This window comes from Streptococcus sp. 2018037, from assembly GCF_019754195.1.
GTDB classification, from domain to species: Bacteria; Bacillota; Bacilli; order Lactobacillales; family Streptococcaceae; genus Streptococcus; species Streptococcus hashimotonensis.
Window position 1 is genome coordinate 1 of sequence record NZ_JAIJZQ010000014.1, and the last position, 53,727, is coordinate 53,727.

At 41.4% G+C, this 53,727-nt stretch carries 47 protein-coding genes, 2 pseudogenes and 1 riboswitch; of the genes and pseudogenes, 45 read left to right on the forward strand and 4 right to left on the reverse strand.

Annotated elements, in window-relative coordinates; genetic code table 11:
• Positions 1-490 precede the first annotated feature (490 nt).
• From metK to K5Q29_RS06400, 6 genes and pseudogenes are all read left to right on the forward strand, one after another.
• Positions 491-1,681 carry a methionine adenosyltransferase gene (gene metK, locus K5Q29_RS06380; protein WP_105249560.1) on the forward strand — a complete coding sequence of 397 codons (1,191 nt, stop codon included), beginning with the start codon at positions 491-493 and terminating at the stop codon, positions 1,679-1,681.
• Positions 1,682-1,760: 79 nt separating this feature from the next.
• Positions 1,761-1,928 (forward strand): annotated as a pseudogene (locus K5Q29_RS10870) (flavodoxin family protein); the annotation flags it as partial.
• A gap of 150 nt (positions 1,929-2,078) precedes the next feature.
• A complete protein-coding gene (locus K5Q29_RS06385) occupies positions 2,079-3,338 on the forward strand; it encodes a UDP-N-acetylglucosamine 1-carboxyvinyltransferase (RefSeq protein WP_172030194.1) in 1,260 nt (419 codons plus the stop codon).
• Between the two features lie 95 nt (positions 3,339-3,433).
• Positions 3,434-4,006: a GNAT family N-acetyltransferase gene (locus K5Q29_RS06390; protein WP_044753953.1), complete on the forward strand. Its 573-nt coding sequence runs from the start codon at positions 3,434-3,436 to the stop codon at positions 4,004-4,006.
• Entirely contained in the window at positions 4,003-4,863 is an 861-nt protein-coding gene (locus K5Q29_RS06395; RefSeq protein ID WP_002936813.1) for a methionyl aminopeptidase, read from the forward strand. The genes K5Q29_RS06390 and K5Q29_RS06395 overlap by 4 nt, the downstream gene beginning before the upstream one ends.
• 47 nt (positions 4,864-4,910) lie before the next feature.
• Positions 4,911-5,840 carry a YihY/virulence factor BrkB family protein gene (locus K5Q29_RS06400; RefSeq protein ID WP_024384997.1) on the forward strand — a complete coding sequence of 310 codons (930 nt, stop codon included), beginning with the start codon at positions 4,911-4,913 and terminating at the stop codon, positions 5,838-5,840.
• A gap of 275 nt (positions 5,841-6,115) precedes the next feature.
• Here the strand turns inward: K5Q29_RS06400 and K5Q29_RS06405 are convergent, their stop codons facing one another.
• Complete coding sequence (locus K5Q29_RS06405; protein ID WP_205032624.1) at positions 6,116-6,553, reverse strand: GtrA family protein; 438 nt, start codon at positions 6,551-6,553, stop codon at positions 6,116-6,118.
• Positions 6,554-6,581: 28 nt separating this feature from the next.
• Positions 6,582-6,684, forward strand: a riboswitch (PreQ1 riboswitch).
• On the opposite strand from K5Q29_RS06405, the gene K5Q29_RS06410 reads away from it, so the two are divergent.
• The 6 genes from K5Q29_RS06410 (at position 6,682) to K5Q29_RS06435 (ending at position 11,907) form a co-directional block, all read left to right on the forward strand.
• Positions 6,682-7,197, forward strand: a complete 516-nt coding sequence (locus tag K5Q29_RS06410) for a QueT transporter family protein (protein WP_012027540.1) — start codon at positions 6,682-6,684, stop codon at positions 7,195-7,197. Its footprint overlaps the riboswitch before it by 3 nt.
• Before the next feature lie 115 nt (positions 7,198-7,312).
• Positions 7,313-8,155, forward strand: a complete 843-nt coding sequence (locus tag K5Q29_RS06415; RefSeq protein ID WP_205032625.1) for an aldo/keto reductase — start codon at positions 7,313-7,315, stop codon at positions 8,153-8,155.
• Positions 8,156-8,236: 81 nt separating this feature from the next.
• On the forward strand, positions 8,237-10,393 hold the full coding sequence (locus K5Q29_RS06420; RefSeq protein WP_105139808.1) for a Tex family protein: 2,157 nt from the start codon (positions 8,237-8,239) through the stop codon (positions 10,391-10,393).
• Entirely contained in the window at positions 10,380-10,814 is a 435-nt protein-coding gene (locus K5Q29_RS06425) for a SprT family protein (protein WP_105139809.1), read from the forward strand. The genes K5Q29_RS06420 and K5Q29_RS06425 overlap by 14 nt, the downstream gene beginning before the upstream one ends.
• 69 nt (positions 10,815-10,883) lie before the next feature.
• Positions 10,884-11,645, forward strand: a complete 762-nt coding sequence (locus tag K5Q29_RS06430; RefSeq protein WP_012027536.1) for a hypothetical protein — start codon at positions 10,884-10,886, stop codon at positions 11,643-11,645.
• Positions 11,635-11,907 (forward strand): PspC domain-containing protein, encoded by a 273-nt coding sequence (locus tag K5Q29_RS06435; RefSeq protein ID WP_002936774.1) that lies wholly within the window; start codon positions 11,635-11,637, stop codon positions 11,905-11,907. Before K5Q29_RS06430 ends, K5Q29_RS06435 begins: the two co-directional genes overlap by 11 nt.
• Before the next feature lie 42 nt (positions 11,908-11,949).
• On the opposite strand, the gene manA is transcribed toward K5Q29_RS06435, so the two are convergent.
• Positions 11,950-12,891: a mannose-6-phosphate isomerase, class I gene (gene manA / locus K5Q29_RS06440; RefSeq protein ID WP_061746089.1), complete on the reverse strand. Its 942-nt coding sequence runs from the start codon at positions 12,889-12,891 to the stop codon at positions 11,950-11,952.
• Positions 12,892-13,108: 217 nt separating this feature from the next.
• Between manA and hprK the strand changes: the two genes are divergently transcribed.
• From hprK to K5Q29_RS06495, 11 genes and pseudogenes are all read left to right on the forward strand, one after another.
• Positions 13,109-14,041: an HPr(Ser) kinase/phosphatase gene (gene hprK, locus K5Q29_RS06445; protein ID WP_002936769.1), complete on the forward strand. Its 933-nt coding sequence runs from the start codon at positions 13,109-13,111 to the stop codon at positions 14,039-14,041.
• Position 14,042: 1 nt separating this feature from the next.
• Positions 14,043-14,819 carry a prolipoprotein diacylglyceryl transferase gene (gene lgt, locus K5Q29_RS06450; RefSeq protein WP_023371045.1) on the forward strand — a complete coding sequence of 259 codons (777 nt, stop codon included), beginning with the start codon at positions 14,043-14,045 and terminating at the stop codon, positions 14,817-14,819.
• 13 nt (positions 14,820-14,832) lie between these two features.
• Positions 14,833-15,243, forward strand: a complete 411-nt coding sequence (locus K5Q29_RS06455; RefSeq protein WP_024376744.1) for a DUF948 domain-containing protein — start codon at positions 14,833-14,835, stop codon at positions 15,241-15,243.
• Positions 15,227-15,763: a YtxH domain-containing protein gene (locus tag K5Q29_RS06460; RefSeq protein WP_221877065.1), complete on the forward strand. Its 537-nt coding sequence runs from the start codon at positions 15,227-15,229 to the stop codon at positions 15,761-15,763. The genes K5Q29_RS06455 and K5Q29_RS06460 overlap by 17 nt, the downstream gene beginning before the upstream one ends.
• Positions 15,764-16,178: 415 nt before the next feature.
• Positions 16,179-16,628 (forward strand): MarR family winged helix-turn-helix transcriptional regulator, encoded by a 450-nt coding sequence (locus K5Q29_RS06465; RefSeq protein ID WP_105159239.1) that lies wholly within the window; start codon positions 16,179-16,181, stop codon positions 16,626-16,628.
• Positions 16,621-17,352, forward strand: coding sequence for an ABC transporter ATP-binding protein (locus K5Q29_RS06470; protein WP_009910543.1), 732 nt, complete (start codon positions 16,621-16,623; stop codon positions 17,350-17,352). Before K5Q29_RS06465 ends, K5Q29_RS06470 begins: the two co-directional genes overlap by 8 nt.
• Complete coding sequence (locus K5Q29_RS06475) at positions 17,352-18,863, forward strand: ABC transporter permease/substrate-binding protein (RefSeq protein WP_221877066.1); 1,512 nt, start codon at positions 17,352-17,354, stop codon at positions 18,861-18,863. The genes K5Q29_RS06470 and K5Q29_RS06475 overlap by 1 nt, the downstream gene beginning before the upstream one ends.
• A 9-nt stretch (positions 18,864-18,872) precedes the next feature.
• Positions 18,873-19,199: pseudogene (locus K5Q29_RS06480) on the forward strand (nuclear transport factor 2 family protein); the annotation flags it as partial.
• An 846-nt stretch (positions 19,200-20,045) separates the two neighbouring features.
• Complete coding sequence (locus tag K5Q29_RS06485; RefSeq protein ID WP_221877067.1) at positions 20,046-26,144, forward strand: YPDG domain-containing protein; 6,099 nt, start codon at positions 20,046-20,048, stop codon at positions 26,142-26,144.
• 572 nt (positions 26,145-26,716) lie between these two features.
• Entirely contained in the window at positions 26,717-29,479 is a 2,763-nt protein-coding gene (locus tag K5Q29_RS10875) for a G5 domain-containing protein (RefSeq protein ID WP_105139383.1), read from the forward strand.
• A 634-nt stretch (positions 29,480-30,113) separates the two neighbouring features.
• On the forward strand, positions 30,114-31,238 hold the full coding sequence (locus K5Q29_RS06495) for an aminotransferase (protein ID WP_105148148.1): 1,125 nt from the start codon (positions 30,114-30,116) through the stop codon (positions 31,236-31,238).
• A 14-nt stretch (positions 31,239-31,252) separates the two neighbouring features.
• Here the strand turns inward: K5Q29_RS06495 and K5Q29_RS06500 are convergent, their stop codons facing one another.
• Positions 31,253-32,434: a DUF2974 domain-containing protein gene (locus K5Q29_RS06500; protein ID WP_221877068.1), complete on the reverse strand. Its 1,182-nt coding sequence runs from the start codon at positions 32,432-32,434 to the stop codon at positions 31,253-31,255.
• Between the two features lie 169 nt (positions 32,435-32,603).
• On the opposite strand from K5Q29_RS06500, the gene K5Q29_RS06505 reads away from it, so the two are divergent.
• The 19 genes from K5Q29_RS06505 (at position 32,604) to K5Q29_RS06595 (ending at position 47,790) form a co-directional block, all read left to right on the forward strand.
• A complete protein-coding gene (locus K5Q29_RS06505; protein WP_002936735.1) occupies positions 32,604-33,287 on the forward strand; it encodes a response regulator transcription factor in 684 nt (227 codons plus the stop codon).
• A complete protein-coding gene (locus tag K5Q29_RS06510; RefSeq protein ID WP_053867381.1) occupies positions 33,280-34,272 on the forward strand; it encodes a HAMP domain-containing sensor histidine kinase in 993 nt (330 codons plus the stop codon). The genes K5Q29_RS06505 and K5Q29_RS06510 overlap by 8 nt, the downstream gene beginning before the upstream one ends.
• Before the next feature lie 95 nt (positions 34,273-34,367).
• Positions 34,368-35,126, forward strand: a complete 759-nt coding sequence (locus K5Q29_RS06515; RefSeq protein WP_105105153.1) for an ABC transporter ATP-binding protein — start codon at positions 34,368-34,370, stop codon at positions 35,124-35,126.
• A 1-nt stretch (position 35,127) separates the two neighbouring features.
• Positions 35,128-37,128, forward strand: coding sequence for an ABC transporter permease (locus tag K5Q29_RS06520; RefSeq protein WP_221877069.1), 2,001 nt, complete (start codon positions 35,128-35,130; stop codon positions 37,126-37,128).
• Between the two features lie 177 nt (positions 37,129-37,305).
• Entirely contained in the window at positions 37,306-37,623 is a 318-nt protein-coding gene (locus K5Q29_RS06525; protein WP_024418782.1) for a PadR family transcriptional regulator, read from the forward strand.
• A 1-nt stretch (position 37,624) separates the two neighbouring features.
• Positions 37,625-38,419, forward strand: coding sequence for a hypothetical protein (locus K5Q29_RS06530; protein WP_221877070.1), 795 nt, complete (start codon positions 37,625-37,627; stop codon positions 38,417-38,419).
• Between the two features lies 1 nt (position 38,420).
• Entirely contained in the window at positions 38,421-39,245 is an 825-nt protein-coding gene (locus K5Q29_RS06535; RefSeq protein ID WP_238145637.1) for a hypothetical protein, read from the forward strand.
• Positions 39,246-39,329: 84 nt separating this feature from the next.
• A complete protein-coding gene (locus K5Q29_RS06540) occupies positions 39,330-39,566 on the forward strand; it encodes a DUF2829 domain-containing protein (RefSeq protein WP_004194840.1) in 237 nt (78 codons plus the stop codon).
• On the forward strand, positions 39,559-40,257 hold the full coding sequence (locus K5Q29_RS06545) for a 3-oxoacyl-ACP reductase (RefSeq protein WP_105152892.1): 699 nt from the start codon (positions 39,559-39,561) through the stop codon (positions 40,255-40,257). Before K5Q29_RS06540 ends, K5Q29_RS06545 begins: the two co-directional genes overlap by 8 nt.
• 11 nt (positions 40,258-40,268) lie before the next feature.
• The gene (locus K5Q29_RS06550; RefSeq protein WP_105152891.1) at positions 40,269-40,826 is read left to right on the forward strand and encodes a GNAT family N-acetyltransferase; all 558 of its coding nucleotides are present in this window, start codon (positions 40,269-40,271) and stop codon (positions 40,824-40,826) included.
• The gene (locus tag K5Q29_RS06555) at positions 40,816-42,084 is read left to right on the forward strand and encodes an RtcB family protein (protein WP_105152890.1); all 1,269 of its coding nucleotides are present in this window, start codon (positions 40,816-40,818) and stop codon (positions 42,082-42,084) included. Before K5Q29_RS06550 ends, K5Q29_RS06555 begins: the two co-directional genes overlap by 11 nt.
• A gap of 10 nt (positions 42,085-42,094) precedes the next feature.
• Positions 42,095-42,568: an ASCH domain-containing protein gene (locus K5Q29_RS06560; protein WP_105152889.1), complete on the forward strand. Its 474-nt coding sequence runs from the start codon at positions 42,095-42,097 to the stop codon at positions 42,566-42,568.
• Positions 42,569-42,633: 65 nt separating this feature from the next.
• Complete coding sequence (locus tag K5Q29_RS06565) at positions 42,634-42,948, forward strand: hypothetical protein (RefSeq protein ID WP_105152888.1); 315 nt, start codon at positions 42,634-42,636, stop codon at positions 42,946-42,948.
• 305 nt (positions 42,949-43,253) lie between these two features.
• On the forward strand, positions 43,254-44,636 hold the full coding sequence (glmU, locus tag K5Q29_RS06570) for a bifunctional UDP-N-acetylglucosamine diphosphorylase/glucosamine-1-phosphate N-acetyltransferase GlmU (protein WP_105121633.1): 1,383 nt from the start codon (positions 43,254-43,256) through the stop codon (positions 44,634-44,636).
• An 8-nt stretch (positions 44,637-44,644) separates the two neighbouring features.
• Positions 44,645-45,190, forward strand: a complete 546-nt coding sequence (locus K5Q29_RS06575; protein WP_105121634.1) for an NUDIX hydrolase — start codon at positions 44,645-44,647, stop codon at positions 45,188-45,190.
• 10 nt (positions 45,191-45,200) lie between these two features.
• On the forward strand, positions 45,201-45,521 hold the full coding sequence (macP, locus tag K5Q29_RS06580; RefSeq protein WP_002936700.1) for a cell wall synthase accessory phosphoprotein MacP: 321 nt from the start codon (positions 45,201-45,203) through the stop codon (positions 45,519-45,521).
• 8 nt (positions 45,522-45,529) lie between these two features.
• Positions 45,530-46,219 (forward strand): 5'-methylthioadenosine/adenosylhomocysteine nucleosidase, encoded by a 690-nt coding sequence (locus K5Q29_RS06585; RefSeq protein WP_015647163.1) that lies wholly within the window; start codon positions 45,530-45,532, stop codon positions 46,217-46,219.
• A gap of 198 nt (positions 46,220-46,417) precedes the next feature.
• Complete coding sequence (locus tag K5Q29_RS06590; protein ID WP_105153638.1) at positions 46,418-47,263, forward strand: pyridoxamine kinase; 846 nt, start codon at positions 46,418-46,420, stop codon at positions 47,261-47,263.
• Positions 47,260-47,790, forward strand: coding sequence for an ECF transporter S component (locus K5Q29_RS06595; protein WP_105153639.1), 531 nt, complete (start codon positions 47,260-47,262; stop codon positions 47,788-47,790). Before K5Q29_RS06590 ends, K5Q29_RS06595 begins: the two co-directional genes overlap by 4 nt.
• Before the next feature lie 518 nt (positions 47,791-48,308).
• Here K5Q29_RS06595 and K5Q29_RS06600 read toward each other — a convergent pair.
• Complete coding sequence (locus K5Q29_RS06600) at positions 48,309-49,061, reverse strand: hypothetical protein (RefSeq protein ID WP_105153640.1); 753 nt, start codon at positions 49,059-49,061, stop codon at positions 48,309-48,311.
• Positions 49,062-49,448: 387 nt separating this feature from the next.
• On the opposite strand from K5Q29_RS06600, the gene K5Q29_RS06605 reads away from it, so the two are divergent.
• The 3 genes from K5Q29_RS06605 (at position 49,449) to K5Q29_RS06615 (ending at position 53,170) form a co-directional block, all read left to right on the forward strand.
• On the forward strand, positions 49,449-52,025 hold the full coding sequence (locus K5Q29_RS06605; protein WP_221877071.1) for a pneumococcal-type histidine triad protein: 2,577 nt from the start codon (positions 49,449-49,451) through the stop codon (positions 52,023-52,025).
• 90 nt (positions 52,026-52,115) lie between these two features.
• On the forward strand, positions 52,116-52,499 hold the full coding sequence (locus K5Q29_RS06610) for a PH domain-containing protein (protein ID WP_002936200.1): 384 nt from the start codon (positions 52,116-52,118) through the stop codon (positions 52,497-52,499).
• A gap of 77 nt (positions 52,500-52,576) precedes the next feature.
• Entirely contained in the window at positions 52,577-53,170 is a 594-nt protein-coding gene (locus K5Q29_RS06615) for a YitT family protein (RefSeq protein WP_105096024.1), read from the forward strand.
• Positions 53,171-53,727: the final 557 nt, after the last annotated feature.

Here is a 53,727-nt window from a genome sequence, read left to right on the forward strand (position 1 = left end):
TTGGCTAAGAAATTAGCCCAAAAGAGTAGAAACAGAAAGAAAAACACAGGCAGTTCAGCTGGATTTCATCAGAAGCAGCTCAATCTGTCTGTGTTTTTTATTTACTGGCTAGTTTTTGCCCAGCCTCCTCTTTATTTTTAAGAAAATGCTAGGATAGTCGGTCAATCTATGCTATACTAGAAACGTTATTAAGTCCCGAAAAGGTAGTTTATAGACTAGTTAATATTTGCAGAAACACTTGAAACACAATTAAAGAAGCTGGTAACATTGAATAGTAAGCGTAAAAACTTTACTACACTTCAGTTACCATTTTCTTCAAATAAGGCTAATTTCATACAGTCTGGTATTGTCTTTCTCGTTGAGTATCTGGAAATTTTCCTTTGTTCAAGACAGGTGTCTTTCGCAAAGAACTAGTCGGAGACTAGTTCTTTGTAACCTTAGTAACCCGCTAGGTTTCTAGCATATATTCTATTTTAAGGGGGACATTTTTATGTCAGAACGTAAGTTGTTTACGTCTGAATCTGTTTCGGAGGGTCATCCGGATAAGATTGCAGACCAGATTTCAGATGCCATTTTGGATGCTATTTTAGCAGAGGATCCAGATGCGCACGTAGCGGCAGAGACGGCTGTTTATACAGGTAGTGTTCATGTGTTTGGAGAGATTTCAACCACTGCCTATGTAGATATTAACCGTGTGGTACGTGATACGATTGCGGAGATTGGCTATACAAAAGGTGAGTATGGTTTTTCAGCTGAGTCGGTTGGGGTTCATCCGTCACTTGTAGAGCAATCGCCAGATATTGCCCAAGGCGTCAATGAAGCTTTGGAAACTCGTCAAGATGCTAGTCAAGATCCATTGGATTTGATTGGTGCAGGTGACCAGGGGCTCATGTTTGGTTTTGCAGTAGATGAAACGCCTGAACTTATGCCGTTGCCAATTTCACTTAGTCACAAATTGGTGCGTCGTTTGGCCGAGTTGAGAAAATCTGGTGAAATTGCTTATCTCCGTCCAGATGCTAAGTCACAGGTAACGGTTGAATACGATGAAGACAATCAACCTGTTCGTGTGGATACAGTCGTTATTTCGACACAGCATGATCCAGAAGTTAGTCAGGAGCAAATTCGTCAGGATGTCATTGAACGTGTAATCAAGGAAATCATTCCAGCTCAATATTTGGATGATCAAACCAACTACTTTATCAACCCAACTGGTCGCTTTGTTATTGGTGGACCTCAAGGGGACTCTGGTTTGACAGGTCGTAAGATTATCGTTGATACTTATGGTGGTTATTCTCGTCATGGTGGCGGTGCCTTCTCTGGTAAGGATGCGACCAAAGTGGACCGTTCTGCCTCTTATGCGGCGCGTTATATCGCAAAAAATATCGTAGCAGCTGGTTTGGCTAAAAAGGCTGAAGTTCAATTGGCTTACGCTATCGGTGTTGCTCAACCAGTTTCAGTTCGCATCGATACATTTGGTACAAGTACAGTGGCTGAGAGTAAATTAGAAGCAGCTGTTCGTCAGATTTTCGATTTGCGCCCAGCGGGAATTATTCAAATGTTAGATCTCAAACGTCCGATTTACAAGCAAACTGCAGCCTATGGACACATGGGACGTACCGATATTGATCTCCCATGGGAGAAATTGGACAAGGTGGAAGCCTTGAAAACTGCGGTTTTGTAATGAAATAGTTGTCCATTTAGTGAGAAGTTTATGAAAGCGTTAATTGTCTTTGCACATCCTAGAAAAGAAAGCTTTACACATTGATCAAGCGATGAAAAGCTTGACTTCAGAATGGCTTTTCAACAGCAACGGTGCTCAAGTCATTGACCCTATCTTCTATGGGAGAGTACCTTATTTAACGAGAGAAGAGCTGGAGCTGTATCTCGTGGATGCAAGGGATCAAATTCAGAGAATTTTTCATAAATGATGAAAAGAGATTCACTAATAGTATATAAATATGAAGGACTGAGCTCATTGGCTCGGTCCTTTTGCATGCTATATAACTAGCTTTTTCCAAGACTTTATGATAGAATGAAACGTATGCCTTTTTAGGCAAATTAAGAAAGTGAATGTTAGTATGAGAAAAATTGTAATTAATGGTGGAAAAACACTGAAAGGGTCGGTTACCGTTAGTGGTGCAAAAAACTCAGTTGTTGCTCTTATTCCGGCCATTATTCTTGCAGACGGGATTGTTACTCTGGACGGAGTACCTGCAATCTCGGATGTAGATAGCTTAGTTGATATTATGAAAACAATGGGCGCGACGGTCAAGCGTGATGGTGAGACGCTTGAGATTGACCCTCGTGGTGTAAAAGACATGCCTATGCCGTTTGGCAAAATTAATAGCTTGCGTGCATCCTACTATTTTTACGGATCCCTCCTTGGTCGCTTTGGTCAAGCTGTCGTTGGTTTGCCAGGTGGTTGTGATTTGGGACCGCGTCCGATTGATTTGCACTTGAAAGCATTCGCGGCAATGGGAGCTGAGACAACCTATGAAGGTGACTATATGCGCTTGGCAACTAATGGTCAGCGTATTCAAGGGGCACATATCTTCATGGATGTTGTCAGCGTTGGTGCGACGGTTAATACTATTTTAGCAGCCGTCAAAGCAGAAGGCCGTACAGTAATTGAAAATGCGGCGCGTGAACCTGAAATTATTGATGTAGCAACGTTGCTTAACAATATGGGGGCACGTATCCGTGGTGCGGGTACAGATATTATCACCGTTGATGGTGTGGACAGTCTAAAAGGAACACGTCATCAAGTGATTCCAGACCGTATTGAAGCAGGGACTTATATTGCCCTTGCTGCTGCTGTTGGTGAAGGTATTCGCATTGATAATGTCCTTTATGAACACTTAGAGAGTTATATCGCTAAGTTGGAAGAAATGGGTGTTCGCATGACCATTTCTGAAGATAGTATTTTTGTTGAAAAGCAAGAGAAATTGAAGGCGGTAAGTGTGAAAACTTCACCTTATCCAGGTTTTGCGACAGACTTGCAGCAACCCATTACACCTTTACTGCTTAAGGCAGAAGGTACTGGTACGATTGTTGATACGATTTATGAAAAACGTGTTGGTCATGTGCAGGAGCTTGCAAATCTTGGAGCAAAAATCTCTACTCGTAACAACCATATTGCCTTTGAAGGTCCAAATCAACTGACTGGTACATCTGTTAAAGCTACTGATTTGCGTGCGGGAGCCGCAATGGTTATCGCTGGTTTAATGGCTCAAGGGCGTACAGAAATTACAAACATTGAGTTTATTCTACGTGGTTACTCAAATATTATTGATAAGCTGACAGAATTAGGTGCAGATATTCAATTGATTGAGGATTAGAGAGTCTAATTGAGAACTAGTTTCTCAAAACGTAATCGATTTAAAAAACGAAACAATCTGGGGCTGGGAGTAATTCTCAGCCCCTTGGGTACACTATGACACTTTGGACAAGACTAGCGAAGTTTGCTTGCTTTGAAACGGACCGTTTGTATTTACGACCATTTTCTTTTGAAGATGGAGAAAGTTTCTATGAAATTGTATCAAATCCCGAAAATCTTCCTTTTATCTTTCCAGCTTTGGAGGACAGAAATATTGCTTTTTCGACAATGGTTGAAAAATTTATGCGTTCACCATTGGGAAACTGGGCCTTAGTTGATAAGCATTCGGAGAGGATGATTGGTGCGCTTTGCTTTGAAAAGATAGATGAACGTCAACTTTCTGCGGAGCTCAGCTATTTCCTAAAAAAAGACTACTGGAGAAGAGGTTTGATGACGGAAGCAGTGCGGACTTTAGTCTATCTAGCTTTTTATGAGTTTGGTCTGAGGGAGCTGATTATTGTCACACATGAGGAAAATGTGGCCAGTCAGATGGTGGCGAAAAAAGCTGGTTTGGTACAGGTTGCGCAGTATCGTGGAAGTGACCGCTATAGCCATAAAACAAGAAATTATCTAAAATTTAGCTTGAAGAAGACAGATTTTAAATTAGAAATGTATGAGGAGAATGAATGATTACCATTAAATCACAACGAGAAATTGATGCAATGAACCGTGCTGGAGATGTTCTGGCTGGTATTCATATTGGTTTGCGAGAGATTATCAAGCCAGGCGTGGACATGTGGGAAGTAGAGGAATATGTCCGTAAAACGTGTAAGGAAAAGAATGTTTTGCCACTCCAAATTGGTGTTGATGGAGAATTGATGGATTATCCTTATGCAACTTGTTGTGGATTAAATGACGAGGTCGCTCATGCCTTTCCGCGTCATTACAAACTTAAAGAAGGTGATTTGCTGAAGGTCGATATGGTTTTGAGTGAGCCCTTAGACAAAGCGGTAGTTGATGTTTCTAAGCTCAATTTTAATGATGTCAAGGCTATGAAGAAAATCACCCAGACCTATCGTGGTGGTTGTGCGGATTCCTGCTGGGCTTATGCGGTTGGTCAGGTCTCTGAGGAAGTTCAAAACTTGATGGACGTGACCAAGGAATGTTTGTATCGTGGTATCGAGCAAGCCGTTGTTGGTAATCGTATCGGTGATATTGGTGCAGCCATTCAAGAATATGCAGAAGGTTTGGGCTACGGTGTTGTTCGTGACTTGGTGGGTCACGGCGTTGGACCAACCTTCCATGAAGAGCCGATGGTTCCTCACTATGGAACTAAAGGGCGTGGACTCCGTTTGCGTGAGGGCATGGTTTTGACTATCGAGCCTATGATTAATACAGGGACTTGGGAAATCGATACGGATATGAAGACTGGTTGGGCTCACAAAACACTTGATGGTGGCTTATCTTGCCAATATGAGCATCAGTTTGTCATTACTAAGGATGGTCCAGTTATTTTGACGAGTCAAGGTGAAGAAGGGACCTATTAATTCTCGGAGAGGTCGTGAATAATAGGTGAATGAGGAAGGAGGAGAGAATGAAGAAAACCAAAATAGTTGAAGGTTTGAAAACATTCTGCTCAACCTTCTTTTCTTTTTATCGTTCTGCTGATAGCGATGTAACAAGTGTTGCAGTAGCTTACTATTTGTTAATTTCTATTTTCCCTATTCTTCTAACTCTTGCGAATTTACTGCCCTATTATCCATTTGATGTGGATATGATTCTATCGGTTGTAGCTGAATTTGTGCCAGACAAGCTCTATCCTTCGGTTTCATCTTTTATCACTTCTGTATTAACAAAGCCGTCGTCATCATGGTTAGGGATTTCAATTCTGACCACTCTTTGGACCCTGTCACGTAGTATGACTATTTTGCAGAAGGCCTTTAATAAGGCTTATGGCATCAATGAACACCGTGATTTTATTATTGGGCACTTGATTGGCATATTTTTAGGAATTGGTCTGCAGGTAATTATCCTCTTAAGTATTACGCTTTTGACTTTCGGGCAGGCAGTTTTTTCTTATATTAATAAGCTGGTTCCTATTGAAGACGCCTGGCTGAAGGGACTTCTTAGTCAAACACAGTTAGTAGGTTTAATGGCTCTGTTTGCCGCCTTGGTTATGCTTTATTTCTTTTTGCCAAATGTTCGGATAAAAAAAGTTCGATATGTTTTTCCAGGAACCTTGTTTGTTCTGTTGACGATGACTTCTATTGGAAAGTTATTTTCGATTTATGTTGATAATTATGCCAATAAGTTGCTGGATTTTAGAATAGTAACAGCTGTCGTCTTTCTTGTTTTTATGCTTTGGTTTATTTTTATGGCTCAGGTACTCATCGTTGGTGCAATGATTAATGCTACGGTTCAAAGTATGCAGGTAGAAGAGTTTCATGCCAGAGATGGGGATATTGTTTCTATCTTGAATAGGCTCAAGGCAAGATTTACAGCGATAGATAAAGAATGGGAGTGAGAAAGAACTCTATTTTTCAAAAATGAGTTCGTCAACAAGTCTTTATTTCTAGTTGTTGAGCTGAAACAGTCTATTCCCAGACTGTTTCACTCCCACCCCCGCATAGCTCCAAAGGTTCGGGGAACCTTTGGAGGTTGGAGATGAAGCGAACTTTGTTCGCAACAGTCGTAATGGTCAGATTTGGAGTGTGAAACGCGAACAAATCTGCCAATCAACCACTGCGCTGAGATGTTGACACGAACTCTGAGAAATGAGGTTGGTCTTTTTGCCCAACCTCATTTCTTATCTTTAAATACAAATAATTTACTTAAAACGTAGTTTAGGACAATAACTAAGACTTGTGAGAAAAGTGTCGCAATGGCATTGACCAGGTTGATGTTGTTATGTACAAATTGTCCAATCAATTGTGGATAGGCAGCTACGAGTATATAGGCTAAAGCCATATCCAAAACAAGAGTGACAATTCGAGCGGTAGTGAATTTGATGAGGCGATGGACCCAGCCTTGCCTTACTTGCTTAAATACAAAGCGATCATTTGTCCAAAAGGCAAAGAGGATAGCTACTGCATTGGCTAAAAGAGTTACTAGCAGAATGGATGGGATGAACAGAAAGAGTCCCATACGGGTAATCATATAAACAAGGGTTGCTGCCACACCTGCAATCAAATAGAGAATAACTTCGTTATTGATGAGTTGATAAAATAGTTTTTTCATAGGACTAGTCTATCATTTTTAGGAAAAATATGCTATACTAATCAACGTTGTTGACAAATTCAATGACCCTTGGGGCTTGCTCACTTTACCCAAGCATATTTTAAGCTTTTTCGCTAAAGGAGAATTTTATGAATACATCTAAATGGACTGCCAGAGATATGGCAGAAATTGCTCTTGTTGCGGCGATTTATGTCGCTCTTACCTTAACACCGCCATTGAATGCTATTTCCTTCGGGGCTGTTCAGTTTCGTTTGTCTGAAATGCTCAATTTCTTGGCTTTTTATAATCGTAAGTATATTATCGCTGTGACCATTGGCTGCATGATTTCCAACTTGATTGGTTTTGGCGTGATTGACCTCTTTGTGGGTGGGTTCTCGACATTAATCTTCGTTACCTTGGGAGTTATTCTGTTTGAAAAATACAAGAAGGACTATCTATTCGGTGGATTATTTAACAAGGCTTTCTTTTATTTCTCATTCTTTTTTGCGGCAACTATGTTTACCATTGCTTTAGAATTAAAAGTCTTATATGATTTACCATTCTTTCTAACTTGGTTGACAACAGCAGCAGGAGAATTGCTTTCTCTATTAGTTGGAGCTGTTGTTATCGATAAACTATCCAAGAAAATAAATTTTGAAAAGTAAGTATACAATAAATGTGAGCAGACACTTTCGGGTGTCTTTTATTTTTAGGTCGCATTATTTTGTATTGATTGACAATTTAGTTTATACTGGGGATAGAAGAAATAGGAGGTCTTTTATGACAAGATATACGTTTTCAAATGGTGTAACTGTTCCTAAAATTGGTTTTGGAACTTGGCAGATACCCGATGGTGAAGTGGCGTACGGTGCGGTTTCTTATGCATTGGAAGCTGGTTATCGCCATATTGATACTGCTCAAATCTATGGCAATGAAGCTAGTGTTGGTCGAGCTATAGCTGATAGTGGCCTAGCTCGTGAGGACATTTTTTTAACAACTAAGGTTTGGAATGATAAGATTGGCTATGAAGATACCCTTGCTTCAGTAGAAGAATCCATGCAAAAACTTCAGGTGGATTATCTGGATTTGTTACTGATCCATTGGCCAAATCCAAAGGCTAGTCGCGACAGCATTGGCTGGAAGGAACGCAATGCCCAGGTTTGGAAGGCATTAGAAGAGCTCTATCGTGCTGGAAAAGTGAAAGTAATTGGAGTTTCTAACTTTATGGAACATCATCTAGAAGCTTTGCTGGAAACGGCTGAGATTATCCCGATGGCTAATCAGATTATGTTAGCACCAGGAACTCCTCAGTCAGAATTAGTTGCTTACTGCAAAGCCAAAGGGATTCTCTTGGAGGCCTATAGCCCATTTGGTACAGGAAGCCTTTTCCAAAGCCAAGAAGCAGCCGATTTGGCTAAAGAAGCTGGTTGTAGTGTTGCCCAGTTAGCATTGGCTTGGTCTTTAGATAAAGGCTTTCTCCCTCTCCCGAAATCAACTAGTCCAGGAAATATTAAGGCGAATTTGGAAATTGATGGCTTGGCTATTAGTCCGACAGCAGTTGCAAAGTTGGATAAACTAGAAGGAGTGAAAGGTCGCCTTGACCCGGATCAGGCTGAATTTTAATTAGCTATTGAGAGCATGTAGTTTATCTACGTGCTTTTTCTATTGAGTCACTTGTACCGCTTTCATGCTATAATAGTAGCTATGGAAGAAAAATATTTGAAAATTGCTCAGGAATTGGGCGTTAGTTTAAAACAGATTGATACTGTCCTGTCTTTGACAGCTGAAGGCAATACCATTCCCTTTATCGCTCGTTATCGGAAGGATGTGACGGGGAACTTGGACGAGGTGGTCATCAAGTCCATCATCGATCGGGATAAGGCCTTGACTGCTCTTGCTGACCGTAAGACTACCGTCCTTGCCAAGATTGAAGAACAAGGTAAATTGACAGACCAGCTCCGTCAGGCTATCGAGGAAGCGGAAAAGTTGGCAGATGTGGAAGAACTCTACCTACCATATAAGGAAAAACGTCGGACCAAGGCAATGGTGGCGCGTGAGGCGGGGCTGTTCCCGCTGGCTCGTCTAATTTTGCAGAATGTGGCTGATTTGGAAGAACAGGCTGCTGGTTTTATCTGCGAGGGTTTTGACACTGCCCAGGCTTGTTTGGCTGGGGCTGTGGATATTTTGGTCGAAGCTATCTCAGAAGACAATAAACTGCGGGCCTGGGTCTACCATGAAGTACAGACCAATTCAAGCCTTACTTCAGAGCTAAAAGATCAAGAAGCAGATGAAAAAGAAGTCTTTCAGATTTACTATGATTTCTCTGAGAAAGTGGCAAAAATGCAGGGTTATAAGACCCTGGCCATCAATCGTGGAGAGAAATTAGGCGTTCTCAAAGTTTCTTTTGAACACAATGTGGATAAAATGATCCGTTTCTTCGAACTGCGTTTTCCACAGTCTAATAGCTATATTAAGGATGTCATTCAGCAGGCGATCAAGAAGAAAATTTTGCCTGCTATGGAGCGTCGTATTCGAACAGAATTGACGGAAGAAGCAGAAGAAGGAGCAATCCAGCTCTTCTCTAAAAACCTACGAAATCTACTTCTTGTATCTCCCCTCAAAGGCAAGGTTGTCCTTGGTTTTGACCCTGCCTTTCGGACAGGTGCTAAGCTGGCAGTTGTAGACCAGACGGGAAAACTCTTGACAACCCAGGTCATCTATCCTGTGGAGCCGGCTGGTCAGCGACAAATTGCTCAGGCCAAGAAAGACTTGGCAGACTTGATTGGGCAATACCAAGTGGAAATTATTGCTATCGGAAATGGAACGGCCAGCCGTGAATCTGAAGCATTCGTCGCTGATTTGCTCAAGGATTTCCCAGAAGTTTCTTACGTCATCGTCAATGAAAGCGGAGCCTCTGTCTACTCAGCTTCTGAACTGGCTCGATATGAGTTCCCAGACCTCCCTGTGGAAAAACGCTCTGCCATTTCCATTGCTCGCCGTCTGCAAGACCCTCTGGCAGAGCTGGTCAAAATCGATCCCAAGTCTATCGGTGTCGGCCAGTACCAGCACGATGTCAACCAGAAATCTCTGTCTGAAAGTCTGGATTTTGTGGTCGATACAGTGGTCAACCAGGTCGGGGTCAATGTCAATACGGCCAGTCCTGCCCTTTTGGCTCACGTGGCTGGTCTCAACAAGACCATTTCGGAGAATATCGTCAAGTACCGCGAGGAAAATGGAGCCTTGACCTCTCGCCAGCAGCTTAAAAAGGTGCCTCGTCTAGGTGACAAGGCCTTTGAGCAGGCAGCTGGTTTCTTGCGCATCCCAGATGCGACTAACTTTTTGGACAATACTGGCGTGCACCCCGAGTCTTACAAGGCTGTGGAAAACCTGTTAGAACTTCTAGCTATTGACCACTTAGATGAGGCTGCGCAGGAAAAATTGAAGCAGGTGGCTATCGCAGATACGGCTGAAAAAATCGGTGTTGGTCAGGAAACCTTGAAGGACATCATTGCAGACTTGCTCAAGCCAGGTCGTGATTTACGGGATGACTTTGAGGCACCAGTCCTCCGTCAAGATGTCTTGGATGTCAAGGACTTGGTGGTAGGACAGGAATTGCAAGGTACGGTCCGCAATATTGTGGACTTTGGGGCCTTTGTGGACATCGGTGTCCATGAAGATGGCTTGGTCCACATTTCACGTATGGTTAAACGCAAACGGGATAAGAATGGACGCCAACAAGCCTTGCCTCATCCTAGCGAAGTCCTCGCCGTTGGGGAAATCGTTACTGTCTGGGTGGTTGAAGTGGACATCAAACGCAACCGAATCGGTCTTAGCCTTTTGAAACCAAATGGATCTGAATAGGTATGTGCAAGAAGTTTCCTTGCAAGACTTCGGTAAGGAATTTCGGCATCAGGCTGTCTGGAACAGGCGACTGCGGTCAACAGGTGGTCGCTTTTTTCCAAGAGATGGGCATTTGGATTTTAACCCCAAGCATTTGGAGGAGCAAGGCTTAGAAATCTTTCGGAAGATTGTCCGCCACGAGCTCTGCCATTACCATCTTTACTTTGAGAAAAAAGGCTATCGGCATGGAGATAGGGACTTCAAGGAACTGCTGGCTGCCGTGGACGGCCTGCGCTATGCTCCCAAACTGGAACAAACTGCCAAGCCAAGCCTGCTGTATACCTGTCAGTCCTGTGGACAAGTCTACCAGCGCAAGCGCCGCATTGACCTAAAAAAATACCGATGTGGGAAGTGTAGGGGAAAACTTACTTTGAAAGAATAGAGAATCAGTCTTCGGGCTGATTTTTTTGTGGAGAAATGTGATATACTAGAGTAGAATTGAGGTGAGTCTATGACGCAAAAGAGAGAAGAACGCTTAATTGAGTTATATGAAAAAGGTGTCTTGACCAAGGAAGAGGCGCGTGCCTGTTTTAAGGAAATGAATCAAGAACCAGACTTTCTTTTTGTGGAAGAAAAAGTAAAATTGAATTTTACCTTGCCAAGTTTTAAGGTCTTTGCTTCCTCCAAATTGAAACAATCCTATAGTTTTGAAGGGATTGAATCACTCTTTTTAAAATTATCTGAGGGACGTCTAACTTTGGCTAAGTCTAAAAATAATCAGATTAGTGTGGAGATTTGCTACAATCAAGATGCACCAGAAGATAAGCTTCCTCGTCTTTATGTTGAAAAAAAGGGGCTTTATTTTCACAGTAGTTTGGCCTGTCGTTTGACAATCAACTTGCCTCAGGAATGGATGTCAGTGCTGGACTTGGAACTTGGTCAGGCAGATGCTCGCTTGGATTACTTACCATTTGAAGATATTTCTATCCGCAGTTCAAGGGATAAAAAACAACAGGATATTCGCTTGACGACTTGCGGTGGTTATCCCCAACACTTGTATGTGCAACTAGCTCAGGCTCCCTTGACTTTACAAACTGGCAAAGGTCAGGGAATTCGGGGGCAGATTGAGTCGCAATCAGGTCATGTCTTGGTTAACCGGAAAAAGAAAAATAGTCCCTATCAGTTTGAAAAATCTGGCAATGATTTACTTTTCTTGAAGGTACAAACAGGTCAAGGGGGCTTTTACGTGAAAGGAATAAAAGATGTCAATTGAATTATATAAAGTGAGGCAGGGGAAGATAGTATCTGGGGTTCTTGCCGGCATAGCGCATAAATTGGGCTGGGAATCCTGGGTAACACGCGCGATATTTATTGCAGGCCTCCTCTTAGGCAAATCCTTCCTCCTTCTGATTGCTCTCTATATTGCAGCAGCTTATTTTTTACCTTATAAGGAAGATAGGGATGCGGAACGCTATGGAACAGGTCCACGTAAGATAAAAGAAGCGGAAAAGATAAATAAGTCTTGGTTTGAATAATGCAAAAAAACTTGAGTTTAAAGGCTCAAGTTTTTTGTATGTTTAGTTTGTGTGGCTTGCGATGATGTCCATTTGTCCTGTAAAAGTCCAGTCTGTCACATCGGCTGGTAAGATAAAGTGGCTTCCTTTTTGAAGTGGGTAGCTGGTTTCACCGACTTGGATGGCACCTTCCCCTTCGATGACACTGACAAGCAGGTAGGGAACTGTCTGTTCCATTTTGATTTCTTGTTGGATATTCCATTTATATACGGTAAAGAAGGGATTGGCAACCAGAAGTGTTGAGTCAAGATTGCCCGCTTTGAGGTGGGCAGGTGTTGAGTTAGCAACAGGTCCGATGGTCAGTACATCAATCGATTTCTCAATGTGTAGTTCACGGAGGTTGCCTGCATCGTCACGGCGGTCAAAGTCATAGACACGGTAGGTTGTATCGCTAGATTGTTGGGTTTCTAAAATAAGGATTCCCTTACCGATGGCGTGCATGGTGCCGCTTGGTACAAAGAAGAAATCACCTTTTTTGACGGGTACATGGGTCAACAGCTTGTCCCAATCTCCAGCTTCGATTTGCTGACGGAGTTCTTCTTTGGATTGGGCATTGTGACCATAAATGATTTCAGCTCCGTCTTCGGCTTCCAAAATATACCAACATTCTGTTTTGCCCAGTTCCCCTTCGTGAGCCAAACCATAGCTATCATCGGGATGGACTTGGACGCTGAGCCAATCGTCTGCATCAAGGATTTTTGTTAATAATGGAAAGACATCATCTGTTGGATTGCCAAATAAATGTTTTTCATTCTTATAGAGGTCATCCAGTCCTCTTCCTTTATATTGACCGTTTGAGACTGTTGTTACGCCATTTGGATGGGCAGAAATAGCCCAGCATTCACCAGTCTTTTCACTAGGAATGTCGTAGTGGTAGTTGGTTCTTAGGCGATTGCCCCCCCAAATTTTTTCGTGCATAACAGGTGTGAGAAACAATGGTTCCATGATTTTCTCCTTAATAGTAAGTATTAATCTATATAAAGTATAACAGATTTGTTAGAAATATGTAGCACTGGGAGGGAAGTGCATTTAATCTGTGGAAGTTTTGCTAATTTTGTGAGAAAAAGAAAGAAACTCATTCTTTTTACCAAATCAGCCACTTGTTTTTCCCCCAACCCCTAGCTTATGGTATAATATAATAAAACTGAAAGTGAGGGAAGAAATGACCGTTTATGTGAAAGATTTGGTCGATAATCTGCGGATTGAATGTGCTTACAGTACGGAAGAGCTCCTGCAAAAGCAAATTACGACGGCAGATATTACCCGACCAGGATTGGAAATGACTGGCTATTTTGATTACTATGCTCCAGAGCGCATCCAGTTGATAGGGATGAAGGAGTGGTCTTATTTGATGGCCATGACTGCCCATAACCGCTATCAGGTTCTTTCTCAGATGTTCCAGCCAGAAACCCCTGTTGTCATAGTGGCACGTGGTTTGGAAATCCCTGAGGAGATGTACAAGGCTGCAAAAGAAAAACAAATTGCTATCTGTCGAAGCAAGACAGCAACCAGTCGTCTATCGGGAGAATTGTCTTCTTACTTGGATAGTCGTCTGGCTCAGCGGACGAGTGTACACGGTGTCTTGATGGACATTTACGGTATGGGTGTGCTTATCCAGGGCGATTCTGGTATCGGTAAGAGTGAGACTGGTCTTGAGTTGGTTAAACGAGGACACCGATTGGTGGCTGATGACCGTGTTGATGTCTATGCAAAAGACGATGTCACTCTCTGGGGTGAACCTGCGGAAATTCTGCGCCACTTATTAGAGATTCGAGGAGTCGGCATTATCGACATCATGAGCCTATACGGTGCTAGTGCCGTGAAAGATTCATCAGAAGTGCAATTAGCTGTCTATCTTGAAAATTTTGAAACAGGTAAGGTATTTGACCGTTTGGGAAATTCTGGCGATAGTATCGAAATAGCAGGAATTGCTATTCCACAAATACGTATTCCTGTAAAAACCGGTCGAAATATTTCTGTCGTAATTGAAGCAGCAGCCATGAACTACCGTGCCAAACAGATGGGGTTTGATGCCACGAAGATCTTCGAAGAACGCTTGTCTAATCTAATTGAACATAATAGAGAAGAGGTTTAATATGGATCCTATTGCGATAAAATTAGGCCCCTTAGAAATTCGTTGGTATGCAATCTGCATTTTGCTTGGTCTGATTCTAGGTGTTTATCTGGCGACAAAAGAGGGACCACGAAAGAAAATCCGTCAGGACGATATTTTAGATTTTATTCTAATCGCATTTCCGCTTTCTATCCTGGGGGCACGGATTTACTATGTAGCCTTTTCATGGAGCGAATACAAGGATAACATTTTATCTATCTTCGCTATCTGGAACGGTGGTATTGCCATCTATGGTGGTTTGATTACAGGTGCGATTGTCCTTTATTTCTTTACCCAGTATCGCTTTATTAATACCCTGGATTTTTTGGATATTGTAGCGCCATCGGTCATGATTGCTCAGGCAATCGGTCGTTGGGGAAATTTCTTTAACCAAGAGGCCTATGGTAAGGCAGTAGAAAGTTTGAACTACCTGCCAGCCTTTATCCGAGACCAGATGTATATTGATGGTGCCTACCGTCAACCAACCTTCTTGTTTGAGTCTCTCTGGAATTTGCTAGGCTTTGGCTTGGTTTGTGTGTTACGTAGACGGCCAAAATTCCTTAAACAGGGAGAAATAACAGCTTTCTACCTAGTCTGGTATGGTTGTGGTCGCCTTTTGATAGAAGGCTTGCGGACGGACAGCCTCATGTTCTTGGGAATACGTGTTTCACAATGGCTATCTGGGGTGTTAATCCTCGTTGGTATTATCATGGTTGTGTTGCGGAGAAGAAAGTCTTCTATTTCATTCTATCAACCCTAAAGGAGAAGATATGATTATTGAAATTTCTGTCTTGATTATTGCCTTGTCCATCGCGGCGGTGGCAGTATATATTGTTTTGTTGTTGAAAAAATTGGGTACGGTAACGGATGAAGCCCAGCAAACGCTTAAGGTCTTGACCAGTGATGTCAATGTGACTCTCTATCAGACCAACGAGCTTTTGGCTAAAACCAATGTCTTAGTCGAAGATGTAAATGGTAAGGTTTCGACCCTTGATCCTCTTTTTGTAGCGGTAGCTGACTTGTCAACTTCTGTATCTGATTTGAATGCTTCAGCGCGTGATTTGACAGTCAAAGCTAAGTCTGCTGGAGCAAGTACTGTAAAAGCTGGCGGAGCTCTTTCAGCTCTGTCAACTCTCTCATCTCTCTTAGGTAAGAAAGGAGAAAAAAATGGTAAAAAAATCTAGTAGCGTGTGGACTAGCCTTTTGTTAGGGGCAGCAGGCGGAGCTGCTGCAGCTGCTTTTCTAGCAAGTAAAACTGGTAAAACAGTCAAAGAAAAAGTCGTAAACTTTGCTAATGACTATAAAGAAAACCATGAAGAAATCAATGCTGATTTTGTCGCTAAGGCACAAGATTTAGGCAAACAAGCGACTGAACGATTTACTGAAGTAAAAACTCAACTTGAAACTGGTGAATTGACAGTAGAAGATTTGGTCAAGTCTGGTAAGGAAAAATCCTTGGAAACCTTTGAGCAAATCAAGGAAAAAATTGCGGAACAAAACTTGTCAACGGCTGACATTTTGGAAGCTATCAAGGCAAAAACTGCTAAAGCTCCGACAGTGGATTTGACAGAAGAAGATATTGAGGATGCTGTAGTTGTGTCTGAAGATATTGAGCTTACAATTGATGATGTCATCATCGAACCTGTATCAGAAACAGTTTCAGAAGTAGCAAGCGAAACTGCCTCAGAAACAGTTGAAGGATAAAAAGAAACTAGCTTAGAATGTTCTAGGCTAGTTTTGTTATCTGATTATCATTTGTTTTGTGTAAATTAATACTCAATGAAAATCAAAAGTAGCCTAGGAAACGAAGCCGAAGATAGAACTGGAGTTCATCAAGGCAAGTTGACAACGGATAATTTTGATTTTCGAAGAGTATAAAAGCAGATAATTTCAGGGGTTTAATATGTTTGAGTGGATGAAGACGGGAATCTATAATAAGGTAGTTGATGTCTCAAAATAGTCAAAATGATTGACTATTTTTCTTTTTTTGGTAAAATAGTAAAAAATATTGACTAACATGATTACAGGAGGAAGTCGTTGTGAAAATTGTTGTTGTTTTGAACACTAGTAGACCAGAGGCTTTTAGTAAGGTAGTTGTGCTCACTGAGGAGGGGGAAGGATGATGGAAGTTGAGAAAAGGAGTAAGGATTATGCTCGTATGTTTGACCAGCAAGTCGGTCTTTATGAAGACTATGCTCGTGGACATGGACTCAATGCAAAATGCTTATCCATTCTCATGTGGATTTATTATAATCCCGGAGGTGTGACGCAAAACTGGGTCAGTAAGAAGACCTATTCAAGCAAACAAGTTGTCAATGCTACTGTAAAGAAATTTTTGGATGGAGGCCTGGTAGTTTTAGAGGAGAATCTAGCAGATAAGCGACATAAGAAAATTAAATTGACAGAGGAGGGGCAACAATTTGCTAGTCGCATTTTGGATCCCTTAGAGGAGGCGGAAAATAAGGCGCTGTCTCAACTCAGTCAGGAGGAACAGGAGATTATGCTAGGATTAATTCAGCGCTACAGTCAGAGTCTCATGGCTATTTTAAAAGGAGAAGATGATGATTGATTATCAAAATGTATCTCTGACCTGTAAGGTTAGTGGACCAATCTTGAAAAATTTGACCTTTGATATTCAAGAAGGGGAGTTCTTTGTCTTGATTGGACCAAGCGGTAGTGGAAAGACAACCACGCTGAAATTGATTAACCGTCTAATTGAGCAGACCGAGGGAGAGGTTTTTTTTCAAGGTAAGCGACTTAAGGATTTCGACCTGCGTGAATTACGTTTGGAGACAGGTTATGTTCTTCAGCAGATAGCCCTTTTTCCAAATATGACGGTAGCTGAAAATATCGCTCTTATTCCTGAAATGAAAGGTCTGGGTAAGGAAGAAACCTTGACGAGGACGAGAGAGCTCTTGACCAAGGTTGGCTTGGAACCAGACAGCTATCTGGATCGTTTGCCCAAGGACTTATCTGGGGGAGAAAAACAGCGGGTTAGCATTCTGCGGGCCATCATTGCAAATCCGAAAGTGTTACTCATGGACGAACCTTTCTCAGCTCTGGATCCAATCAGTAAGGCTCAGTTGCAGGACTTGATTAAGGAATTACATGAGGAATTCAAGATGACAACGGTTTTCGTTACCCATGATATGGATGAGGCGGTTAAATTGGCGGATCGCATCTGTCTCATGCAAGATGGACAAGTTGTGCAATTAGGAAGTCCTGATGAATTGAGGAATCATCCTGCCAATGATTTTGTCAAGGAATTTATCAGAGCTCGAGGAGGTATGTAATGAACCTATTTGAAACCTTTATAGAACGCAAGGATGAGTGGGGAATCGCTCTTTTTGAACACCTTCGCATCTCCCTTCTAGCTTTGATTATTGCGATTGCAATTGCAGTACCTTTGGGACTGATTCTATCTAGTAAAAAACGCTTGACTGAGTGGAGCCTGCAAATAACAGGTATCTTCCAAACTATTCCATCCCTTGCTTTGCTTGGTCTTTTCATTCCTTTTATGGGAATCGGGGCCTTGCCAGCAGTAGTAGCACTCGTTATTTATGCTATCTTTCCTATCTTGCAGGGGACATTGACAGGACTTGGAGAAATCGACCCTTCCCTGGAAGAAGCAGCAACCGCTTTTGGTATGAATAAATGGGAGAAGTTGAAAAAATTTAAGTTAGCTCTTGCCATGCCTATTTTGATGTCAGGGATTCGGACAGCTTCCATTATGATTATCGGAACGGCGACTCTGGCGGCCTTGGTGGGGGCTGGGGGCCTTGGCTCCTTTATTCTACTTGGAATTGACCGCAATGATTCAGCCTTGATTTTGATTGGTGCGGTATCGTCGGCTGTCCTTGCAGTACTTTTCGGTTACGGCATTCGTCTGTTGCAGGATAAGAAACCCAAGACAATTTTGTTGGCTCTATTGGTGACTTTATTTACTGTTGGAGCTAGTTATGTTCCCATGCTTAACTTTTCCACAAAGCAGTTGGTCATTGCAGGGAAGCTCGGTGCAGAACCTGAAATTCTCATCAATATGTATAAGTTGTTGATTGAAGACCAGACAGACATCAAGGTGGAGATAAAACCTAATTTCGGAAAGACTAGCTTCCTTTATGAGGCACTCAAATCAGGTTCTATTGATATTTATCCTGAGTACACAGGGACCATTACAAGTACTCTTTTGAAAAATTCATCAATGGATTTATCTACTAATTCTGATGAGGTTTACACTTATGCCAAAGAGGCGATTTTGGAGCAGGATGGCTTGGTTTACCTGGCACCAATGGCTTTCCAGAATACCTATGCTTTGGCTGTAACGGAAGATTATGCTCGGAAAAATAGGATTGAAAAGATTTCGGATTTGGCAAAAGTGCAACAGACAGCTGTCGCAGGCTTCTCTTTAGAGTTTAATGACCGCGAAGATGGTAATATCGGTCTAAAAAATCTATACAATCTCCAACTTAATGTCAAGACCATGGAGCCAGCCCTTCGTTATGAAGCTATTAAGAGTGGTAATGTGCAGATTATCGAAGCATATTCTACTGATAGCAAGGTAGTCACTTACAAATTGAAAATCCTAGAAGATGACAAACAGCTCTTCCCACCCTATCAGGCTGCTCCGCTATTGTCCAAAGAAACCTTAGAAAAATATCCTGAGTTGGAGCAAGTCCTAGGAGTCTTGGCAGGCAAAATCTCGACCGAGGAAATGACCCAGATGAACTATGCGGTCGATGTGGAAGGCAAGTCGGCAGAGCAAGTGGCGAGGGAATATTTGGAACGAGAAGGATTGTTAAAATAGGAGAACATCATGTCACATCAACTAGATAACGCAAAAAATCTTTACCTTCGTGGCATTCGGGACGGGGAAATCAAGGAAGTTCATGAAAACTATATGGGAGCTACTTACACCCAGCACAGTCCGGGTGTGCCTGATGAGAAAGAGGGATTTGCGGCTTTCTTTGAGGACTTTTTCAAACGCAATCCCAAGCGGGAAATCACCATTGTGCGTGCCATTGAGGACGGGAATTTTGTCTTTGTCCATGTTCACCAGAAACTCAATGACGGTGAAGCTGAGTGGGTGACGGCGGACATCTTCCGTTCGGATGAAAATGGTCGTATCGTCGAGCATTGGGACAACAAGGAAGTCATGCTAGACAAAAAAGACTTGACGAATTTAGGGAAATTTTAATCCATTAAATGATGAAAGTAGGCATATGCTTTTGTTAATGCTATTAAGTTAACTGGTAGTTGGAAATACTTTGTTTGTAACAGTCATAGAGGTCAGATTTGGAGTGTAAAACACAAACCGTGGAAATGTGCTCAACAAATCCTATTTAATCTTTGAGGCTGCGCGAAAAGACTTAAAATATAGAAAATAGCTTAGAATTACGTCGTCAAAAACGTTGATTTTAAGCTATTTTTGTTTGTTCAAATTTTAATTGAAGCGGGAAACGAGTGTAGCTTCCGTCAAACAGTCTGTGGGGGAGCGTTGAAAGTTTGAAATAAAGCAAACATAGTGTATCTATAAAATGAATCCCTTTTTACACGTAATGCTATGTGCAAATCAAAGGGGAATTTGAAAAATTCTAGAAAAAATTTAAAAATATACATTTAGAAATATATTAAATTTTATATTTGTTAAGTTCAGAATGCTTATTCTATAAGGCTTCTAAAGAATGGCTTTTGGGTGAAATAATAGTATTAGTCTTCAAATAAATAAAAATACAGATAAAACAGGAAAAATATTCACTTTAAAAGCAAGTTTATTTCTTTAAAAAACGCATAAAACCTTGACAAATTTGAAGATAGGGTGATAAAATAAACAAGCTAGTAGTGAATGGCATTTAATAATTATAGTTTTAAGTTATCTTTTTATAAATTTATAAAGCTGTCCTAAAGTGAGGCAAACTGTAGAAATAGTTTGAAGTATCAATGTCAGTTGCTCTGGTTATGTTTTTTAATAAAGAAGGAGATCGTTAACATGGAACGAAAACGACCGAAAAAATTTGATTGGTACAATGCCAAGCAACGTTTTTCAATTCGTAAGTATCATTGTGGAGCCGCAAGTGTATTACTTGGGGTATCACTTGCTTTGTCAGGAGGTATGGAAGTTTCAGCATTGACGATGGACACAGCGCCATCAAATTCTGTTGCTGAGACAATAAGTTTATCTACTGATAAAACGGAGGCATCCACTGATGCAATAACATCAACAGATACGACTGCAACAGATGCTGTGTCCTCTAAGGATGTGGTAGAGCGTGCAACAAAAATTGACTATACAGTTGAATATCAAGATGAAACTGGTACTGCTGTAGCTACAGTAGCCAAATCAATTGATTTGACTACAAAAGACCCTATTGCGATTGCAGTTGTGACTGAGACAGCCGAGCTACCGAAAGGGTATCAACTAGCAGCCAATGAAGTGGCAACGATTAATTCTGGAGTAGTAGAAAGAGGAAGTACAAAAATTGTTTTCAAAGTTGTGAAGCAAGCAGCGGAGACAGCAAGCGTAACAACCTCAACTTTACCAATTGATACTGCAATCTCAACGTCATCGGCTGTACCAGCTGAATTTAAAGCAAGGGCAGCTACAGAGCCAGCAACTATTGAAGACGTAAAACATCTTTTAGCCCAAGTGTCATCTGAAGCGGCAGTTCTTGCCTCACAGGGTGAGAGATTGGTTGCAACAACTGAATCTAATAATTCATTGCTACAAACTGCAGTAAAAAATGCTCGTTTGGTAGCTAAAGACTCTGACCTATTACTGGCAAATTCAGCCGCAACGGTTGAACAGTTGTATAAACAGATTGATTCGGTTCGTACAAACGTAGAAGCACTAGCTGTGGAATTGCGCAAATTTAGTCCAGATGGTGTCATCACGGCTCAATTAGGTGCAACAGCCCTTGCGGACCCTGTGGAAGTTTTAAATCGTCCATCCGATTGGAAATATGGTATCAAGTCAGTTACATCTCAATATATTGGTAAAGACTCAGAAGGCTTAGATATGGTCAAATGGGTGATTACCCATGATTCGAAATCTAAGTGGCATTGGCAGTATATGGTAATTGCTACTAGTGATAAGTTTAATAATACTGCTGGTGGGGGTGATATTAAAATCACTTCTGGTTCACCAGACTTGACGGTATATAACTATCAAGACAAACTCGGTTATATCAACTTTGAGGGGGAATTGAGTAACTATTTTGGGTCCAGAGGCAATGATGCTTTTGCACCGAATGAAAAACCCTCCAAGGGATCGGGTGCTAACCGCGTAATTCTCTATGATGAATCATGGAGAGATGTAGGGGCGGCTGATTATGTTATTGAAGTTATTACCCACGGACCAAATCACACCCTATATGTACGCTCTGCCGCTTCTCGTACCTACCTAGATACGGAGAATGATTTACGTTCTTCAGCCTCACCCACTAACCCTGACTGGGATGATACTCTAACCCGTTTAACTCAAGAGCAACGTTATGGAGATAGAAAAATCATCACTGATGACGGTTTCTTGAAGGGTGCTGGTCCAGTAGAAGAAAATACACCATCAACAGCTACCAATAAGCACGACATCTTTATCTTCAATAAGACACCAATTAAGACAGTTGATAGCTCTAATAAGCCAGATGGTTTGGATAAGGTAAAAATCGCTGACTTAGTAGATCCAGAAGGTATTAAGTCTGTCGAAGTTAACCAACCAAGTTCATTAGGTTATTCAGTAGACAAAGACGGAAACGCATACGGTACTGCTTCTGTAGACAAACTTGGTTATTATTCTCGCGGACTGAAAGTGACAGATAATAAGGACAATGTAACCGATGTCCTTTCCAACAATAAATACATGACCTATGTTTTGGATACTGCCGTTAAAGGTACTGTAATCAAAGAAGACTGGGAAGGTGTCACTGAAAGCGATATTCTAAGCCAAGTAGAAGTCAATACAGGTGGTGTAACTAATGTAGCAGAAGGCAAGGGTTACCGTAAAGTTCTCTTGAAGAATGAGAATGAAGATTTGTCTAAACTTAAAGCCGGTACTTATGTATTTACAGTCAGGGTTGTTACAGATTCTAACGTCTACAAAGAGGAAGAAGTCACTGTCATTGTGAAAGCCACTGTAAGTACAGTTGAAATTACTGACTTTAAAGAAGGTGACAGAAGTGTTGAGCTTGTTCCAAAATCTGACGTTGACCAAATCTTTGTCGGAGTTCAAGGGAAATCTGTTAAATTAGTGAAAAAGCCAGATGGAACTTATGTGGCGGAGGAAAATGAGGCGAATGTCACTGTATCAACTGAGCCAAAAACAGGAAATATCACTCTAACCTTACCAGATGGAAAAACTTTTGCGGCAAGAGATCGTGTTGTTACTCGTGCTGAAAAGCAAGATCCTACCGAGCTAGATGGCTATGTTAGATCTCCAGAAGTAGAGAAATTTGCGACTGCCTTGAGCAATGTTGTAAAAGCAAAGCCAAACTATCCAGTCACAAATGTCGTTCCAGGTACTCCAGCTATCTCAACACCTACATTTACAGATGCAAGCGGTCGACCAGTAGCAGCTCCAAAGAATGCAACTTATGAAATTCCATCAGATTTCAAAGTTCCAGAAGGATATACTGCAAAGATCAACCCAACGACAGGCGTTGTAACAGTTACAGTTGCTAATGGCACGACAGTTGAAAGCATTGAAGTACCAGTTAAGGTGACTTATGAAGATAAGACTGTGGAGAATGCGAAAGCTAAGTTCCAATTAGACACAGATGGTGACGGTATGCCAGATGTGACCGATAAGGATGATGATAATGATGGTATTCCGGATACAGAGGATAAAAATCCTAAGAAAGCAACGAATACAGTTATTACAGCAGATGATGCTACAGTAACCGAAGGTCAACCAGTTAAACCAATCCCAGTGACTGTAACATCTGATAATCCAAAGGCAACAGTTAAAGTAACAGGCTTGCCAGATGGTCTCACATTTGATCCAAATAAAGGAGAAGTCACAGGAACTCCTAAGAAGATTACAAATTGGGGCAAAGATGAAGAGAAACGTGATTTCACTGTAACAGTTGAAGCTAAGGATGATAAAGGTAATCCGATTGTCGACAAAGACAATAAACCAGTAATCAAAACCATTACAATTACTGTTCAACGCGATACAGATGGCGATGGTATGCCAGATGTGACCGATAAGGATGATGATAACGACGGTATTTCAGATGAAGTCGAAAAAGAAAAAGGTACTGATCCAAAAGTACCGAACGCTGGTGTGACTGTAACGCCTAAAGATGTTCTTGAAGGTCAACCAGTTCCAGATGGCACTCAAGTTGTCAAACCAGAATCACCTAAGACAGTAATCACACCATCTGAGCCAGTCAACGGTGTATCAGTAGATGGCAATGGTAATCTTGTAGGTACACCAAAAGTAGACGATTGGGGCAAAGACGAAGAAGAACGTGAAATCACTATCCCAGTCACTGTTACCACAGATGGCGAATCTAAAGTAGTTAATGTACCAGTCACCATCCAACGCGATACAGATGGCGACGGTATGCCAGATGTGACTGATACTGATGATGACAACGATGGCATCTCAGATGAAGTCGAAAAAGAAAAAGGTACCGATCCAAAAGTACCGAATGTGGGCATAGCAGTAACGCCTAAAGATGTTCTTGAAGGCAAACCAGTTCCGGATGGCACTCAAGTTGTCAAACCAGAATCACCTAAGACAGTAATCACCCCATCTGCTCCAGTCAACGGCGTATCAGTAGATGGCAATGGTAACCTTGTAGGCACACCAAAAGTAGACGATTGGGGTAAAGATGAAGAAGAACGTAAAATCACTATCCCAGTTACTGTTACCACAGATGGCGAGTCTAAAGTAATTGACGTTCCAGTTACAATCCAACGTGATACAGATGGCGATGGTATGCCAGACGTAATCGATAAAGATGATGATAATGATGGTATTCTAGATACAGAAGATCCAGCTCCAAAAGATCCAACAAAACCTAATACAGGTGTAACCGTAACGCCTAAAGATGTTCTTGAAGGTCAACCAGTTCCGGATGGCACTCAAGTTGTTAAACCAGAATCACCTAAGACAGTAATCACCCCATCTGCTCCAGTCAATGGTGTATCAGTAGATGGCAATGGTAACCTTGTAGGTACACCAAAAGTAGACGATTGGGGCAAAGACGAAGAAGAACGTGAAATCATTATCCCAGTCACTGTTACAACAGATGGCGAGTCTAAAGTAATCGACGTACCAGTTACGATCCAACGCGACACAGATGGCGACGGTATGCCAGATGTGACTGATACTGACGATGACAACGATGGCATCTCAGATGAAGTCGAAAAAGAAAAAGGTACCGATCCAAAAGTACCGAACGTTGGTGTGACAGTAACGCCTAAAGATGTTCTTGAAGGTCAACCAGTTCCAGATGGTACCCAAGTTGTCAAACCAGAATCACCTAAGACAGTAATCACCCCATCTGCTCCAGTCAACGGTGTATCAGTAGATGGCAATGGTAATCTTGTAGGTACACCAAAAGTAGACGATTGGGGCAAAGACGAAGAAGAACGTGAAATCATTATCCCAGTCACTGTTACAACAGATGGCGAATCTAAAGTAGTTAATGTACCAGTCACCATTCAACGCGATACAGATGGTGATGGTATGCCAGATGTGACTGATACTGACGATGACAACGATGGTATCTCAGATGAAGTCGAAAAAGAAAAAGGTACGGATCCAAAAGTTCCGAATGTGGGCATATCAGTAACGCCTAAAGATGTTCTTGAAGGTCAACCAGTTCCGGATGGCACTCAAGTTGTTAAACCAGAATCACCTAAGACAGTAATCACTCCATCTACTCCAGTCAATGGTGTATCAGTAGATGGCAATGGTAACCTTGTAGGTACACCAAAAGTAGACGATTGGGGCAAAGATGAAGAAGAACGTAAGATTACTATCCCAGTCACTGTTACAACAGATGGCGAATCTAAAGTAGTTAATGTACCAGTCACCATTCAACGCGATACAGATGGTGATGGTATGCCAGATGTGACTGATACTGACGATGACAACGATGGCATCTCAGATGAAGTCGAAAAAGAAAAAGGTACTGATCCAAAAGTTCCGAACGCTGGTGTAACCGTAACGCCTAAAGATGTTCTTGAAGGCCAACCGGTTCCAGATGGTACCCAAGTTGTCAAACCAGAATCACCTAAGACAGTAATCACCCCATCTGCTCCAGTCAACGGCGTATCAGTAGATGGCAATGGTAACCTTGTAGGTACACCAAAAGTGGACGATTGGGGCAAAGACGAAGAAGAACGTAAGATCACTATCCCAGTTACTGTTACAACAGATGGCGAATCTAAAGTAGTTAATGTACCAGTCACCATTCAACGCGATACAGATGGTGATGGTATGCCAGATGTGACTGATACTGACGATGACAACGATGGCATCTCAGATGAAGTCGAAAAAGAAAAAGGTACTGATCCAAAAGTTCCGAACGCTGGTGTAACCGTAACGCCTAAAGATGTTCTTGAAGGCCAACCGGTTCCAGATGGTACCCAAGTTGTCAAACCAGAATCACCTAAGACAGTAATCACCCCATCTGCTCCAGTCAACGGCGTATCAGTAGATGGCAATGGTAACCTTGTAGGTACACCAAAAGTGGACGATTGGGGCAAAGACGAAGAAGAACGTAAGATCACTATCCCAGTTACTGTTACAACAGATGGCGAATCTAAAGTAATTGACGTTCCAGTTACAATCCAACGCGATACAGATGGCGATGGTATGCCAGATGTGACCGATAAGGATGATGATAACGACGGTATTTCAGATGAAGTCGAAAAAGAAAAAGGTACCGATCCAAAAGTACCAAATGCTGGTGTGATAGTAACACCTAAATCAACCGAAACTAAGTCAACGAAATCTACGACAGCTCAACTACCAAATACAGGTGAAACAAGCACTGTTGCAGTTTCAGCTCTTGGTGTAGGCATGTTGATTGCAACACTTGCCCTTGCAGGTAAGCGTCGTAAAAAAGGTGAAGAATAATTAGGTTTAAGAACCCATAATCTCCACTTTTAAATATATAAAACAACCTCCGAGATTTATTCTTGGAGGTGGTTTGTTGTACGAATAATCACCCAAATAACGAGGTATCTATCCAATCACTCCCTTCTCCAGTATACTGTTAGAAAAAACAAACTTGGAGGGTATTTTGATGTCACACCCTCTTCTGCGGAGATTGAAAGAGTTGGCTTGAATGAACAAGAATTTTTGCTTTTATATAAAGGTTTTTGGTAATAAAAAATAACTTAGTTAAATGGTGAAAAAGATGTTGGATAGGTAGCTTGTTGAGGAGAAATAACCTCATTTTTACTGTAAAATAAGACTCAATTCCTTGGGGGTGAGATGCTATTCTTAGAAAATTGTAAATATCATAAAAACACTCTGAAGAAATTATAGACCTATATAATAAATACATGTATTTTTTGTTGGAATGGCACGCTTGATTTGTGATAATGTTAGCTTTTCATAAAGTGCTGTGATATAATCAGTTGTGTATTGATAACTTATCTTGTGCAGTTGCGACTTAGCATAAGAGGAATTAATGAGGAAAAAAAGTGAAAAAAAATAAAATTAAATTATATTCAGCGCTCATATTAACAAGTCTTGTGACAGTAGACATTAGTAGTGGTTGGAACATTAGTGCTGAAATTATAAAACAAGTACTTACCTTGGAAAATGCAATAAAGATTTCAGAAGGGAAAATCACATTAGAAAATCGTCAAGTAGACTCTCTTTTACTTGGTAGTGATATTCTGCCAGATAATGATAATGATGGTGATGGTTTAGCAAATAAAGAAGAAATCTATACCTATGAGAAAGACAAAACTACTTATTTCGGTTATTATAGTCATCCATTTCTTAAAGACAGTGATGGTGATGGTTTTTCAGATGGCACGGAGCGGACGGTTACTGATTCCCATCCTCAATTGACAGATCCCTTGAAATGGGATGTTACGTCTAGAGAGATGGCCATGTTTATGGAATTGGCTTATAGAGACGATGATTATATAAGAAAGGTACTAGATCCACTACAGCCACTTGATACTCTTTATGATGGTAGACAAGAGTATGCTATGATGCATAAGGAACTCTCTCCATACTGGCGAATGGTAAGAACTTTCCATGAAAATAATGGATTTGATGCAGTTTTGTTCGAGACGACTTCTAATTATCCATTTATTAATGCTGGTGAAGTGCAAGTCCTTGCAATTAGGGGGACAAAAGGAACTTCCGATGTGGATGATGATCTTAGTATTTTCTTTGCAACAAATCCCAAACAGGCAAATAGTATTGAAAGATTGATGGATCAGCTTCAGCAGTCCACACAAATCAATAATTTGTATTTGACAGGACATTCTTTAGGTGGTTATCTTGCGCAACGTGGCTTTATTTATGCTAATCAAAAGAACTATGATTGGGCAAAAAAATCCTACACATTTAATGCCCCAAAAATAAAAGGTCTTGTTAGCAATCTCAATGTTATTGCTGCAATAGGAGACCAGCTGACAAATGAAGGAAAATCGATTCATTATGCAACAGATAATGATACTTTAATTACTAATGGTGTTGGGCATTTTTCTGGCACAAAATTTGTTGGTAAATCCGTGGCGGGGCACGGTTCCAGATCTTTCTTAGAACCGTTAATGAATGGGCAATATGACTTTACAACGGGGGACAAGAAAAGCATTAATGAGACAGGTTACATTGATCCCAAATTAGCTAATTTATATTATTTTACATTGCCAGAAGCAAATGTCTATGAACCAATTTTTTCTAATGAAGAAATTTTTGAGGGAGAAGAAGTAGATTTTAATGATAATCTTACCAATTCTAAGGACCTCCCTAATACTATAACTATACAAGATATTACTCCAAAAGGCACTGTTAATACGAATAAAGAGGGAGATTATCTTGCAACTGTACAAGTTTTGTATTCTGACAATAGCTATGATGTACTGCAAATTCCTGTAAAAGTGCATAAGAAAGACTATCCTACCTCTCTAAGTGTAGCCCTTCCTGAAGCTGTCATTACGGAGAAAGAAATCCCTTTTGATACCCTTTATCAAGACGATCCCACACTTCCAGTTGGTCAAGAGTTTGAGCAAGTTGCCAGTGTAACAGGAAAAACCAATGTGATTAGTATTGGAGACCAGACGACAGAGGTCGTTACCACTGCCAAAGTAGATCGCATTGTTAGAGTTGGTACGAAGTTGGCAGCTGCTCAGAGTGCAGACCTTGCCGAAGCTGTTATCACGGAGAAAGAAATCCCTTTTGATACCCTTTATCAAGACGATCCCACACTTCCAGTTGGTCAAGAGTTTGAGCAAGTTGCCGGTGTAACAGGAAAAATCAATGTGATTAGTATTGGAGACCAGACGACAGAGGTCGTTACCACTGCCAAAGTAGATCGCATTGTTAGAGTTGGTACGAAGTTGGCAGCTGCTCAGAGTGCAGACCTTGCTGAAGCTGTCATTACGGAGAAAGAAATCCCTTTTGATACCCTTTATCAAGACGATCCCACACTTCCAGTTGGTCAAGAGTTTGAGCAAGTTGCCGGTGTAACAGGAAAAACTAATGTGATTAGTATTGGAGACCAGACGACAGAGGTCGTTGCCACTGCCAAAGTAGATCGCATTGTTAGAGTTGGTACGAAGTTGGTAGCTGCTCAGAGTGCAGCCCTTGCTGAAGCTGTTATCACGGAGAAAGAAATCCCTTTTGATACTCTTTATCAAGACGACCCTACTCTTCCAGTTGGTCAAGAGTTTGAGCAAGTTGCCGGTGTAACAGGAAAAACCAATGTGATTAGTATTGGAGACCAGACGACAGAGGTCGTTACCACTGCCAAAGTAGATCGCATTGTTAGAGTTGGTACGAAGTTAGCAGCTGCTCAGAGTGCAGACCTTGCCGAAGCTGTTATCACGGAGAAAGAAATCCCTTTTGATACCCTTTATCAAGACGACCCTACTCTTCCAGTTGGTCAAGAGTCTGAGCAAGTTGCCGGTGTAACAGGAAAAACTAATGTGATTAGTATTGGAGCCCAGACGATAGATGATGTTCGAGAGGTTGCTGCTGGTTCATTAGACTTGGTTTCTACATCTGACTTAGGGGAATCTCGGGAGTACACTGCTAAAAATAAGGTAATTAATGGTACAAATACAGATGATGTTCCAAAACCTAAGAGACTTCCTCAAACCGGAGAAAATAAAGGGAGCTTACAGACTTTTTTCGCAGTAGTTGGTATCGCAATGATTAGTGTTTTGGTTTATGTTAAGAATCAAAAAAATCTGATTTTCTCGAAATTAAAACAAAAGATGTAGAACACTGTAAATCCTTTTTGTATCAGCAAGTCGTGCTAATACTAAAGATCTAATGATTCAGTCAACTGAAATGGATTAAAGATTATTTGTTAGGTAGGAAAAGTTCCAGAATTAAATCGTAATTTTGGGACTTTTTTTCAATATACTCCATTATTGGGCGGTACAGATTATCCGTTGTCAACTTGCATTGATGAACCCTGGTTCTATCTTTAATTTTGTTTTTAAGGCTACTTTTGATGTTTATTGAGTAGAATATGAGAGTGTGGCAATCATATATTCCTTTTTGGTACGTCGGGGATGAAGTGAAAGTTCTTTGTGGCATCTGCTATTGGTATTGGTGAACCCAAAATAGACTTCTAAGCCTGACTATTGTGAGGCGGCGGATTAAAACGACTCCCTAACTGTTTCAATCAGTCAAGGCGTGTTCAAACAATCCACTGGAGTTTTTCACTCGTCGAAGTACTAAAATAGAAACTAAATGATGATACAATCAGTATTCTCTCAAAAAATTAACTTGATTAGCGACAAACTATTTCTTACAGAAAAGTACTTTACTTGGGAATGCTTGTGTATTTATACGATTTTGTGAGAATATGGTACAATAGAAACAGTAAAAAATGAAGTTGGAATAAAAATGAAATTACCACGTTTTGGCGTTGAGGAATGGCTGAATGTCCATGAAAATAGCGCGATTTATGATATAGCTGGGGTGTCCATTTCTTCATTGACTTTGGAGGAATTGTTTGCCTTGTCGGGCACCAATTCTGAGGATTTTTATGAGAAATTGCAGGGCACCAAGCTCAACTATGGCTGGATAGAAGGTTCGCCAGCATTTAAAAAATCAGTTAGTCAACTCTATACAGGCGTCAAGCCAGAACAAATTCTCCAGACCAACGGGGCAACAGGGGCCAACTTGTTAGTTCTTTATAGTTTGATTGAACCAGGAGACCATGTCATTTCCCTTTATCCGACCTACCAACAACTCTACGATATTCCAAAGTCCTTGGGAGCAGAAGTGGATTTGTGGCAGATTGAGGAGGAAAATGGCTGGTTGCCAGACTTGGAAAAACTACGTCAGCTCATTCGTCCTAACACTAAGATGATTTGCATCAACAATGCCAATAATCCAACTGGTGCTGTCATGGATAGGGCCTATTTGGAAGAATTGGCGGAAATTGCTGGTGAAGTTGGAGCTTATATTCTATCGGATGAAGTCTATCGTTCCTTTTCTGAGCTGGATGTGCCATCTATTATAGAGGTCTATGATAAAGGAATTGCTGTAAATAGCTTATCCAAGACCTATTCCCTGCCAGGTATTCGTATTGGTTGGGTGGCTGCCAATCTTGAAGTGACAGATATGTTGAGAGATTATCGGGATTACACTATGATTTGTGCAGGTGTCTTTGACGATCTGGTGGCTCAATTAGCTTTGGCCCATTATCAAGAAATTCTAGAACGAAATCAGCGTATTTTAGAAGGAAATCTAGCAATTTTGGACCAATGGATTGAAAATGAACCCCTCGTTTCCTATATCCGTCCAGCAGTTGTTTCGACCAGCTTTGTCAAGATTGCAGTGGATATGCCTATGGAAGATTTTTGCTTGCAGCTTCTGCAGGAATACGGTGTTCTCCTAGTTCCTGGTAATCGATTTGAACGTGACGGCTATGTCCGTCTAGGTTTTGCCTGTGAACAAGAAACTCTAATCAAAGGATTAGAAAAACTATCCCAATTTTTAAGAAGATTTGATAAAGAAAACTAGCTCAGGTGGTTGAGCTAGTTTTCTTTATTTTCAGGTGTAGTTCTTTGGAACAATTTCCGCCAATCTGGTAGAGAGATTTCAGTGCTTGGAATGGAGGTGCTAATATTGTCCCTCCAGATTTGATAACGGGTATCAAAGAGGAGACGAATGAGTTTGTCCACCATTTCGGCTTCTTCTGGAGCTACTTCTTTTCTCAGTCGATCAATTTCTTGTAATTTCTGTAGGGGATTTACCGTGATGTCGCTAAAACGTTCAATTCCTGCTTTGATGAAGATGCCGAAAAACAAATCGAAGAAGTCTCGTAATTCATCGTCTGTTAAACTAGCCGTCCAAGTTTTTAAGGCTTGGTCGGTTTGTAGGCTATCGCTGGTCAGGGCAGGGGCTAGTTTGAAGTCGCTTCCGTCAACCTCCCAAGAAAAACTGATATGTTGTAGAATGCCGAGGGTATTACTCTGAACGATTTGAGCATTTTCTGGTGTTTCTAACATCATACCGACAATTGAATTCTGGGGAATGACAGGGAAAATCCGTTGGTGAATAGCTTGGTAACTAGGTGCTTCCAAGTGTTTTTTGTGTAATCCAGGTGAATCAAAGGGATAGATAGCTAGGATTCTATCCTGTTGGTCTGTAGCTTGCTGGCATGCTGCATAGAGGGCTAAATTTCCGCCTTTCGAATGACCTGCCAGATAAAAATGGCCCATCTGCTGCATCATAAGTTTTTCTAAGTAGCCACTCGCTGCACGTTGGGCAGGAATTTCATCCATATAGGTCATGTGGAAATCTTCCTTCCAACCGATAATGGTGTCGTCTGTTCCTCTGAAGCAAGTCACAATTGTTTTTCGGTCAATGCGATAGCTGATTGCTGAAAACTGCTTTTCCTGTTCCAACTGATAATCGTCAACGAAGCCAAATGCCTTGATAGATTTGAAGCGTTTGGATTTGGCTAGAAGTCCAAGTAAGGCTAGGCGGTTTTTGGTCACCATAGAAAAGGGAGGGAAATTATTTTTGTAGGTCTCTTCAAAGGCCGCTGCCAACCGATCAAGTCGTACACCATTTTCTGTAAAAGAGTAGGGGACCAGATTATCAAAAGGGAGGTAGGAAAGTTCGGTCAGAGCCAGAATATCTAGCTTATTGATAGGTTTATCATAAAAATTATCGTATTGAGTTTCTTCAATATAGGTTAATAAATTCGGCATAGCAGTCCTTTCCTTTTTTATCTAGTATAACGAAATATGTGGGGAATGACAAATCTGCACCACTGATGACCTGGTTTTTTAGTCAACTTCTTGTGTAAATGTATAAAAATACTCAAATTTGTTCCAATGTAAGCTATAATAAATGGTAGGGATATGAAAGGAGATAGTTATGCAGAAAATTCTTCTTATCGAGGACGATAAAACGATTAGCCAACTAGTTGCTAAAAATTTGATAAACTGGGGTTACCAGGTGCAAGAGGTCAAGGATTTTCAGATGGTTTTGGAACAGATGGAAGAGTTTCAGCCCCATTTGATTTTACTGGATATTGGCCTGCCTTTTTTCAATGGCTATTACTGGTGTCAGGAAATTCGCAAGACATCCCGTGTGCCCATTATGTTTCTGTCTTCCCATGATCAGCCCATGGATATTGTCATGGCGATCAATATGGGGGCGGATGACTATGTGACCAAGCCCTTTGAAATGACAGTTCTCCTGGCCAAAATACAGGGGCTTCTCAGAAGAACCTATGACTTTGTTGGTGAACAAAGTTTACTCTGGTTTGAGGAGATTTCTCTAGACCTAAAGACCATGCAGGTGTCCTATGGACAGGTTGTGGAAGAGCTGACGCGAAATGAATTTCAGATTTTACGGGTGCTTTTTGAACATGGCAAGGAAGTGGTCAGCCGTGAGGAGCTGATGAGAGAACTCTGGAACAGTGATATTTTTGTGGATGACAATACTTTGTCGGTTAACATTGCTCGCCTGCGTAAGAAATTGGCAGAACTGGGTCTGCCAGATGTGATTGCGACCAAGAAAGGAGTAGGCTACGGCCTGGTGTGGACACATGAATAAGGATGATTTTGGCTCATTAGTACCAGGATTTTTGACATCATGGCTTGGTCATCGCTTGATTTTTCTGATAGCCTACGCCATTTTTGCTGTGGCTATTCTGGCTTATAGTAGCCTCTTTGACATCAAAAGAAACTTGGTTTTCTACGCCCTCACCCTGCTCACTATCTGCTGGATTCTCGCCCTCCTCTGGGATTTTGTCAGGGAATTTTCCCGCTTTGGAAAAATCTGGCGTGGTCAGAAAGTGGCTACTGGGACAGCCAGTGAGCGTTTGTTGCAGGAAAAAGTGGAATGGCTAGAAGTTCAGAACAAGAAAATCCTAGAAAAACAGAGACAGGAACAGACAGAATTAGACGACTACTACACCCTCTGGGCCCACCAGATGAAAACGCCTATTGCAGCCAGTCAGCTCTTGGTCAAGGAAGTAGATAGTAGTCCAGTCCGTCACCAACTGGAATCAGAACTCTTCAAGATTGAGCAATACACAGGTCTGGTCTTGAACTATCTCCGTCTACAATCCTTCCATGATGATTTGGTTATCGAATCAGTCAATTTGGATGAACTGGTCAGAAATCTAGTAAGAAAGTATTCCCTCTTTTTCATTCAGGTCAATACCAGCCTGGATCTGGGTCAGCTGGATAGGAGCGTAAAGACAGACAAACGCTGGCTGGGCCTCTTAATAGAGCAAATTTTATCTAATGCCCTCAAGTATTGTCAGGAGGGGACCATTTCGATTGTTTTGGATGGGGATGATTTGGTCATTCGCGATACGGGAATTGGGATTGCAGAGAGTGACTTGGAACGGGTCTTTGAGCGTGGTTTCTCAGGTTTCAATGGCCGCAGAACCCAGCAATCTTCGGGTCTGGGGCTCTATCTCTCACGGAAAATTGCTGCGGAGCTGGGCTATTCCCTAAAGCTAAAATCAAAAGTGGGGCGGGGAACAGAGGTGCGAATCGGTATCAAAGAAGTGGAGTTGATTTTTGATTAATCTTACAAAACTGTCACGTAAATGAAAGTTAAGGCTATGGTAGTTTATCTTGGGACCGTGTAGAATGAAGGTAGAAAAAGAAAAGGAGTCAAGTTATGTCAGTTTTAGATGTTCAACACGTTCAAAAGATATACAGTTCTCTCTTTAAGGCGGGACAGGTTGAGGCTTTGAAGGATATTCATTTTACAGTGGAAAAGGGTGAATATGTCGCTATTATGGGTGAGTCTGGTTCTGGAAAATCCACCTTGCTCAATATTTTGGCAACCCTTGATAAGCCAACGCAGGGCAAGGTCTTGCTTAACGGATTGGATACCCAGTCTATCAAGAGCAAGGAAGCGGCAGCCTTTCGTCGGGAAAAATTGGGCTTTGTCTTCCAAGATTTCAATCTCTTGGATACCCTCTCTGTCAAGGACAATGTGCTCTTGCCTCTGGTTTTGTCTCGCTATCCGATTGATGAGATGAACAAGCGACTCATTCATACGCTCAATAGCCTGGGAATTGCGACCTTGCAAGACAAGATGCCCTACGAGATTTCGGGTGGTCAGCAGCAGCGGGTTGCGGTGGCGCGTGCGATTATCACACGACCTGAAATTCTTTTGGCAGATGAGCCGACTGGAGCCCTCGACTCCAAATCAACGGCAACTCTTCTCGATATTTTTGAAAAAATCAACCAAGAAGGGCAAACCATTTTGATGGTAACCCACTCGACAGTAGCAGCTAGTCGTGCCAAACGGGTTCTCTTCATCAAGGATGGCATCCTCTACAATCAAATCTACCGAGGTGAGAGAACCAGTCAGGAAATGTATCAGTTGATTTCAGATACCTTGACACTTATGGCGAATCGAGGTGAGTAGTATGTTTGGACTAACCGTTCGATTGGCTCTGACCAATCTCAAAAAGAACCGTAGGCTCTATTTTCCCTATGCCCTGATGACCATTTTGTCCACAGCCATTGCCTATATTTTTGCCTCGCTTGCCTTTCATCCTGATTTAGGTCAGGTCAAGGGGGCCAATGGAGTGATTCAAGTGCTGGGCTTCGGTATGATTGTGGTCATGCTGGCCGTTGCCATCATGGTCTTCTATGCCAATAGTTTTGTTATGAAGCAGCGGTCAAAAGAGTTCGGTGTCTATAGCATTCTTGGTCTGGAGAAAAAACATCTCTTCTTGATGACTTTTCTAGAAAATCTGGTCTTTTCAGTCGGTACCATTCTAGCTGGCTTGCTCTTGGGACTGGCTCTAGATAAACTCTTCTATGCGCTCTTGCTGAAAGCCATGCAGATGCCTGTGGTCCTGGCTTCAACCTTCCAGTTGAAAAGTCTAGTCACTGTACTTATCTATCTCTTTGGGATTTTTGCCTTGGTCAGCCTTTTTAATATCGGAAAGCTGGGCTTGACTGACTCTCTCAAACTGGTTCAGGGCAAGAAGCGTGGGGATAAGAAAACTGGCTTCCTATGGCTGCAGACCTTCTTAGCCCTTATCTTATTGGTGGCAGGCTATGCCATTGCCCAACTAGTGACCAGTCCTATGCAGGCTATTCCAAGTTTCTTTGGAGCAACTCTTCTGGTTATCTTTGGGACTTACCTGCTCTTCCACGCAGGTGTTATCAGTCTATTAAACTGGCTAAAGAACCGTCAGACTTATTATTATAAGCCAGATAATTTCATTTCTGTATCCAACTTGATTTTCCGTATGCGGAAAAATGCTCTGGGCCTTGCGACCATTACCATCCTCTCCAGTATGTTCTTGGTGACCATGGTTGGAGGACTCAATATTTACATCGGTGGCAAAGATTATATCGCCAATCAAAATCCAAATGATTATTCGATTGATGTTGCCTTGAAATCGACTATTTCAAAAACACAGGTAGAGGAATGGGCTGGTGCTATTGCAGAAAAGGCGGGGATTCCTGTGGAAAGTAAGGTAGTCTATCCCTATCAGCAAGCCTATTTTTCTGAGGTGACAAATCAGCAAGTAAGATTTTTGACGGAAAAAGAGTCATGGATGGATTTTTCTAATCAAGTAGGTGTAGGCTATATTTTGGATAGAGCTACATATGAGAAAATGACTAGTCAAAAACTGGAGTTGGCAGCTGACCAGGTGGCCATTTATAGTAAGGGAGTCCAGTATCAAGCTGGTCAAACCCTCACCTTTGATGAAAAGGAGATGGAAGTTGCTCAAGTCTTACCCCAAAATGTGACCCTGGGGCATCTGCCAGACCATGTGACTTTTTATTTTAGTAAGTATTTAGTTATTGTTGTTCAAGACTTGACCGCTTTTGAAAATCAAGCTGAAAATCGCTATTATATGGGTTTTGAAAGCAGTTTGTCAGAAGAAGAGCAGGTAGATAGCCAGGAAGCCTTCTTATTTGGTAGTTTTGAAAGTGAGCTTTGGGAGTCCAATATATTACCGAATGGAACGAACGCCATCAGTCTCGCCTATCGTGCTTATGCGATGCGTGGTTTCTTCAGTTTTGCAGGTTCACTTTTCTTCATCGGCCTCTTGCTATCGCTCATCTTTTTGATGGCGGTGGTGCTGGTGATTTACTTCAAACAGATTTCAGAAGGCTATGAAGATAGAGATCGCTTCGTCATTATGACTAAGGTTGGTCTGGATGAGGATCAGACGAGACAGTCCATTCGCAAGCAATTACTGACCGTCTTTTTCCTACCTATCCTACTTGCCTTTGTCCATCTTGCCTTTGCCTACAAGATGCTATCGTCCATCCTTTTGTCTATCGGCGTGGTTAATGCAGAGCTTATGTTGCAGGTAACAGCAGGTATCTGTGGTGGTTATCTCTTACTTTACCTAGTGGTCTATGCCATCACAACACGATCTTACAAACAGATTATTTCCTAAACTTGGGGTGACCCAAGTTTTTAATTTTTCCACTATTTTGTTTTACATACTAGTTACCTTGTGTTATACTATAGGTACAAATCTAATAGGTAAAACAAACTAGTGATAGAAGACAAAGAAAATCACTTTTATTGTTATCAGACTAGTCGGTATTACAAACTAAGGAGAGGAGAGCTTATGAAAGAAACACAGATGCTGAAAGGTGTCCTAGATGGCTGTGTTTTGCAGATAATTAGCCAAAAGGAAATCTATGGCTATGAGTTGGTTCAGGAATTGAGGAAGCAGGGTTTTGAAAATATGGTCGGAGGGACGGTCTATCCTCTCCTTCAGAAGTTAGAAAAAAATGACTTGATTTTTAGTCAGAATAAGCCCTCGCCAGATGGACCCGATAGGAAGTATTTTTATCTGACAGACCAAGGAAAGGCTTATCTAGAAGATTTTTGGAGCCAGTGGACGGAATTGGTTCAAAAAGTTCAGCGATTGAAAGGAGAATAAGATGAGCAAACAAATGGAATACCGCAAGCAGATTGAAGTGATTGAAAGCCAACTGACCAAGGAAAATAAGGAATACATGGGCCGTATCAATGGCTATATGATGATTGCCTCTGTCTTTCACAGGCAGGAAGAAGCAGTGACTGCCCAGCTCTTGTCCATTTACCAAGATGTTCTTGAAGCCCAAAAAGACGGGCTTTCGGCGGAGGATTTTCTAGGTAAAGACAGCAAGCAGATGGCGGATGACCTACTCAGCTATCTCCCTCCAATTGGTTTTTCTGAAGTCGTCAATCTGAGCGGCCTCATGCTGGTCATCTATCTAGGTAGCCAATGGCTAATGGACTTTGCAGGGACAGGAACAATCTCCCTCAACTGGCTGGACTTGATCTGCGACGCGGTACTTAGCCTCCTCCTCCCAGCAGGGATTTTCCTTATCATTCGCAGTCTGATTTACCAGACCAGCAAAATCAAGGTTTGGGCAAGTTTTCTCTGCATCCCCCTTCTTTTTCTTGTGATTTGCGGACTTCGTCTCTGGGCAATGCCCAAGGAACCTGACCTAGTCTTGACTGGCTGGGGGCTACTAGTACCACTCACCTTGCTCGGTCTCGCTCTGCTATTTTTCCAAAAGGAAAAATTAGTCCGCTATGTCTTTTTACCGACCTATCTCTTCATAATTGTTGGCGGTGTGGTAAATATGGTCATGACCGTTCCAGTTTGGCTCAATCTGATGTTGGTCATTCTTCCAGCTATGGCCTTTTGGATTGGAACTGCGGTTTTGTTGGTGAGAAAGGAGAAGTAAGATGAACAAGCAACAAGAATATTTGAATGCTATTAGTAGCTTACGGGGGAAGTTGACCAAGGAAAACAAGGCCTATATGCGTAAACTTCATGGATATATGATATTGGCTTCGGCCTTTCATGAGCAGGAGGAAAGGGCGACAGAACTATTGCTTTCTATTCACCAAGATGTCTTGGATGCCCAAACAGACGGTCAATCCGCTGAGGAATTTTTAGGAAAAGATAGCAAGCACATGGCGGATGAACTCTTGTCAGACTTGCCGCCTATTCGCTGGTACTATGGTCTGCGGTTAACAGGATTGATTTCCTTGGTCTATATTAGCTGGTTTTTCTTAGGTTTGTTTGGAGTGACTGGTGAAATGGTCCTAGAATGGCGGGGCTTGCTGTGCGATTTGTTTCTGGCACTCATTCTACCCAGCTCTGCTTTTTTCATCCTAAAGAACCTAGTCTATGAACGGTCAAAAATCAAGTCCTATCTGCTGATGGGGACCTGGGGGCTTAGCTTTGTGGGGTTAATTGTCTTGCGTTTTTGGATTAGTCGGCAGTTTTATGAGGGGATTCCCCTGCCCTTGTGGGGCAGTCTTTTGGTGATTCTAGGAATCGTAGCTGGTCTCTTCTACTATCGCAGCAAGTCAGCAATTTTAGATACCTTGATTCCAGCCTCTGTCCTAACGGTTCTCAGCGGCTTTAGTCAGTTGCTGGTCAGCCAGTTTGGCTATGGATCGCAGGACTGGACAGGATGGTTGCCTCTGCTCTTTATGGTTTTTGCCTTTTTCTCAACGCTTGCAGGCACATTTTTCCTATTGAAAAAGGAGAATGTGGGTTAGAAACACGATCAGGCAACTCTTTAGAGTGGTCTGATTTTTTGGTATAATGGTTGAAAGAGAGAAAAGCAACAAAGGAGTAAAACCATGACATTTGAAGAGATTTTACCAGGCTTGAAGGCCAAGAAAAAGTACGTTCGCACAGGCTGGGGCGGAGCGGAGAACTACGTCCAGCTCTTTGACACCATTGAGGTTCACGGGCAAAAGCTGGAGGCGACGCCCTATTTCCTCATCAACGTGACAGGCGAGGGCGAAGGCTTCTCCATGTGGAGCCCGACCCCCTGCGATGTCCTTGCGACCGACTGGGTAGAAGTCCATGACTAAGACAGCCCTCATCACCGGCGTTTCCAGCGGCATTGGACTAGCGCAGGCGGAGATTTTTTTGGAAAATGGCTGGCGTGTCTACGGGATTGATCAGGCCAGCAAGCCTGATTTGGCAGGGGATTTCTACTTTCTACAGCTGGACCTGGCTGGCGATTTAAGCCCAGTCTTTTCCTGGTGCCAGACAGTTGATGTCCTCTGTAACACCGCAGGCATTCTAGACGATTACCGACCCCACCTCGATATTGCGGAGGATGAATTAGCTCATATCTTCGCAGTTAATTTTTTTGCGGTGACCAGACTAACCCGCCCCTATCTGCAACAAATGGTGGACAGACAGTCGGGCATCATTATCAATATGTGCTCCATTGCCTCCAGTCTAGCAGGTGGTGGAGGCTCTGCCTATACTGCCTCCAAGCACGCTTTGGCAGGCTTTACCAAGCAGTTGGCACTGGACTATGCCAAGGACAAGGTCCAGGTCTTCGGCATCGCCCCTGGTGCTGTCCAGACAGGCATGACCCAGAAGGACTTTGAGCCTGGTGGCCTGGCGGACTGGGTGGCAGACCAGACCCCTATCGGACGCTGGACCCAGCCCAGCGAAATCGCAGAGCTGACCTTCATGCTGGCTACTGGCAAACTCGCTTCCATGCAAGGCCAGATTGTCACTATTGACGGTGGCTGGAGTTTGAAGTAGGGGGGAGTATTATGATTCTAGAAACCAATCGTCTGGTGCTCCGCCCTTGGAGTGAAACAGATGCAGCGGACTTATTTTCTCAGGCTAGTCATCCAGATGTGGGTCCCGCAGCGGGTTGGCCAGTTCATCAAAGTCTGGAAGAAAGTCGAGAGATTATCAAGACAGTCCTCAGCCAACCCGAAACCTATGCCCTTGTCCTCAAAGAAACAGGCCAGGTCATTGGCAGTATTGGTCTCATGATTGGCAAGCAGAGTGGTCTTGATTTACCTGATTCAGAAGCCGAACTGGGCTATTGGCTTGGTCAATCGTTTTGGGGACAGGGTCTCATTCCAGAAGCTAGTCAAGTTTTACTGGATTACGGATTTGCCCAGTTGAGTTTAGATAAGATTTGGTGCTGTGCATTTGTAGAAAATAGCAAGTCCCTACGTGTCCAAGAAAAGCTGGGTTTTGTACACCAATACCTCTTGGAAGATGTACATTTCCCGCTCATTGATGAAGTCCGTACCGAAAGAGTGAGTTTATTGACGAGAGAGATATGGTTGGAAAGAGAGGAACATTATGGAAATTAAAGGAAAAAATGGCTTGGCCAAAGTCTTTACAGACAATATTGACCAAGGTGCCGTTGAACAAATTGAGAAAATGTTAGACAATGCGATTACGGAACAAACTCAAGTACGGATTATGCCGGATGTACATTACGGAAAAGGCGCGACAATCGGTACCACGATTCGATTGCCAGAAAATCGGAAGGATTGGAAGATTTGTCCGAATGTTGTGGGCGTTGATATTGGTTGTTCCATGCGGACCGTCAATATTGGAGTCCAGTCGCAGCTAGATTTAAGTGTCTTTGATGAGGCAGTGCATCGTCTAGTTCCTGCTGGTCACCGCGTTCACCAGAAACCCTTACTGCCTCAAGAAGAAATTAATCAGCTCTTAGACGGTTTGACTTTTTCCTTAAGTGCTCAACAAAGAGAACGGATTTCGTGTTCGCTAGGTACCTTGGGTGGAGGAAATCATTTCTATGAACTGGGGTGTGATGATGAGGGAGATTACTGGATTACCGTTCATTCAGGGTCACGTTATCTCGGTGTTTTGGTGGCAATTCATCACCAACAGATTGCAGGTGCAGAAAAAGAGCGGTATAGAACAAGACAATTTGATTTTCTAGTAGATACCTTGAAAAGAACAAATCGTCAATCGGAGATTCAGTCAGTCAAACTGGCTTGGAAGGAGGAAAAAATCACTTCAGAAATACAGGAAATCTTATCAGAATTTCCAGAAGTGTTTGTTCCTGCCAGTCCAGGTTTAGAGTATCTAACAGGGGACTTGTTAGAAGACTACCTTAACGATGTTCACATTGCCCAAGTTTTCTCCAGTCTGAATCGAAAATTGATGTTAGATGCCCTAGTGAAAGAGTTTGATTTTCAGGTGAAGGACGGCTTTGAATCCATGCACAATTATGTTGACATAGAGGCTGGTATTGTTCGGAAAGGTGCAACTTCTGCACAGAAAAATGAACGCCTGATTATTCCTATCAATATGAAAGACGGCTCTATTTTTGCTAAAGGTAAGGGAAATCCAGATTGGAATTTTTCTGCCCCGCATGGTGCAGGTCGCTTGCTTAGTAGAACGCAGGCAAGACAGCAGGTACAATTAGCGGACTTCAAGGAAAGTATGCAGGGGATTTATTCAACCTCTATCGGTGAAGCAACGTTAGACGAGGCTCCAAGTGTTTATAAGCCTTTAGATGAAATCGTTGAGAATATAAAAGACACAGTAACGATTGAAACGATTGTCAAGCCAGTTTACAATTTCAAAGCACACTAGAAAGGACCCCATGACACCTACACAACTCTGGCAAGATTTTCTTGCCATCAATTCCCAAGCAGGTCCTGAGCCGGAGGCCTGGGCCTTTGGGGCGGAAGCTGATCGACTGGCTGACTTGGTGGCCAGGGGCATAAAAACTTCGACCAGCTCTGCTCATGCCCTCTACGCAGTAGAGGGAGAAGAAATCCCAAGAGCTGGTGGCTATGCCATCATTCTGGACGGACAAGGTCAGGCTGTGTGCATTATCCAGACCACCAAGGTCTATGTGACGCCCTTTTCCCAAGTGACGGAAAATCATGCCTATAAGGAGGGCGAGTTCCGTCAGGAAGGTGACTTGTCTGACATAAAAGCGAAAAGTCTGATCCACTGGCGACAGGTCCATGAAGAGCTTTTCACTATCTGGCTGGAAGAAGCAGGCCTGTCCTTCTCAGAAGATATGCTAGTCGTCTGTGAAGAATTTGAATTAGTTTATCCTAAAAACTAGGTTCTTGCTTGTTTATTTTAAGTTGTTTATATTATAATAATATAAAATTAAACAAGGAGGTTCCTATGAATAAGGAACGTGCCATCAATTTATTGGACCAGCTTTCTTCTATTATTGCTGGAAAAGAGGAGGAGATTGGCAAAGAGAAGACAGGGAAGTTGCAGTCGGCCTTGCTTGTTGCCAAGGAAGATGTGGCTAGTAAGGAAGGAGTGGCTTTGGCAAATAGTTTGTCAGGCTTTGTTCAGATGATTTCCAAGGCTAGTCTTCCAGGCGCCAATCTCCGTTTTACAGACCAAGAACGCCCTGTTTGGGAAGAGTTTAAAGCCTTGACAGAGAAAGCAAGAGAAGATGGTCAACGAGGCCTTCATTTAACAATCTAAGGAGCTCAGGCTCCTTTTTATATCCTAGATTGTAGCATCTTTCTTGAACCTGGCATCAAAACAGTTTAGGCTATTCAGTGAAGTGTTTCAACCTAAACCTAGAAAGGTAGAAGCGAGGAAAAGGTTGAGATGTTGGCGGTAGTAGGTTCACATCATTCAGGGACTACAGTTAGCCCAGACTAGATGCTTGGAAGTGAGAGGGATACTTTGCATTTTGTCGAGTTCTATTTTCACTTCTTCCGCTATTTTCCAAAAACATCAAAATTTGCTATAATAGGAGTATATCATTGAAAAGAGAGAAAACTATGAGCAATAACTATGCAATTATCCTAGCGGCGGGTAAGGGAACTCGCATGAAGTCTGACTTGCCAAAGGTCCTACACAAAGTGGCAGGAATTACCATGTTGGAGCATGTCAAACGGGCTGTAGATGCTATGGAACCTGCTAAAACAGTAACCATTGTCGGTCACAAGGCAGAATTGGTGCAGACTGTTCTCGAAGGTCAGTCAGAGTTTGCCCTTCAATCTGAACAGTTGGGGACAGGCCACGCCGTTATGATGGCTGAGCCAGCTCTTGCAGGTTTGGAAGGTCAGACCCTTGTTATCGCAGGAGATACACCGCTGATTACAGGAGAAAGCTTGAAGAACCTCATTAACTTCCATGTCAGCCACAAGAATGTTGCGACTATCTTGACAGCTCAGGCTGATAACCCATTCGGATATGGTCGGATTATTCGCAATGCTGATGGGGAAGTGCAAAAAATTGTTGAACAAAAAGATGCCAACGATTTTGAAAAACAAGTGAAAGAAATCAATACAGGAACCTACTTATTTGATAATAAACGTCTTTTTGAAGCGCTTAAAGATATTAATACGGACAATGCCCAAGGAGAGTACTATCTGACAGATGTTATTTCGATTTTCCGTCAGGCAGGCAAAAAGGTTGGTGCCTATGTATTGCGTGATTTTGATGAAAGTTTGGGTGTAAATGACCGTGTCGCTCTTGCGACTGCAGAAGCTGTTATGCGCAAACGAATCAATGAAAAACATATGGTCAATGGTGTGACATTTATCAACCCAGATGCTACCTATATTGATATTGATGTTGAGATTGGCGCAGAAGCTGTTATCGAAGCTAATGTTGTCTTGAAAGGGCAAACGGTGATTGGTGAACGCACTGTCTTAACCAATGGTACTCGTGTACGCGATGCGAAAATTGCAGCAGATGTTGTCATCAGCAACTCAGACATTGAAGAATCTGTCATTGAAGAAGGTGTGACGGTAGGACCATACGCCCATATTCGTCCAGGCAGTCTCTTGAAAAAAGATGTTCACGTTGGAAACTTTGTGGAAATCAAGGGCTCTACACTTGGTCAAGGAACGAAGTCTGGTCATTTGACCTACCTAGGAAATGCAACGATTGGCGATAATGTTAACGTTGGTGCTGGTACCATCACTGTCAATTACGACGGTAAAAATAAATTTAAAACAACCGTTGGAGATAATGCCTTTGTTGGCTCTAACTCAACCATTATCGCACCAGTAACTATTGGGGACAATGCCTTGTTGGCTGCAGGTTCTGTTATTACAAAAGATATTCCAGAGGATGCCATCGGTATTGGTCGTGGTCGTCAAGAAAACAAAGAAGGTTATGCGACTCGTTTTCCGTTCCATCCAAGTCAAAAATAGGTAATCGTATGAATTTTGAAGAAAAAACCATTGAGCGGACAGAAATTTTTAAAGGGCACATTTTTGATGTAGTAGTAGATGATGTTGCCCTGCCAAATGGTGGAACTGGTAAGCGCGAACTCATTTTCCACAAGGGAGCAGTTTGCGTTTTAGCCGTCACTCCAGAAGGTAAAATGATTTTAGTCAAACAATACCGCAAGGCTATTGAACGTACTATTTATGAAATTCCGGCGGGGAAATTGGAGCTGGGCGAAGAAGATACGCTTGAAGATGCTGCTTTGCGTGAATTAGAAGAAGAAACAGGCTATACTAGTGACAAACTGACCTTGTTGGCAGATTTCTATTCAGCCATCGGTTTCTGTAATGAACGAATTCGCCTTTATTTAGCAGATAACCTTATCAAGGTTGAAAATCCTCGTCCAATGGATGAAGATGAGGTTATCGAATTACATGAGGTAACCTTGGAAGAGGCTTTGAACTTGGTGACTACTGGCGATATTTGTGATGCAAAGACCATCATGGCTATCCAATATTTACAACTCATGAGAAAGTAGGAAACTAGCAATGGGCAAGCCCTTGTTGACGGATGAAATTTTAGAGAAAGTGAAAAAGAAACAGTATTCCGACCAATCTAGCCAGTTTGGACACTATCGTCCAAACCAGGATATATCAATGGATGATGCTCTATTCGATCCATATCTAGAAGAAGATTATCAGGGATATGAAGAGGGACAAACGATCCGAATCCCGGTCAAACCTACTGTAGTAAAAAGTCGCCGTATCGAAACCATCAAGCGAGAAGCTTTCCGCAGTAAGGTAAACAAAATCCTTTTTTGGGTCATCATCTTACTGATAATGTTTATCATTGCAGTATTATTTATTTAGGAGAAGAGATGAAATTTGGAATTATCGCAGCCATGCCTCAGGAATTAAAGATTTTGGTCGAGCATCTACAAGATGCAACTGAAATCGATGTCTTGGGTCGAACTTACTATCAGGGACGAATCGGTCAACATGAAGTCGTTCTTGTTCAGTCTGGTATCGGTAAGGTTATGTCAGCTATGTCCGTGGCTGTTTTGGCAGATCGTTTTTCAGTTGATGTCATTGTTAATACTGGCTCGGCAGGAGCTGTTGCCGAAGGTATTGCCATCGGTGATGTGGTTGTAGCAAATCAATTGGCTTACCACGATGTGGATGTGACGGCTTTCGGCTATGCTTACGGGCAAATGGCCGGGCAGGAATTGTATTATCCGGCAGACCAAGTCTTGTTAGAACAGCTAAGAACCGTTTTAGCAGAGCAGGAAATGATTAGCCATGTGGGTCTGATTGTGACAGGTGACAGTTTTATCGCAGGTCAGGAGAGAATCGCTACAATCAAAACTCATTTTCCAGAAGTCCTTGCCGTAGAGATGGAAGGAGCAGCTATCGCTCAAGCAGCTGTCAATACAGGTAAGCCATTCTTGGTTATCCGTGCCATGAGTGACACAGCTCAGGGAGATGCCAATATCACCTTTGATGAATTTATTATTCAAGCAGGAGAACGTTCTGCCCAGACCTTGATTGCCTTTCTGGAGAAAAATTAAGCAGATTTTGACAACAATACATTGAAAAGGATGACAGTAGCAAAGAGTTGTTACTGTTTTTCTTATGCAGTAATTTGAGCCCGATATTATAAGGTTTCGGCTATCTGTCCCCATACAGTTGTGAATATGTAATGTTGAAAAATGTATGATAATCATTTACAATTTTGTTTATGAAAAATAATTTAGGAGGAAGATTTGATGCAACGATTATTGCTTGCAAATGATTTGCCTGGTGTGGGCAAGGTTGCCCTAGCCACTAGTATACCAATTGCAGCAGCTTGTCAGGTAGAAACAATGCTTTTACCTACAGTTCTTTTATCCTCACACACAGGCGGTTTCCCAGATGTTGTCACTGAAGATATGACTGACTTGAATCAAGCCTATTTTGAACAGTGGAAGAACTTGAATTTGGAGTTGGCAGGCATTTTGTCTGGCTACTGTAGAAATCCTCGGCAGCTAAGTCAGTTGGCTATGTATGCTAAACAAACAGAGACACCATTGATTGTTGATCCGGTCATGGGGGATGGAGGGAAGTTGTATACAGGTTTTACCCCTACCTATGTAGAAGCCATGAAAGCATTGATTCAGTCGGCCAAGCTCATTCTCCCCAATGTAACAGAGGCAGCTTTTTTGACAGGGAGGGATTATTTGGGAGCTTGCTACGATAGGGCGGCTATTGAGGACTTACTGGAAGCTTTAGCAGAGCAGGTGTCTGCAGATATTGTACTGACAGGAATTTCCTTTGATGATAGCCAAATAGGTGTAGCCTATTTTCAGCAGGAAACAGGGGAAATAACTACCTATATGTCTAAAAAATATCCAGCAAATTTCTTTGGAACAGGTGACATTCTATCTACCTTGTTGGCTGTAGCAACCATCCAACAAATCAATCTCCATCAAGCCATCCCTCTAGCTTTAGATTTTATCGACAAGAGTTTAGAGCGTACTCTCGCTTTGGATAGAGACTTGAAATTTGGGATTTCCTTTGAACCTTTTCTAGCAGCATTACAGCAGGCATTTCAAACATTAAAGGAGAAATTATGAAACAGAATCAATTGCGTCAATTAACAGAAATTAGCCTATTTGCAGCCCTTATTTGTGTGGTTGTCTTCTTTATTCGTATTCCTTTTGGGAGTCAATTTGTCCATCTAGGAAATGCTCTGGTGGTAGTAGGAGTACTAATCTTTGGTGCCAAAAAAGGGGCATTGGCAGCCTCACTCGGTCTAGGGATCTTTGATTTACTGTCGGGATATGCTTCCGTTGCTTGGATTACCATTCTAGAATCACTCATTGTCTGTTTTGTCCTCCACTTATTTTATGAGAAATTCCTACAGGCAAACGATAGTCTATCAAATATTATGTTGGTTGGGATAGTTGCAGCCTTCACAAAAATTATCTTGAACCTGTTGAAGTACACAGTGACGGGTAGCTTAGTCGGTGGACTAACGCCATCAGCATCATTTTTAGCTGCTTTGGGTAGGATTTTAGGAACCTATGGCACTGCGATTACGACCATCATTGCTGTACCTATTCTTTATCAGGTATGTAAAAGGTTATATAAGAGAAAGTAATTTATATTAGTGACATTAGTTAAATTCAATATGAAAAAAGGTCAGAAGGACTACACTGTAAGTGACGAAACAAACAGGAGGTTATACTCTTCGAAAATCAAAATTATCCGTTGTCAACTTGCCTTGATGAACTCCAGTTCTATCTTCGGCTTCGTTTCCTAGGCTACTTTTGATTTTCATTGAGTATTAGTACAAGTTCTTTCAAATATCGCCGTAATGTTGTCCTATCTATAGTAGAGACAAAAATAAAAGCACAGACAATTCGGCTGTATTTCATCAAAAATCAGCTTGAATCTATCTGTGTTTTTATTGGCTAGTTCTTATACTCATGTTTGTTGCGTATTTTTTAGAGCTCGTCAATAGAGTGGGTTAGTTTTTCCGGCGATGACTAACATCATTAACTCGTCAAGCACAAAGCCCTCACTAAGATTATACACCTAGTGAGGGCTTCATATTTATTTTCATTATTCTGTGGGTGAGGTCGGAACCATCAGGGATGCCTTTCCCAGCTTTTTTTATTATTTTTCTAAAGTAAATTCTTCATTTCCGTTAATAATGGTGGTATTTCCCTTGCGAGAATAGGAAATAATATCTTTTATGGAAATATCGTATGTAGTCAGTTGTTTGATTGCTGCGTCATTAATTTTTGTAATGGTTACTGTATGGAGGAGCTGATCGACATCTCCCTCGAAAAAGGTAGCAGAGATAGTACCAGTTTCTTGATTGTATGTGGCACCTAGTTCTTTAGCATACTCGTCTTGGTACTTATGAAATTCTTTTTCCGCCTCAGCTTGTGTAGGTAGAAATGATTTCAATTGCTTTTCATAGTCTGCTCCGAGAGCGGTTGTTAAGTATTCTTCTACGGAAATTCCCAGAGAACTTGCTTCTTTTTGTGCTTCCTCTAACATTACCTTATAGGCTTGATCCAAGGTTAATTTTGCGATTTTAGGAATATCAAAGCTTGTTGTAGCGGTGAAGACAGCTTTCTTATCTACGACTGTCATCGTATAAGTTGCATCAATCCACGTTTTATCGATACCTGGAAGTTGATTTTGTAACTCCTTGATACTGGTTTTGACAATGTCTTGTTCAGCTTGGGAATTGCGCCATGTACCGCTAATGTTGCCACTATTATATTTGAATAATGCAAGACAGGCAAAAAATACGATAATAGCGGTAAAGAGTGTGGTAATAATTCTAAGGATGCGATTACGTTTCTTTTTCTGTTTCGCAATGAGTTCTTCGAAAGTTTGAGTAGATGTATTTTCCATATATTCTCCTTTTATTTCCCTATTTTTAATATACTATAGTTTGTTTGCTTTGTCAATGGTCGTAGGGATGGAAACACGCTATCTGTATGAAGAAAAAGGTATGTAACTATTTTCTTGTTGTATGCATTTTTTTTAAAGCTTTTGTAAAACCTTCGCTTTAACAAGGACAATCCCTCATTTCCAAGGCTATTATATTACATTTTTTCTACTAAAAACTGACAGCAGTCGTGAAAATATGGTTTATAAAACAAATTTTTTCATGCGTTTGTCGTGGAATGGAAAATTTATTCACGAACAATCATTGTCAGTTGTTTTTTCTTGCAAAAATCAAAAATAAAATATATACTAGTTAATTGTTAACTGGTTAATAAGTCTAGGAGGACAAAAATGAAAAAGAAAACAACCTTATTTGCCTTGACAGGCATTATCCTATCTTGTCATCTTTTTTTGGCGGGTTGCCAAAAAACAGAGAATACTGCAATAAATCATCAAGATGTTCAAAGTAGCAATGTCTCAAAAGTAGATGAAAATACGATTGTGGTGTCTGAAATTAAATCTAATGGCTATATGCGTCTATATGGAGAAGAGTCATACTTTTTTGAAGGTCCTATCCCGTATGCGGCACACTTTTTAAAAGATACCCTTCCAGATTCTGATTATAAATTGAATAAAGAAGATATTCAGTATCAGCTAGAGAAAGGTTATATTATAAAAGTAAATGAGCAGTACTTCTACTATCCAAAGGATAAAGATGCTAATGTAATTTCTATTTCTGAAGCTAAGAAACTCACCAAAAATCAAAAGAAACCTACTTCTCAAGCTAAAAAAGGGGTAGCTGGTGTTGATTATCCTACGGATGATGGATTTCTTTTTGAAAATGAAGGTCAAATTCTTTCAAAAACGGATGAGGGACTGGTCTTAGAACATAATGGTCATTCACATTTTATTTTCTATAAGGATTTAAAAGAAAGCAAATGGTCCTATTTGGTACCCAAAGAGTACATTGAGAATAGCCAATCCAGCTCACATTCCAACGCAAAGCAAGCGAAGCTATCACAAACTTTTGATGATGGTTATGTATTTGATCCGAAGGATATAGTGGCTGAAGATGCGAATGGCTATACGGTACGTCATGGAGATCATTATCATTATATTTGGAAATCAAGTTTGCAACACGGACAAGGAAATACTGGGGAGACCATTGGAAAAAAGGGACAGATTACTGTTCTTGATAATCATTCGTTGCATACTCCGACCACAAGAAATAATTTCGTCCCACTCAAGTCTACCACAGAAAAAGGGCATACTTCCACTCAGTCTAATTCAAAAAAAGCTTTCCCAGGTATTGATTATCCAACAAGCGACGGTTTCATTTTTGATGGTAGTGGAGTCCAAGGTCAAACAGCGTTAGGGTTACTCATTGGCCATGGTACGCATACTCATTTAATTCCGTACAGTCATTTGATAGGAAGTCCGTGGGAGTCTTATATTCCTACTCAGTATTTAGAGACTGCTAGAGCAGAATACCATTCGTCAACTTCCACTCAAGTTGATGTAGAAATTCCGTTGTCACCACAAGAAGGTGGGAAACCTAACTCAAGTGTAGAAGAAGAACGAGAAGCTAAAAAGAGCTACCTAGCCGAAAATCTGCATGTTTCAAAAGAAAAAATCAAGGTGATAGAAACAGATGCAGGACCTGCTTTCGTTTACCCTCATGGTGACCATTCTCATACAATCTTGATTGAGAAAATTGAAGTTGGAAAACCGATCGAAGACCCTCACGGTGACCCACATGCTCATGATAAAATTGGAATGGCTACTTTAAAACAATTAGGTTTTGATGATGAGATTATTGAAGATATTTTGCATGCTACGGCTGATACTCCTTTCCCATCTAATGAAACAGATTCCGAGAAGATGAGAGAGTGGTTAAAAACGGTAAAATATCTAAATATTGGTCAGCGAAAAGATCCGCTAAAGAGAGCCGGTCTGGACTTGATGCCAAATGTTGAAGTGTTGGGGATTGGTTTTACACCAATTGATGATGTAAAACCTATCTTGCAATTTAAAAAATTGAAACAATTATGGATGACCAGCACAGGCGTTAAGGATTATCAGTTTTTGAAAGAAATTCCAACATTGGAGGGAATTGACTTATCACAAAATGGTGTTTCTGATTTGGGCTTTTTGGAAGAATTTCCAAACTTAAAAGTAGTTTCTGCTGCAGGAAATGACATTGAAGATATCACTATTCTAGCTAAATTAAAAGCTTTGGAATCCTTAAATTTAGATCATAATAAAGTGACGGATTTATCCCCATTAGCAGATTTGTCACAATTGACAGCTGTTAGTTTAGATAATAATCGTATCACAGATTTATCTGCGCTTCAAAACAAGAAGAAGTTAACCCGTTTGTATATATCACAGAATCCTCAATTGGATATATCAACTCTAAAAACAGAGAATTTAGAAGAACTGACAGCTAATGAAAGTAATGTAAAAGATCTTCAGTTTGTAAAAAATAATCCAAACTTAACTAGTCTTACTCTTAAGAATAATAAGATTACTGAATTACAAGGGATAGAAGAAAATGAAAAATTAGTAAATCTGGATGTAGAGGGTAATCAAATTAAGACTTTGGAAATAGAGGGTAAACAAGAATCGGTTGTTCGATTAAATATTGCAGATAATCAATTGAAGAATCTAGAAGGAGTCAATGATTACAAAGCCTTAGAAGACCTGAATGCTTCAAAAAATGATATTGAAACACTTGCCATCACAGAGCCAAATAAGACTTTGAAAACAATTGATGTGAGTGAAAATCACATTCCGAAGGAAGAATTAAATCTAAATGATAAGAAGATCCCATCTGCGATTGCAGAACATTTTCCGGCAGTTGAAGGTGGCAGTATTGAGAACAATCAACCTAAAGAAGTTGATAAGGAAGCAAAGGTAAGCGAGTAATTCTCATGTTTGGTAAAGACCTAGTGCCTAAGATAGTCAACTAGTAGCTTTTTGTGTTATACTATAGAAAAATACCAAAGGAGCCATATTATGGGACTATTTTCAGGTTTACTAGGTAATGCCTCGCAAATGGATAATGATAAGATTGAACAGGAATTGGAGCATGTTCTACTGGATAATGAACAGGTTGAGATGGCATTTAGTCTGGTTCGTGATTTGATTGTTTTTACAGAATATCGATTGATTTTGGTCGATAAGCAAGGAATGACTGGGAAAAAGGTATCTTATAAATCGATTCCTTACCGCTCGATTTCACGCTTTACGGTAGAAACCTCTGGTCATTTTGACTTAGACGCTGAGCTGAAAATATGGATTTCCTCGGCTGTTGAACCTGCTGAAATTCTTCAGTTTAAGAGCGATAAGAGTGTCATTGCTATTCAAAAAGCTCTGGCTTCAGCTGTCTTAGGAAAATAGGAAAAAAGTACAGAAAGTGGCTATCCGCTTTCTGCTTTTTTTGATATACTAAGGTGGACTGTTTGTGAGGAGAGAATATGATGCAGATGAAATGGAGAGACTGCTTATTGATATGTTTTGGGGCAATCCTATATGCCCTTGTTTTGAATATGCTCATCATTCCACATGAATTTGGCGAAGGTGGGATTACTGGTGTTACCCTGCTTTTGTTTTATACGACAGGGATTGAAACAAGTCTGTCCAGTTTTGTTTTGAATGGGATTTTGATTGTATTAGCCTATCGCTTTTTGAGTAAGTTAACGGTTTTCTATACTTTCTTAGCGGTTGCTACTATGTCCTTAACCATGCATTATACGACTTTTCTGCAAATAAAATGGTTGCCCCTGATTCCCTCTGCTCTCTTGGCGGGATTGGTGACAGGTTTATCAATGGCTCTAGTCATTTATGGAAACGGGTCCACGGCAGGAAGTGATATTATTGCATTGTTGTGTAATAAATATTTCAAATGGAAGATTTCCACCGTTATTCTCATTTTTGATGTATTTGTGGTAACTCCTCTGGCTTTTAAAATTGGGCTTGTAAAAACATTTTGGACATTGGTAATGGTTGTCATTATCAGTAAGAGTTTGGACTGGTTCTTGCAAGCATTGAAAAGGAACAATCATAAATAAAAATACAAGAAAAACCTAGCTGTGCATATATAGCTAGGTTTTTTGTTATGGTCGAATGAGTTAACTTTCAGACAAGGAGCTGGTACTAGGAAAGTGTCGATGTATCAAAGCTAATTCAAATGACTGATATGTAAAGCCCTTTGTCAAGTAAAAACAATCGAACTGATAAAAAATGAAAAGTATCTAGAAAGAGCCTAGTTCTTAGCTTCGGGCATTGGCCACTCTGATATTCGTGGATTGGTTACCTACAGGTCAATGGTTCTGCCGCGAGTCCTACTCTCTATAAGCGTGGATCACAATTGTGCCACTTAGTCATTTCGTAGATAACTCAAACCTTGAAGTCCTAAACTCCTTCAAGATACTCTCCATTCAAACATTATTTCAATCCTTATTTCTGTCCAAATTCACCCAGTGAGTTTGGACAGAAATAGGGATTCCTCATCGCTCTGCGATGATAAAACTTAATTGTCAAAAGTGTACATGAAAACAAGTGCTAACTTCAAGCTATTCTTCCTGTCATCATCCCCCAAATAAAACCAGATAATTCCCGTGCAATA

Coding starts and splice junctions, on each gene's coding strand:
- K5Q29_RS06505 (WP_002936735.1), top strand. CDS start 32,604: ATGCAGAAAATTCTTCTTATCGAGGACGATAAAACGATTAGCCAACTA.
- K5Q29_RS06575 (WP_105121634.1), top strand. CDS start 44,645: ATGAATTTTGAAGAAAAAACCATTGAGCGGACAGAAATTTTTAAAGGG.
- K5Q29_RS06475 (WP_221877066.1), top strand. CDS start 17,352: ATGAACCTATTTGAAACCTTTATAGAACGCAAGGATGAGTGGGGAATC.
- K5Q29_RS06530 (WP_221877070.1), top strand. CDS start 37,625: ATGAGCAAACAAATGGAATACCGCAAGCAGATTGAAGTGATTGAAAGC.
- K5Q29_RS06460 (WP_221877065.1), top strand. CDS start 15,227: ATGGTAAAAAAATCTAGTAGCGTGTGGACTAGCCTTTTGTTAGGGGCA.
- K5Q29_RS06565 (WP_105152888.1), top strand. CDS start 42,634: ATGAATAAGGAACGTGCCATCAATTTATTGGACCAGCTTTCTTCTATT.
- K5Q29_RS06395 (WP_002936813.1), top strand. CDS start 4,003: ATGATTACCATTAAATCACAACGAGAAATTGATGCAATGAACCGTGCT.
- K5Q29_RS06515 (WP_105105153.1), top strand. CDS start 34,368: ATGTCAGTTTTAGATGTTCAACACGTTCAAAAGATATACAGTTCTCTC.
- K5Q29_RS06590 (WP_105153638.1), top strand. CDS start 46,418: ATGCAACGATTATTGCTTGCAAATGATTTGCCTGGTGTGGGCAAGGTT.
- lgt (WP_023371045.1), top strand. CDS start 14,043: ATGGATCCTATTGCGATAAAATTAGGCCCCTTAGAAATTCGTTGGTAT.
- K5Q29_RS06560 (WP_105152889.1), top strand. CDS start 42,095: ATGACACCTACACAACTCTGGCAAGATTTTCTTGCCATCAATTCCCAA.
- K5Q29_RS06385 (WP_172030194.1), top strand. CDS start 2,079: ATGAGAAAAATTGTAATTAATGGTGGAAAAACACTGAAAGGGTCGGTT.
- K5Q29_RS06435 (WP_002936774.1), top strand. CDS start 11,635: ATGTCAATTGAATTATATAAAGTGAGGCAGGGGAAGATAGTATCTGGG.
- K5Q29_RS06430 (WP_012027536.1), top strand. CDS start 10,884: ATGACGCAAAAGAGAGAAGAACGCTTAATTGAGTTATATGAAAAAGGT.
- K5Q29_RS06550 (WP_105152891.1), top strand. CDS start 40,269: ATGATTCTAGAAACCAATCGTCTGGTGCTCCGCCCTTGGAGTGAAACA.
- glmU (WP_105121633.1), top strand. CDS start 43,254: ATGAGCAATAACTATGCAATTATCCTAGCGGCGGGTAAGGGAACTCGC.
- K5Q29_RS06615 (WP_105096024.1), top strand. CDS start 52,577: ATGATGCAGATGAAATGGAGAGACTGCTTATTGATATGTTTTGGGGCA.
- K5Q29_RS06390 (WP_044753953.1), top strand. CDS start 3,434: ATGACACTTTGGACAAGACTAGCGAAGTTTGCTTGCTTTGAAACGGAC.
- K5Q29_RS06495 (WP_105148148.1), top strand. CDS start 30,114: ATGAAATTACCACGTTTTGGCGTTGAGGAATGGCTGAATGTCCATGAA.
- K5Q29_RS06525 (WP_024418782.1), top strand. CDS start 37,306: ATGAAAGAAACACAGATGCTGAAAGGTGTCCTAGATGGCTGTGTTTTG.
- K5Q29_RS06420 (WP_105139808.1), top strand. CDS start 8,237: ATGGAAGAAAAATATTTGAAAATTGCTCAGGAATTGGGCGTTAGTTTA.
- K5Q29_RS06600 (WP_105153640.1), bottom strand. CDS start 49,061: ATGGAAAATACATCTACTCAAACTTTCGAAGAACTCATTGCGAAACAG.
- K5Q29_RS06405 (WP_205032624.1), bottom strand. CDS start 6,553: ATGAAAAAACTATTTTATCAACTCATCAATAACGAAGTTATTCTCTAT.
- K5Q29_RS06485 (WP_221877067.1), top strand. CDS start 20,046: ATGGAACGAAAACGACCGAAAAAATTTGATTGGTACAATGCCAAGCAA.
- K5Q29_RS06520 (WP_221877069.1), top strand. CDS start 35,128: ATGTTTGGACTAACCGTTCGATTGGCTCTGACCAATCTCAAAAAGAAC.
- K5Q29_RS06510 (WP_053867381.1), top strand. CDS start 33,280: ATGAATAAGGATGATTTTGGCTCATTAGTACCAGGATTTTTGACATCA.
- K5Q29_RS06470 (WP_009910543.1), top strand. CDS start 16,621: ATGATTGATTATCAAAATGTATCTCTGACCTGTAAGGTTAGTGGACCA.
- K5Q29_RS06585 (WP_015647163.1), top strand. CDS start 45,530: ATGAAATTTGGAATTATCGCAGCCATGCCTCAGGAATTAAAGATTTTG.
- K5Q29_RS06400 (WP_024384997.1), top strand. CDS start 4,911: ATGAAGAAAACCAAAATAGTTGAAGGTTTGAAAACATTCTGCTCAACC.
- K5Q29_RS06605 (WP_221877071.1), top strand. CDS start 49,449: ATGAAAAAGAAAACAACCTTATTTGCCTTGACAGGCATTATCCTATCT.
- K5Q29_RS06535 (WP_238145637.1), top strand. CDS start 38,421: ATGAACAAGCAACAAGAATATTTGAATGCTATTAGTAGCTTACGGGGG.
- K5Q29_RS06425 (WP_105139809.1), top strand. CDS start 10,380: ATGGATCTGAATAGGTATGTGCAAGAAGTTTCCTTGCAAGACTTCGGT.
- K5Q29_RS06610 (WP_002936200.1), top strand. CDS start 52,116: ATGGGACTATTTTCAGGTTTACTAGGTAATGCCTCGCAAATGGATAAT.
- K5Q29_RS06555 (WP_105152890.1), top strand. CDS start 40,816: ATGGAAATTAAAGGAAAAAATGGCTTGGCCAAAGTCTTTACAGACAAT.
- K5Q29_RS06545 (WP_105152892.1), top strand. CDS start 39,559: ATGACTAAGACAGCCCTCATCACCGGCGTTTCCAGCGGCATTGGACTA.
- macP (WP_002936700.1), top strand. CDS start 45,201: ATGGGCAAGCCCTTGTTGACGGATGAAATTTTAGAGAAAGTGAAAAAG.
- manA (WP_061746089.1), bottom strand. CDS start 12,891: ATGGAACCATTGTTTCTCACACCTGTTATGCACGAAAAAATTTGGGGG.
- K5Q29_RS06500 (WP_221877068.1), bottom strand. CDS start 32,434: ATGCCGAATTTATTAACCTATATTGAAGAAACTCAATACGATAATTTT.
- metK (WP_105249560.1), top strand. CDS start 491: ATGTCAGAACGTAAGTTGTTTACGTCTGAATCTGTTTCGGAGGGTCAT.
- K5Q29_RS06415 (WP_205032625.1), top strand. CDS start 7,313: ATGACAAGATATACGTTTTCAAATGGTGTAACTGTTCCTAAAATTGGT.
- K5Q29_RS06540 (WP_004194840.1), top strand. CDS start 39,330: ATGACATTTGAAGAGATTTTACCAGGCTTGAAGGCCAAGAAAAAGTAC.
- K5Q29_RS06465 (WP_105159239.1), top strand. CDS start 16,179: ATGATGGAAGTTGAGAAAAGGAGTAAGGATTATGCTCGTATGTTTGAC.
- K5Q29_RS06595 (WP_105153639.1), top strand. CDS start 47,260: ATGAAACAGAATCAATTGCGTCAATTAACAGAAATTAGCCTATTTGCA.
- hprK (WP_002936769.1), top strand. CDS start 13,109: ATGACCGTTTATGTGAAAGATTTGGTCGATAATCTGCGGATTGAATGT.
- K5Q29_RS06410 (WP_012027540.1), top strand. CDS start 6,682: ATGAATACATCTAAATGGACTGCCAGAGATATGGCAGAAATTGCTCTT.